Below are 57671 nucleotides of genomic sequence, written 5' to 3'. Positions count from 1 at the left end.
GACGACCGCGCCGGCCACGACCACGCCGATGAGAATGCGGTGCATCCGAGTCAGCTTGACGGGCGCGGCCACGCCGACCCCTTTCCTGCTTCGTTATGGTGTGGTGCTGCGGTTCGGCTGCAGTCGTGCATTCTGGGGTGCACTCGAGAGTGCCGGGCTGTTGGGATCTCTGTGCTCATGCCGGCTACCGGACCTTGTGCGTTGGCGTGCCCGAGCCGTCCAGCACATCCTGGATGAGCTGTTCGGTTTCCGTCTCCAGTGAGCAGTCCAGCGCCCGGTTGACCTGCTGGACGCGGGTGATGGCGGTATGCAGTCCCTGCCGGTTCCCGGCGGCATACTCGATCCTGAGCCAGTCCCGATACAACAGCTCTGCCGTGTCGTCGACGTCGAGGCCGGTCGCGACGGCCTGACGGGCCGCGCTGAGATCGTGGTGCGGGCCCGCAGGGGTGCGGTATGTGGCTACGGTGTGCGTTACGTCGATGATCCGCGTGATCATCTCCTGCTGATACGGCTCGGCCCAGGGCAGCGGCGTGCCCCCGAACGGCCTGCCGCGGACCAGGGTGAGCGCCTTCTCCAGATCGGTCAGGCCGGACGGTCCCAGCGGCAGAGCGCGTTCGACGAGTTGAAGGAAGCGGCTCCAGTCGGACCTCACGCCGGGGGAGAGCCGGTAGGGGTCCTCGCCGGACTTGCGGCGCGGCACGTAGGGGTTGCCGGCGGGATCGCTGCCCAGGGAACGGCGCAGGCCCTGCATCCGGGCGTTGAGGGTGCTCAGTCCCCATGGGCTGACGGGATCCATGTCGGAGCACACGGCGTCCGCGCTCCGCCCGGGCCGGAAGAACAAGAGCGTAGCGAGCTGTGCCATCCGTGGGCCGTGGCCGGTGCTGTCCACCCCCGTCACCTCGACCGGGCCCAGAACTCGGATCTCCGGCGCTTGCAGGTCATGAGCCTCCCGATCATTGGCCCCCGCTTCCGCCTCCGACGCTGAGGCCTCCTCCGCGGCGTGCTCGGCGTCAGTCTCCTTGGGCTCTGGACCCCCTGCGGCAGGGGCCACCGGAGTCTCGGTCACCGGCGCGGGGTTCTCCTCCGCCTGAGGTACCGGTGCGGCGGTGGACAGGAGACGAAGTCCGGTGGGGTCGGTGGTGGCGGCAAGCAGGGCGGGGAAGACGTCGTTGCTCACGTCTGCTGCCGGCGTCACCGAGGGGCTCGGGCCCGCCCTGGTCGCGAGTGCGGCCGGCTCGTGGGGCTGCGTGTGCTCGGGCTGGTGCACCATGGCGGGCTCGTCCGGGACGTCCTGCCACGGTCCCTCGGCCGGGTGCGCCGGCTGCGCGGACACCTTCAACGCGGTGGTGATCTGGAGGTAGGCGGCGTGCTCCAAGCGCTGAATGGTGATCTCGGCGGCCACGGAGGCGAGTTGCTGCGGTGTGCTGAGCGAGACGTTGAGGATCTCCGCCTCGGGGAAGTGCGCGGCAGCTGTACTGGCCGGGGCGATGAGGGTGATGGGAATGGTCCCGGCCTTGTCGATGACGTCGGCAAATTCCCAAGCCGTGTCCGGGTCCAGAGAGGATGCACAGAGCAGCACATAGGGCTGGTGACTGGTCTCGGGCATCTGGTGGGCCTCAAGCAGCCGTTCGCTCAGGTCGCGCAGCGCGTGCGTGGCCTGCCGCATGTGGGCGATCCGCGTGGTGGGCAGGAGTTGCGGCAGGTCCTCGCCGAAGCCCACCGTCACGATCTCGACTTCGCTCGCCCACGGACTCATCCCGAGTTCCAGGGCGAGCGAGGTGCACGCCTCGGTGATGTGCACCGGATTGCCGTCCAGCAGAACGGCTGGCACGCGGGCGAGGTTGAGTAGCAGAAGGTCCCCTGCTTCGGTGCTGCCGATCGTGACGAGTCCCGGATACGGCGCCGGCACTTCGCGGGCGGCCTCCTCGTCCAGGACGGCGGCGTCGGAGTCCAGGACCCACCAACCGCCCTTCCCGGAGACGAAGGGCGCCTGCGGCTTCTGGACCATCTCCTCGGGCAGCACCTCTACCGTGCGGGTACCGATCCGAGCAGCCCGCAGCGGTGGCAGGACCGTGGCACCCTCCTGCTGGGCCGCGCGGTGGGACAGGGTCCTCAAAACCCTGTCCAGGCGGGCGGCGCCGCCCGGTTCGGCGGCCGCCGCCAACTTTGCCTCCGCCGGAGAAGTCTCCGACGCCATGGCGATCTTCTCGCCCGGCTTGCGGCGGCGACGCTGCAGCGCCCTTCGCAAGGCGAGAGCGCCGGTGACAGCAGCGGCCAGCAGCGCCCCGGCGCCCAGCACAGTGCGCAGCACCAGCGGGCCGTCGGCGGGAGCCGACGCCGGCGTCTGGGACGCCGTGGCGGCTGGGGAGGAGCCATCGATGCCGGACTGCTCATCCGACGCCGACGGTGAGACAGCAGAGGAGGCGGTGCTTGTGGGCTGTGGAGGCGCTGAAGCCGTCGCGGAAGGAGCATGCTCCTGGCCGGGATGCCCGGCGGGACGGCTGCTCGGTGTACGGGCAGGAGACGACGTCGGCGGGGGCGGCTGCACGTCGCTCGTGTCATCGCCCGGCTGCTGCCCGCCGTCCGGCGCCTGGGTGGCCGGGGGAGGAGTGCTCTGTTGACTGCCCGCGTCATCGCTGTCGCCGGTGTCTCGTGGCGGAGCCTGCCGGTCAGGCTGAGCGCCGGGAACAGTGATCTGCTGCCCTGCGTAGATGACATCCGGATCCGTGATCTCGGGCAGGCCGTGCGGCTGCGGCATTCCCTCGCTGGCCTTGAACAGCTCGGGCCACTTGTCGCCGTCGCCGAGCTTCTCCTCCGCGATCTTCGACAGGTAGTCGCCCGAGTGGGCCGTGACGGCGTGCTCGCTTTTGCCGGCAGAGGCCGGAGGGCCGTCCCCCAACTGCGTACGGACCCCTCCTGCAAAAGCAGCGGTATCTGGCATCTCTATCCGCCAGCCAGGCTGCAGGAAGCTGTTCGCGCGGAAGACCTGGCCATCGGGCATGACGCGGCCCTCGTTCAGGTTCGCGATCTCCCGCCACCGCTCGCCGTCGCCCAACTCCCGTTCGGCGATGCCCCACAGGCTGTCAGCAGGCCGTGTCTCGCGCACCGTGTACGACGTGCGGTACGCCGACGTGCTCACCGTGGAGGCTGGCGAGGCCTGACCGGCATTGGCGCTCTGTGAGGCTTGGGCTTTGCCGGGCGTGCTGGGCGCCGTTGTTGCTGGTGCGGCCTGGGCGTCGGAGGCCAGGGCCGAACTCGTCGGCAGCAGTACCAGGATGCTGCCGATGAGCAGGGCCGCGGCGCGCTGCGAGGCGCCCATCCCTCGCGGAGCGTGCCAGCTGCGGCCCCGCAGTTGTGCGACAAGCTCCCGTGCCGCGCAGAAACTGAACTGCAGCCACCCGATCCAGCCCACCGCGACGAGCAACAACAGGAAGGCCGCCCCGGTGTCCTGCCGGTCCAACAGGTGCGTGAGGTCGTCGTGGGTGGCAGCCCACATGACCGGAGTCACCCAGACCAGCAACAGCGGCAGCCCCGCGACCGCGGCGGCCAGAACGATCAGGCTCAGCACGGCCTTGACGACACGGACCAGGGTGCGGCCCACAGTCGCGGCAGAGGAATGGCGGGTGCGCATCAGTTTCCTTCGGGAACGGTGACGCCATGCAGGAGCGTGGCCCTGCCCTGGCCGGATACCGACAGCGAGCCGATCCCGACCACCGACAAGAACTTCGTGTCGTACGTGCCGGTGACATGGACGCTGAGGGTCTTGCCGTCGCCGGACACGCTGACGGTGCCGGTGGTGCCGGCCGAGCGCAGGTACGCCTGGGCCGCGGCCTGCGCGTCCTGCGGATCCACGACGATCGCGTCGCCGCTGATGGCCTCGGCGGGGTCGATGGCCTGCCCACCGGCTCGGGCGGCCTCACCGGCGACGTAGTCGGCGCGCTCGATGGCGCGCATGGTGCTGCCGCCATCGACGGCAACGCCGATGATGCCGATCAGCGCCATCACGCACACGGCGACGAACACCGTGACCCCGCCCCGGTCATCCCACAGGGCAGTGCTCTGCCCGTTGCGCCAGAAGACCATCAGTCGCTCTGCTCCCGGTACTGGTCCACTACTGACGTAGCCGTTGAGACGAGCCTTCGGGTCCCGGGCACGCCGGGCAGCAGGAGATCCGACAGATGCACGCTGCACATCACAGTCACGCTCACTGTGCCGACCTGGCCTACCGGCACGCTCAATCCACCGGTATCGATCCGGACGGACGTCGACGCGCAGGCGATGCCCTGATCGCTCAGGGATTCGGCGGCCGCCGCCTGGGCGGCGCTCTGCGCGGAGCCGGCCGTGCGGTGGATGGAGGCTTCCCGGGCCGCGTCCTGGGCCGCAGAGTCGATCTTCGCGCCGGAGGTGACGATACGGCCGCCGGCGATCGCCAGACACAGGAACATGATCAGCAACGGCAGGATGATGGCCGTTTCGATCGCTGCGCTGCCGGCATCGCTGCGAAGCCTGCGATCCCAATGGGTTGTAGTGTGCACTTGGTTCACCCTCCCGGTGCCGCTACTGCCGTGAGTTCTTGCTGCCCAGGAGTTCCCCGGTGGAGCTGCTTCCCAGGCCAGAGGCGGTTCACCCCGTTGCCGCAAGATCTCGACCTTTCGTCATGATTCTTGAAGGAAAGTGGAAAAGCCTGGCGTACAGACGTTCCGAGTGAACTGAGGAACCCATGGCGCTGGCGGTTGTCCGTTCGATCGGCTCCGGACGCGAGCTGCGCTCGGAACAGGAGCGAGAGGACTTCGAGCAGGAACTGGTGGATCAGTACGCGCTGGCGATGGTCGGAGCGGGATGGGCCGACAGCACCATCGCAGGCGAGCGCGGGATGATCTTCGAGTTTCTGCGGTTCCTGGGACGCTCGGTATGGACGGCCCAGCCTGCTGACGCAGACCGCTTCCTGGCCTACCAGCGAAGAGATCGGGCCCTGGCCAAGTCGACGGTGCAGAAGAAGGCGCTGGCCATCGCCGGACTCTACGACTTCCTCCTGCTGCGCTATCAAGGCGACATCCACGCCCTGACTGGGCACGCGCTGGTCCAGCCGATCGACGAGTTCAACCGGCCGGCGCGGATCGGCGGCGATTCGGTACGAGTGCCGCCGACCGATCCGGAAGTGGAGCATCTCTTCACGAACTGGGGCGCCACACTCCCCGGTGTCCGCAAGTTCCTCCCGGCCGCGCGGAACTACTTCGCTGCGTCCCTGTGGCGCCGCGGAGGGCTGCGGATCAATGAAACCGTCATGCTCGACATCCGGGACTGGCGTCCCGACCTGGGATCCCACGGCAAACTGCACGTCCGGTACGGCAAAGGCAGCCGCGGACGCGGACCGAAGACCCGGTTCGTGTCCGCGATCAACTCCATCGACTCGCTCATGAACTGGTGGCTGACCGACATCCGTCACCAGTTCGGCGACGACTGGCAGCGCTCGGACGCACCGCTGCTGCCCAGTGAGCGCCGCGACCCCCTCACCGGATACTGCACCCGAGTGGGTGACGACGCACTCCGCTCTGGCCTGGCCCAGGCCGTGGCGACCTGGCTGCCGGAGTGGAACGACCGACTCACCCCACACGGGCTGCGGCACTACTGCGCGTCCTCGCTCTACCTGCGCGGCCTCGATCTCAAGGCCATCCAGGAACTCCTTGGCCATGAATGGCTCGCCACCACGACTCGTTACATTCACGTCCATAACGACCACATCGAGCGGGCCTGGGAGGACGCCAACGAGCGCGTCACCGCCCGGTTCTGCGGAGAGGCGAGGTGACCCGATGCGCTGGCAACTTCGCATGAGAGCAGCCGAACAGGGCATCTGGAAGTCCACCGAACTGCGCCGCCGGCTCTCCGAAGCCGGCCTGGAGATCAGCGCCGGCAAGATGTCGGCGCTGTGGACCGGTACTCCGACGACCATCCGGCTCGATGACCTCGACGTGCTCTGCGCCGTCCTGGAATGCAGCCCCACCGACCTGCTTATCTGCGAACCGGACAAAGTCGCGGCCCGCAAACCGGCACAGCCCGCCGAGGCAGTGGGCGGGCCGGTGATCACGCCGCGGTTCGGGCGCAACCGCTCGGCGCCCCCGGCATGACGCGCAACCACCCGCGCATCTGTCCGGGATGCCGCACCAAGCCGGTCGCCACCAGCCGGTCCGACCTCTGCTACGACTGCATGCCTGATGGTCCGCACGTCCCGCCGCGCTGCCGGGACTGTGGATCGGACCGCGACTACTACTCCAGCGGCCTGTGCCGGCTCTGCCACCACTTCGCTCCCCAGCCGCCGGGCTCCTGCCGGGACTGCCATGCCTGGGGCGTGACCCGGCGCGGCAACTGGCTGTGCAAGGGCTGCACTTCGTGGCGCGCACGGCCCGAGCACTACCCGGTCGCCACCTGCCCGTTCTGTGAACACCGCCGCCCCACCAAACCGGGCGGAACATGCCGGCTGTGCTGGCGGCAGACCGTCGCTGAACGCGTCCGACGCCACGCGAAGTACTTCCCGGCCGCCGAAGCCAACCGGCACGGCCAGCAGCTGTACTTCGCCCTGCCCACCCGCAACCTCCGCGCGGCGGGCCCACGCTCTACAGCCGCTGTCACCCTCGCCCACCCGGTACCGGTGGAGCACCGGCAGACGGTTCTGTTCGATCTCCCGCGCGACCTCGCCACAGGCCTTCGCCGTTCCTTTCCCGAGCCACCTGACCTCGGCGCGGCAGCCTTCCTCGACCACTTCACCCTTCAGCGGGCGGCACAGCACGGCTGGACGAAGAGCCCCACCAACCGCGTCCGTCACGGCATCCGGATCCTGCTGGGCACCCAGGACACGCCCGGCGCACCGATCCGGGCCCAGGACGTCCAGGCCCTCTCCTCGATCAGACTGCCCGCTGCTCAGATCGGCAGGGTCCTGGCGGCCGTCGGCCTCCTGGAGGACGACCTCGTCTCCGCCGTGGTGCCGTGGTTCGACCGGAAGACCGCCGGTCTGCCCGCCCCCATGGCTGAGGAACTGCGGACCTGGTTCGACATCCTGCTGAACGGCAGCAGCACCCCTCCGCGCAGCCAGCCTCGCGACCACAAGACCATCCGTCTTCTGCTTCTGTGGTCCTTGCCCGCGCTCGAGCAGTGGGCCGCGACGGGCCACACGACCCTGAGGGAGATCACCCGAGAGCACGTGCTGGACGTGCTTCCCCACAGCGGCACCGACCGCTCGCATCAGAGCCAGGGACTTCGCTCGCTCTTCCGCATCCTCAAAGCAAGCAAGGTCGTGTTCACCAACCCCACCGCCCGCCTCCGCACCCTCAGGGCCGAGGGCCGCGACCCGCTGCCCCTGGCACCCGTGGTCGTACGCGAACGTCTGGACAGCTCGCACCCCACAGCCGCCCTCGTCTCCGCACTGCTGGTCTTCCACGCGCTGATGCCGGGACAGATCCGCCGCCTGCACCTGGCCGACATCCACGACGGCCGACTGCACCTCGACGAGCGAGACATTCCGCTGGCCCGCCCGGTTCAACAGCGGCTGACCGCATACCTCGACCACCGGCAGCGGCGTTGGCCCCGCACTCTCAACCCGCACCTGATCATCAACCTGCAGACCGCCCCACGCACCGACCCAGTAGGACCGATGTGGTTCCACCGCCTCTTGGGTATGACCCCGAGGCATCTGCGCGAAGACCGGATCCTCGACGAAGTGCTCGCCACTGACGGAGATCTCCGACGCGTCTGCGACCTCTTCGACATGAGCATTCCCGGCGCGGTCCGCTACACCAGCTCCCTCGAGAACCCCGAAGTGCGCCGACTCTTCGAACGCGACACGGCCCAACACCGGTCGAGTTCGCGAACTCAATGATCCAATAGCCATCAGTGGCACCCCTTTCCGTGGGTTCGCCGCAATCCACCCTTCAGAAATCACGAACTAACGGCCGATGACCGTCCAGCGCTCCACGGCCCCGGACGCCGACTGGGTGACATGCAGGCAGGAAACCCCCGGGATCATGGACATCGCCGTTCCCGACACCCGTACCTGGACACGCTGACCGTCGCTGCTGGCGGACACGCTGTAGTTGCCCAGGCTGTCTCCCGCGCTGCGCTCCAGCACGCTCCGCGCCTGCGCGGCACCGTCGGCCGCACTCGCCTGGTAGGCGCGCGCCGCGGTGGCTCCCTCACGGGCAGCGGTCAGCGCGATCTGCCGGGCGTAGTACCACATGGAGGCTTGGATGACGGCGACCGTGGCGAGCAGCACGAACGGAAAGATGATCGCCATCTGGATGCTGGTGTCACCGTGATCGTCGCGCCATCGTCGCCCCTGCCACCAATCGGTCAGCCGCTCGGGACGAATCGTCATCGGTCACAGTCCATTGAGCTTGCCGTTGTACTTGGCGATCACGATGGCGATGGTCCCGGCGATCAGTACCGCGCCGGTGACAGCGGCGACCCAGATGATGACGGTCGTGGTGCTGATGTCCCCGCGGTCCGGTCGCCGCTTGGCCTCCTCCAGGCTCTCCTGCAGACGAGTGGTCGCCCAGTGCACCGCACGGTAGGTACGGGCTGCGGTGTGCTTCATGATCGGTACTCCTTGCTCCTTCAGCGGTTCAGTAAGTCGAGATGGTCTAGACGGTGAGCATGCGGATGACTGCAGGAAAAGCCATCAGAAGCATGACCAGGACGGCGAGCAGCGCTCCCGGAGCGGTCATCTTCTCGCTGGCGGCGTTGGCCTCCGCGGCTTGGTCGGCGAGCAACTCGGCGTTGAGGGCGGCCGTACGTGCCCGCAGCGCCTTGTAGACGGCGGCTCCGTCGGTCGCGCTGCCGCGCATGATGTCGGCGACGTCGTCCAGAACGGGCAGGTCGTACTCGGCGGAGAGCTCCGTGAGCGCCTGGTACGGCGGGATCTTCTCCAGCCGGGCCCGGCGCAGCGCCGCCTGCAGATAGAGGAAGGGCCATCCGCGGCCGACCTCGGCCGCCTTCTCCAGTGCCTCCGCAGGGCCGGCGTCGGCGGCCCGCTTGAGCGCGACCAGGTCCAGGTAGGCGGACAGAGCGTGCGCGAACTCCTCCCGCGCCCGCTTGGCCTGGTCACGCACCGCGAGATCGGGCGTGATGAACAGCAGTCCCGCGATGAGGAGTCCGACCCCGGCGGGAACGTAGAACGGCAGGGAGACGCCCGCGATGATCCATGGAATCGTCGCGATCACCGGGCAGAGCAGGCCGAGAGCGGCAAGAGCCGTCTTCTTGAGCATGAACTGGCCCGGCCCCTGCCCGAGCAGGGCCAGGTTGGTGCTGGGGATCCGGACACCGGGCAGGCGCTCGAGGCGGGCCAGCAGCCACCGCCCCCACACTTCCTCGCGGTCCAACTCCGGTTCGGGCATGGTCAGAGTGGCCGGGGCGCTGCGCGCGAGGGCCGGCCCCAATGCGGGCTGGGGACGTAGGAGTTCCCGCACCAGCACAGCCAGGCCGGCGCCGACCGTACCGCCGCTCAGGACGACAGGAAGCAGATTCACGAGCTGATTCCTTCCGGCTCGCGGCCAGCGACCGGGACATCAGGCTCCGTCGCGGGCGCAGGCAGGCGGACTGTGCTGGACGGGTCGGCGATCAAGAAACGCGGGAGGCGGCGGAAGGAGCCCAGCTGCCGCATCAGAGCGAGGACTGCGATGAACCCGGCTGTCAGAAAGGCCAGCACCAACTGTCCCAGCAGCGTGGAGTACGGCTTGGTATAGGACGGCACGAAGAACCCGGCCACCACGACACCCACGGTGATGATGGTCATCCAGCGCACCGTGGTCCGCGGCTTGGCCCGGTCGGCCTCGATGGCGCGCTTCTTCGCGACTTCGTCGCGGACCGTCCCCGCCAAGTCCTCCAGCGCCTGGGCCAGGCCCGGGCCACGGTCGTTGACCGACAGGACGAGCGCGGCGACCACCTTGTCCGAAGTGACATCGTCCAGTTCATCGGCGAACGAGCGCAGCGCCAACTCCGGCCGCCACCCCAAGCGCAGCCGGTCGGACAGGTTGACGATCTGCGGGGACAGTTCCTCCGGAGCGCCCTGACGGCTGGTGATCATCGCCTGTTCCAGACCCATGCCCAGGCGCAGGAGGCCGGCCAGCCGCTGGGTCCACTCACTCAAGCCCTCCAGCTGGCCGATGCGTTCCTGCGCCATTTGCGCCGGGGTGATCAGCCAGGGCACGCCGATGACGGCCGCGCCCAGCAGCGCACCGCCTACGAAGTTCCCGGAGACCAGCCACACGCCCACGAAGACCACGACCCCTGCGGCGGCGAGAGTCCGCCGACGCAGCCGAACATCCTCGCTCTGGTCCTTTCTGGTGCCCCAAGACCGCCACCGCTGCCGCAGCGGGGCCCGTCGCGGTGCCGTCGTGCCCACGAACCCGGCCACGACACCGACCAGCCCGCCGATGACGGCCATGCCAGACAGCAGCCCGAACAGCAGGATCATCGCCCGGCCCCCACCTTCAGCGGCAGAGGCGCCTGCCAGGATCCATAGGGCTGCTGCAGCAACGACGAGTCGAAACCGACACGCCGCAGGTCGTCCACACAACCCGGATCCATCCGCGGCACTGCCCGCAGCTCCCCGAACTCGCCGCCTGGGGCGAAGACTTCGTTGGTGGCGGGACGGCCCGACTCGCCGATTCCGGTCAGCTCCAGGACGTGGGAAACGTAGCGGTGGCGGCGGCCGCCGATCTGCGTCTCGTCCGTCATGTCGACGTACACGATGAAGTCCAGACCGTTCGCCGTCTGCCGGTAGGCCAGCTGCTCGGATAGATTGTCCTGGGCCAGCGCATACAGCTCGGCGATCCGGTCGAAGATGATGTCCGGGCGCCGGGCGTGGATGGTGCACAGATTGCCGCCCGAGCCGTTCGTCAGCGCCTGCATCATCGCGACGACCTCCGGGCCGCGGACCTCACCGACCACGATCCGCTCCAGCGACATCCGCAGCGCCGGATGCATCAGGTCCAGGAGCGTGACCTCGCCGGCGCCACGCCCGGTGACGTCCTTCTCCCCGTTGGACTCCCGCCCGACCAGAGACACCACCTGCCGGTGGTAGCCGTTTTGGTGGGCGAACAGCTCGTCCTCGGTCTGGATGGTGGCAAACCGCGTCTCGGGGTCGAATTCCTTGAGCATCGCCCGCAGCAGCGTCGTCTTCCCGGCCTTCTGCTTCCCCGCGATCATGATGTTCTTCTCCGCGCGCACGCACGCGCCCAAAAACTCCCGCAGGATCGGGTCGATCGTGCCCAGCCGGACCAGGTCGTCCAGGTCGGCGTGGGAGATGCGGTGCCGGCGGATGACCGCGTAGGTCATCGGTCCGAGTCCGGTGATGGCCTGCAGGCGGGAGCCGTCCTGCAGGGACAGAGCGAGGGTGGGGTTTGCCGTGGAGATGGTGCGTTCGTTGTGCCCGGAATCGCGGGCCAGCTCCCGCAGCAGTTCCAGGAGTTCCTCTTCGGAGTCGGCGATCGGCCCGACCATGCGGCGTTCACCGTCGCCGTAGTCGAGCCACACCTCCTTCGGGCCCTGGATGATGATGTCCTCGACCCGGTCATCGTCCAGATACGGCTGCAACCTGCCGGCACGGAAGAGAAGGTCGTAGACGGCACGGCGCAGGGCTTCGTCCTCCTGCGGCGCCATCGCCTGCGCGTCCGACCAGAGCGCGACCGCCTCGTTGATCCAGTCCAGGCAGCGCTGCTCTTCGCTTGCCCGATCCATGTCGGGCGTGGTCTTCAGCAGCTCCTCGCGCTGCTTGGCGACCTGCGCCGCGATGTGCCTGGCGACCTTGTAGTCGACGGTGACCTGAGGCGCTGTGGTGCCGAGCGCGTGGGTACTCGACGCGGCGCCGGCAGGGGCGGGGGTGCCGTTTGCCTGGTGCGGCCACGCCTGCTGGGGGCGGCCGGGCGGCGGCGCCACTGTCGGATCGGTGTGCAGAGGTCTACCGCGCACGGGTCACCTCACCCTCCGCGGCGTGCACGCCGCCCGGATCGAGGCGGGCCCGACGCGTTACCGCCCGCTGGACCAGCAAGGTGCTGCCCGTCCGGGCGGCCTTCATCAGCGGTGACTTGGTGAAGTGGCGCGGCCGTTCCGCGCCGTCGGACAGCACCTTGGCGTCCTTCGGCGCGTACGGCAGCGTCGCGACCACCGGCACCTGCAGCACGCGCTGCACCTCACCCGCAGGATACGGGCCCTCATTGATCATCAGCACGCTGACGTCACCGACCCGCTCTTCCAGCGCGCGAACCCGCCCCTCGGCTGCCTGCAGACAGCGCAGGGTGTTGCGCACCACCACGAACACGGCGTCGGCCTGCTCGGCCAGGACACCGGACGGGCCGAACGCCCCCCGGCGACCGAGGTCGATCAGAACGTCGTGCCCGTGCTCGGCCTCGATGCCGCGGAAGATGACGCCCAGGGCCTTCCACACGGAGCCCAGGCTCGCTGCCTGCGCGGGATCGGTGATACCCGGCAGCAGCAGCCGGTCGCGCGGCGACTCCTTCTTCCCTTCGTCGCTGCTCAGGTCGATCAGCTGACGGAAGAACGCGTCGCCGAGTTCGCCCTGCCGCGCAGCGACGGAAAGGTTGCGCAGCCCATACCGGTCGCCGAGCGTGCCCTGCAACAGACCGTGCAGTACAGCGCTGCCGTCGGGGTCGCACTCGGCCAGGATCATCCGCCGGCCCGGCTCCAGCGGCCAGGACAACAACAAGGCGAGAGCACTCGTGGTCACACCTGGCGCACCACTGCAGCCTGCCAGTGCGATGACAGCCATCAGCCACCGTCCGGGGCGGCGAGGACCATGCGCAAGGTGCCAGCCGACACCCAAGCGGCCGCCGTGGGACCGTCCGTGGCGGAGGTGGCCACGTCGACGACCACGATTCCTGTGCCAGGAGCAGCACTGGAGGCCTTCACAACCCGGCCGTCGATCGTCTGCGGTGCGGCATCGGACTTCTCACCAGTGTCCGTCGAACCCTGAGCCGGAACATGCACCAGCTCAACCTTCTGGCCCGGCACCAGCGCGGTGGCAGGAATCTGCTTGGGCTCCAGGCCGATCGGCACCAACTGCTCACCGGCCTTCACCAGGTTGTCCTTGGTCACCTGCGAGGGAGCGAGTAGGGAGCCGGGCTTGAGCTCCACGGCGGCCCGCTTGCCCACCACTGACCTGAGGTCGTCGACGCGTACCGCCTTGACGGCCGGGTCCAGGGCGACGGATGCCTTGCCCAGGTCGTCCTCGGTGAGGACTTGGCCCACCTGGACGTCGCGGACCACGGTCACCACATCCGTGCGGTTGCCAACCTGCAGCAAAAGGACGGCAACTCCAGCGCCACCGGCGGCGATCAGCGCCAGCGACAAGGCGATGACGCCTGGTCGTCGCCTACGAGCCGACACCCGGGGCGGGGCCACGGGCCCAGCCACTCGTCCCTGCTGAGGGACACCGTTCGGGGCTGTGTCTACTTGCGTCTTGCTCACCGTTCTGTCCTTCCGGCGGCGTTACCTGACGACCTGGACTTCGCCGACCGCCACCTGCATCTGGGACTGCTGGGTCTGGGTGAGCTGGCCGGTCTGCCCGCCTCCGCCAGCGGTGACTGTCCAGTTGATCGTCCACGTCGATGTCGCGGTGAGCCGGTACTCGCCGCCCGATGCAGTAGCCGATGTCTTGGAGTACACGTGCCCGCAGGTCGGGGACTCTGCCATACCAGCGGAAGCCCGGTAGACCGTGCCGGGGCCGTGACACGTCACGGTGGCGCCGTCGCCCATCTCCCAGACAATCTGAGAGACCTCGGCCGTGGCCGTCACAGTGACTGCGCCGGCAGATGCCGACGCGGACTGAGGCCCGTACGTCGTCGCGCTCCGGCTGACCCACATCCACATCGGCACACCCACCGTGTACTTTCCGGCCGCCCGCGGGCTGGCAATGTCCGGGCCCAGCAGCCGCATCTTCTTCACGGCCTCGCGAGCCAGCACCTCCGGGTCGACGGCCGCGCCGCCGCCTGGCGGCTGGGCGAACCATTGGGCGGTCCGGTTGGGGTTGTCCGGGCAGTAGGCGTCGTAGACGGCGCCGTCCTTCGAATCGTGTCCTTCCCATCGGGGATCGCCCGCAGGGGGCTGCGGCTTGGCCACCTGGAAGTAGCAGTTCATGCCGTTCACCCAGTCGCCGAGCCCGTCTAAATGACAAGGGACTTGGGTGTCACTGATCATGTTGCTGTCGTAGCACTTGGGCTTCTTCGTCGAGCCGCCGCCGTCTGAGGCCTGCTTGCCATCGCCGCCTTTGCCGGGCGTGGCCTGCGTGTCGTCCGCAACGACGCGGCAGCGGCCGGTCTGGTCGCACACCACCTTGCCCCCGCCTGCGTAAGCAACCGTTTGCCCCGAAGCCAAGAGGGCGAAAGTCGCCACGACGGCGCCCGCAGCAGCACGTCGAATCAGCATGGCCTCTCCTTGTTGGCCTTCTCATCAGTGACTCGCCACTGGTTAGCCTGCTTCTGGAGGTGCGCGGTGATGATGTAGCGCTTGACTTGATCGGGAGGCGAAACGCTCTTGCCGGTCCTCTTGTTGATCGGCTCCCAAGTGTTCATGTCAAAACAGACATGCAGCGTCGCGCGCTGAGCCTCGCCGCCGCCCGGGCCGAGGCTGACGTCGTCCTCGCCCGCGATGACCTTGGGCTCGCCTTTGCTGACGATGCCGTTTCGCATGTCGATGAACACGGCATCCTTCACGTCCCGCAGCGCCTTGCCCGTGGCGTACTTAGTGATGTTGCTCCCGGCGAGGGATGACTTCGCGTAAGCCTTGACCGTCTCATCGGTCATGCCCTGGTAGGCGGCAATGACGGCCTTGCGGGCTTGCGCCTCGTCGGCGGACACGGTCTCGGTGGGCTGGGCGCTGCTGGGGGTTGGCGACGAGTCGGCCTTGGTTCCACCGCTCGAGGAACAGCCGGCTGCGAGGGTGATCGCAGCAAGTGCAAGCAGAGCCGAGGCTGCCGCGCGCCGATTCCGAAAGCGAACAGCGGCCAGCCTGGGGCCATGGTGTTCGTGTGTCACGTTGACTCCCCGTACGAACGCGCTGTGTGAGGACCACAGTCCTGGACTCTGCGGTGCTGTGGTCGGGTGCACGGCATGGTCGAGCTGCGGTAATGCGTCTCCGTAGCCGCAAGATTACGCATATGCCAGTCAACTTCCCAGCGTGAAAAGTGAGTCCACTCGCACAACTCGCGACGTATCCGGTCATTTCCGTAGCTGAGTGTCGACATGTAGTCGCTAGTGTTTGCTTGTTGTGGCAGTGAATGAGGGTGAGCGCCCGGTTTTCACTGGCACCCCTACTTGCCAGCGCGGGGGAAGGAGATATCGACCCACCGGTTCCCGCGCTGCGGCTCGATCTCCTGGGCGGCGGAGGCACTATGGGATCGTGCCGAACTGCCCAGCCGCGCACTGTCCTTGGTGAAGAGCACTTCATCCTGCCGACTGGTCGGAGGGCTGCTCCTTTCAGTGAGGGATCTGGGGGTGGTCATCGCGGTGCAAGGGCCGCATCGGGGCGACACGAGGGCAGGGGAGAGGCGACGCGCTTCACTGCTGCCGGTCCGGCGGCCACACGGTGATCACGTCGCCGTCCAGGGTGACGTGCCGGCCGGGGACCGCGCACCGCGCTCGGGTCGGCGAGGTCGAAGTCGCCGCTCCCGTGGACCACGCACGCGTCCCCGACGTACGAGACGTCCTGCGTCCGGTCGGGCCACTCGCCGTCCAAGGCCGGTTCTGTAGTGCGAATCTGACTAGGAGCGTGCGACATGCGGCGTCCCCTAACATCGGTGCACAGCATGGCAGGTTCAAGGTGAAACCTCGTTGTGCAGAAGTAAACTACGTATTCGCGTAAGCAAATCTCAAGTGGTTTAGGGTGTAGTTGCAAGGCTGCGACATTCGGCCCTTGGCGGCTGATGAGGAGTCACAGCTCGGTCCAGGGGTTGGGCTTGCCGCCACCCAGCGGCACCCACACGTCACTGGTGGCCCCGTGCTCTTCGACGTCTTCGAGGACAGCCGCTCCCAGCGGTACCTCGCGGGCCATCTCGGCCACGAGCGGATGGTGGGCGACCATGGCCTTGAGGTCGCTGATCCGGTTGTCCATCGCCTCACGCCCTGCACCGGTCAGCACGAACAGAATGCGAGGGAACACCGGGTACCAGCGCAGCCATCCGGGGCCGCCCGCCTGCCGGCGTCGGCCGACGGGCTGCGGCTCGTACGTCCGCAGACGGGCGTACTCGATCAGTTTCGCGGCCAGCCGCTCGGCACCCATGGTGGCGCGGTCGACCTCGACGAACGCCCGCAGTTTCCGCCTCTGCTGGCCGTCGATGAGGGTGTAGTGCATGACCGCGTCGGCGACGACCTTCTCTCCGTCGCCGATCGCGTGGAACACCTCGGGGGTCCAGTCCAGGTGTCCGTGCTCGTCGCCGCGGCGGCGGGCATCGGCGACGAACGCCAGGTGCGTGCGCAGGACGGTCAGAGTGTGGGGGGTCTTCAGCGAGGCGGCCGTCGCCGTGGTGATCGGGTACGGCGGGCGGCCCCGCAGTGAGGGCCAGTCCCGGGTGAGGCGGGCGCCCTTCGGCGTGAGGTACCAGACCCGGGTGCGATGGGATTGGGGCAGCACGGCGAAGTCGACCAGGCGCAGGTCGAGCAGATCGTTCAGCCGCTCCGAGACCGACTGGCGGGAGCGGTCCGGGCGCAGCAGGACGTGCAGCTGGCCGGTGGAGGCCATGCGGTGCTGGGCGAGGGTGGCCAGGAGCTGATGCGCGAGGGGTTCCACGGGGCTGGGAGTGAAGCCCGCCTCCGTACGGTCCTTCGGCTGGGCAGTGGTCAGGTCCATTCGTTTTCTTCCTTCGAGAGGTGGACGGCGGCGGCGCCGGCGGGGGAGTGCGCGGCGAGGAAGGCGGCGACGCGGCCGAGCTGCTGCGCGGCGCGGTCGGTGAGCGTCTCCAGCGGGAGTGCTCCGGCGTTCGCCTGGGCGGCCCGCTCCAGGGCGGGAACGTCCTTCGGGCGGGCCTGGGCGGCGAAGACGTCGTCGAGATGGGGCCCGCGCAGCTGGATGGGTCCGATGCGCCGGCCGTGCACGTTCATGGAGATGTAGTGCTCGAAGCGGTCCATGGTGGCGACCCGGTCGGGGCTGGGGTTGTCGCCCCATTCCGCGGTGATCGGTGCCACCGCGGACTTCGACCCGGCGGTGGTGGCCAGCGTGGATGCGTTCTGCACCAGGGACAGCCGCACCGCGGCCGGGAGGCGGGCCAGCAGCTGGGTCATGCCGTGGATGTGGCACCGGTACTTGCGCAGATCCTCGAACATCGCGGCGATGGTCTCCGGAGCCGCCCCGGTCAGGGTGATCAGCTCGTCGAAGTACGGGCGGAACGGCACCCGCTTCTCCTCGGGCGTATCCCTGCGGGAGCGGGCGGCCCGCAGCAGATCGCGGGCGAGCAGCGCGGTCAGGAGGCGGTCGGTGGGCCCGTTACCGCCCGGGCACACCCACACGATCATCTTGGAGTCCATCGCCGCGCGGATGTTGTAGACGCCGGCCGGCTGGCCGAGGAACGCGCGGGTGACGGGGTTGGCGGCGAGGCGGGCGATCGGGTTGAGGACCACGGCGAACGCGTCGGGCGGCAGGGTCGGGAACACCGACTTCCACCAGGAGCGGGTCTCCTCATCCAGCCGGTCTGCCACCGTCGTGAGGGCTGCCTTGCGGAAGCCGGCGTCGGTGAGCAGGGCCCGCACATGGAAGATCGTGGCCTGGTCCTCGGGCTGGCCGGCCTGGCATGCCGCCTCGTTAAGGCCGACCAGGACCGTGAGCGCGGCGGTGAGGATGGTCAGCGCGCGCGGCGCGGTCGCGTCGTCCCAGGCCAGTGCGGAGGCGTAGGCGTCGGCGATCGCCTCGACGACCTCGTGCGCCGTCTGGCCCTGGTGCATGGCGAGCGGATTCCACGAACTGATCCGCGGGTTGGGACCGAGACCGTTGAGGTCGATCAGTGCGATCCGAGGCATCAGGGTGTCGTGCGCCAGGAACGGCAGGGCGCGCGGCCAGGAGTCGCGGTGCGGGTCGACGAACATCAGCCCGCCGCCCGCGTGCGCCCAGCCGATCGCCTGTGCCAGGGCGCGTTCGGTCTTGCCGCCGCCGGCCTTGCCCACCCCGACCTCGAACAGGGTCTCCTCGGCGTAGGTGGCGACCAGCCGCTCCCGGCCGTCCGGGCCCCGGTAGATGCCCTGCAGCAGCAACTCGCTCTCGCCGAAGGCAAAGGTCGGCAGGTCCCCGGCGAGTACCGGCAGGCGGCAATTCGTGGTGGGGGGCTTGAGCAGGCCGCACAGTTCATCCAGCCGGACCCAGTTCGCGCGGGGCGGCTGGCAGTGCCCCAGATTCCAACGGCGCTCGAAGCCGTGCCGGGTGGGCCAGTGGTCGGCGCCGAACCGCCACGGGCCCAGCCTCACCCCGCGCATGGCCCACCGGGAGCGGCCGCCGAACACGTCGAACGCGGCCTGGAGCTGGGCGAGTCGCGCCTCGGCGCGGCCCTCGGTGTTCGAGGCGCACATCACCAGCAGCTGCACCCGGACGAGGTGGTCGTCCTCGGCGAGCTTGCCCAGCGCCTCGGCCGGCTCCACCCGGCGCGGGACCGGCGGCATCACCAGCCTCCGGCTGTTGCCCGAGCCGGGGTTGTCGCTGAGGAGCTGCTGCAGCTGAAAGCCGAGGGAGTCCTCGGTGCCGCTGGCGTCCTGCCGCAGCCAGCGCGCCGCCCGCTGGGACTCCCGGCGTTCGGACCGGCGCGCGGCGCTCATCAGCTGAAGGCGGCGCGCCCGCAGGGCCCACTTCGGGGCGCGCTGGATGTCGAGCCGGATCTCCGCGAGGTCGCCGAGCTCGGCGCGCAGATCGGCCACGGCGTCGACCAGCGGCTGGAGCGGGTCGGGGTTGAGTGGCACCACTCGCAGCGGGGAAATGAGCTTGCCGCGCAGGATGAACTCGGCGCGCACGGTGTGCGTCCGCGGCTCGTCGACGATCGGCCGGGCCCGGTTGACGGTGATGTCCGGTCCGAACGGGGTGATGGACAGCAGCCGTTCACCGCCCGCCGGGCCCTCGACGCGGTAACGCAACGGCGCACTGCCATCCGCGCGCAGCCGGATCTGCACGGCCTTCGCGCGGCGGGGCGCCCACCAGGGCATGGCGGTGGAGGCGCGGGCGAGCTGGACACCGCGCCGGAAGATCTCCTCCAGACTCGGGTCGAAGTGCCGGTTGGAAACGAGCTCCAGGGCCATCCGCTCGGCCGAAGCCTTGGCCGCGAGACGGCGTACGACCCACTCGCCCACGCCCCAGAACACGGCGATGGCCAGGGCGAGCAGGTACCAGTGGGTGTAGAGCCAGTCGGCGGCGTCGACCAGGCTGGTGACCAGGCCGAGTACCTGACCGGCAGCCGTGACATCGGCCCGGTCGGTCAGGGACGGGGCTGCGGAGTCCACGTCGTTGCTCCCTTCTTCGAAGTGATGCGGGTGAAGTGCCAGTCGGTGATGCGCAGGTCGGTGAAGGTTCCGCCGCGGTCCATGCCGGCCCACACCAGGTGGACCACTGCCTTGTTGGGGCTGCCGTCGCGGCGGGCGATCGCGGCCTGGATGCGGAAGCGGGCGGTGGCGAACGCCGGGGCCACCTCCTGGCCCGCGTCGGGAAAGACCGCGGGCCACTTCGCGCGGCCGATGCCGGTGGCGTCCGCGCGCAGCAGCGCGCGCCCGGCGGTGAGCAGCTCCCGCTCGTCGGAGGCGGGAAGGTCGGCGGGCCAGGCTGCCTGAAGCGAGCGCTGGATGGCCTTGTCGCCGGCCACGCCCTCGCCGTGCGGCGGCAGAGCCGACTCGAGGACCGACGGCGTCGATACGGCGGACGTCCTGGAGGAAGCCGTGCTGACAGTCGTCTTTCCTGCGGGATGCCTACTGGCCGCAGGGGACGGATCAGTGGTCGCGCTCGCGCTCGCGGTCGGCGACGGTGCCGGGTCGGGTGGCTCCTGATGACTGTGCGGCAGGCCCAGCAGGGCGACGCCGGCGACGGCGAGCAGGGCGGTGCTCAGCAACAGCAGACGCGGTGAGCGTGGGGTGGTGGTCACAGCAGCCGCGCTCCCCCCGCGAAGCCGGACATGGCGTTGACCGAGTCCAGCCGGACGACAGTGCCCGGGCGGGCGGCGTTGATCATCTGCCCGCTGCCGACGTAGATCCCGACGTGGTAGATCGTGGAATCGCGGCCGGGGGCGTAGGCATAGAAGACGAGGTCGCCCGGCTTGAGGGCACCGGTGCCGAGGCTGGCGGGGATGCGCTGGCCGACACCGGCCTGCGCGGCCGCGGTACGCGGCAGGCTGACACCGGCCTTGGCATACGCGTAGGTGGTCAGCCCCGAGCAGTCGAAGCCCTTGATGTTCGCGCCGCTCTTGCCGCTGGGGGAGCAGCAGATGCCATACGACTTGCCGCTCGCGTTGCCGCCGCCCCAGGAGTACGGCACCCCTCGCTGGGAGAGCGCCGCCTCGTTGACGGTGCGGACCTTGCCCGAGACGTTCTTCAGGTCCGGGTCCTTGGCGGCCGCCGTGTACTGGTCGATCCAGCCCAGCACGTTGGCGACGTACTCGCCTGAGTGGTTGTGCTGCCAGATCGCGGCCTTGAGCTGGGCACGCTTGGTCAGGTCACGGCCGTTGCCGCAGAGGTAGATCGCGGCGCCGAGCGCGGCGTCGTCGGCGTTGTGCGGATCGGCGATCTTGTCGCCGTTGCCGTCCTTGCCGATCGACTCCCAGGTGGAGGGCATGAACTGGAAGGGGCCGACGGCGCGCTCACCGGTGGCGGTGCCGTCCCACTTGCCGTTGTCAGTGTCGGGGAAGACGGTGGTGTTGCCGCCGGCGCCGGAGCCGTTGAGGAGCACCCCGTAGATCTTCGGGCGGATGTCGCCGTTGTCTGCGATGTTGCGGCCCACCGCGTGGTTGGACTCGACCTTGGCGATGCCGGCGAGGATCGGCCAGCGCATGCCCTGGCACTTGGGCACGTACTTCCCGACCTGCTGGACGGCCTTCTTGTAGGCGGTCAGCATCCGCGGCGGGATGTCCGCGGCACTGCCGCCCTCGGCGATCCCGCCGTCGTCCTGCTGACCCGTCTTCAGCGCGACGTAGGCGCTGATCGCGTTCCCAACCGGCGCGGCGCAGCACACTGCGGCAAACATCAGAAGCGTCACCACACACCCCCACCGCGCCAGACGGCGCCCAGGCGGCCTCACTCGTCCTCACCGTCTTCCGGCTGCCGGGCCCGCTCCTGGCGCCGGCGCTCGGCGTCGGACGCGGTGCGCCGCATCAGCTCCTGGAACCGGCGATGCGCCTCGTCACGGGTGCTGTTGCGAGCGCCGCCTCCGCCGGGGAAGACCGGCCCGGACCGATCCGGGCCCTGGCGCGCCGGACTCCCGGGCCTGCCGAGATCGGACCGAGGCACCGGCGCAGGGCCGTTCCGGCGGGGGAGCGGTGCCGGAGGCGGAGTTGCTGCGGGCCCGCTCACAGGCGTGGTCGGCGGTGGTGGGGCAGGGGTCGGACGGCTCGAAGGACGACTGGTGGGTGCGGGCCGCGGACGGGGTGCCGGGCGGGGGGTGGCTGCCGGAGTGGCTGCGGTCGGCAGGCGGCGGCTGGTGAACGGACCGGTTCCGCCGCTGTCGTCGGTGTGGTCGCGGATGACCCGGGCGACGTGGCGCCCGGTGTCGCCCCAGGCCCGGCCGTCCTCGCGGACGGTGTTGCCCCACACACGCACCTGCTGGCGGGCGTCCTGGGAGTAGCGCGAGCCGCCCGACCGCGCGCGGCGCACATTGGCCGGAAGGCCAACGGTCGCCCCGTACGCGGCCCGGCCGCCGCGGTGCAGGATCCGGTACCCGCGGAAACGGACCAGCCGATTATGTGCCCGGGTCGACAGCAGCGTGCGGTCGCTGTTCTGGTCGTGCAGCACCTGACCGGTGTTGCGGTCGACGACCTGCCCCTGATCGTTGCGGTACCGGTCGGGCGGGCCCGAGGGCCGACGCGGCCCCGTGCCGTCTGAACCGCCGTCCCCGCCGTCCGACGGCCCGCCCGTGTTCGGATCGCCGTCGGCCGTGGGCTTGCGCCACTTGGCCAACTGCTCCTTGTCCGGCCGCCGTCCGATCAGCAGCCAGCCAGCCCCCTTGGCGCCGAGACGTGCGCCCAGCCCGCCCACGGCCGCGGCCGCGGTCAGCGGGGCCAGACCGCGCCCGGCTTCGGCCGTGGCATCGGCGAGGATCCCGCCGGTGTCCACCGGCATGCCCGCGCCGTCGAACAGGGAAGTGAGCGCGCCCATCAGCCGCTGCCGGGTGCCGAGCATCCCGAACCTGCCGCCACCCCCGCCGGTGAACGCGCGCAGCCCGGCGCTGTATCCGCCCATCCCGGCCGGGGAGTTCATGGCGAGCGCGGCGCCGAGTTCGGAGGTGTCGCCGGGCATGTGGGTGCCGCCGACCTTGGCGTAGCGCATCCGCATCGCCATGCGCCGGCCGAAGGAGGTGATGCCGGTCAGGAGTCTGCGGTGTCCGGCCGCGCCGGCGATGGCCAGGACGTCAATGAGCAGGATCCGCTCGACCATCAGGTCCGGGCCGTTGGTGATCGTGGCGTCGACGGCGATCCCGAAGAACGGAATGAACGCGCAGATCCCGACCACGGCCAAAACCGCGATCCCCCACACGGACAGCCACTTCCACACCGACTGCCGTGCGGGCCCGGGCAGCATGCCCGCCACGAAGGTGACCCCGCCGACGGCCGCCGCGGCCGCACACACACCCTGGGTGCCCAGCAGCACGATCGCGCTGGACAGCAGCATCCCGCAGATGAACAGCGCGGCGATCAGCAGCAGGAACGCGCCGCCGACCCGCCACCAGGTGGGCTTCTCGGCATAGGCCGCGCACGACTTGCCGACCGGGCCGGCCTTCTTCATGTCCGAGAGGAACGCCGCGAACGCCTGGTCCTCGTCGGTGACGATCGCGTTGGAGGCGTCGAGGAGCTCGCCCCCGGGCGTGATGGAAGGGAGATCGTCGGTGCTCGGCGGCTTGTTGTCGACGCCGCGTTCGCAGTACTTCTTGCCCGGCCCGTGGATCAGTCTGCAGGCATCCTTCGCCTTGTCCGACGGGGTCGAGCTGGGCATGTACCCGCCGGTGACCCACTTCAGATGGACGGCGTAGGCCTTGCGGTCGGAATCCTTGGCCGGGTCCAGGATGCGCCCGTACTGAAGGAGCATGTACGGCTTCACAATCAAGGCGTTCGTGATCGAATCCTGGATGGGCCGGGCCACGTCGGTCGAAGAGACTGGTCCTTCGCCCTGCTGCTCCTCGCACTTGCTCTCGGCGTTGCCGGCCATGCCTGCGCACGGGTCGTAGCTGGCGATCTTGCCGCCCCAGTCGTAGGAGTTGACGCTCTGCTGGGCGACCTCGGCAGCCACCTGCTGGGACTGCCCCAGCGGCCCGTCCGGGCCGAGCAGGGTGTCGGGGCGGATGAGCGCCGAGGCGGCGATTGCACCGATGAGCAGGGTGAGAAAGATTTCGCCCAGACCGCGGCCGACCCGGCCACGTACGATCATGAATCCCGCGAACACGAACGCCCAGGCCAGCAAGAGCCCCTTCAACCCGAGCGTGTCGACGACCACCGTGTCGTAGGTGTCGGCGACCTTCTGCGCGGGCTTGGTCAGGAGCTTGAGCAGCGGAAACCGGAAGGCCACCTCGATCGCCCACCCCGCCAGCCCGACCAGCAGCCGGATCAGGGTGAACAGCCCGGACAGGGCGAAGGCCAGGGCCTGCGTCTTGAAGGCGACGATGGAGCCGCCTTCGGCGTTCAGGTCGTACCCGTCGATCGGCACACCCTCGGACGAGTAGATGTTCAGCGGGGCGAGCAGGTCTCCGGTCTCGCTGTTGCTGCCAGCCGCGTACACGACCTGGGTGTTCACCAGGAGGAACACGCCGGTGAGCAGCACGACGAAGCCGGCGGAACGCAGGGTCGCGCGGTCTGGACGGAACACGTCAGCGCCGCCTTTGCCCAGCGGAGCCGCGCAGCCGCCACACCACGAGAGCACCCACACCTGCAGCAGCGGTCCCCAGCCTCCACGCCGCGCCGGCCACGTCCCGATGAACGCCGGCGGCGGAGCTCGCGGCGCCGCGCTCGCAGTACGCCTTGGCCGGGCCCACGATCAGGGCGCATGGATCTTGGTGTGGGGCGTCGGCGGCGAAGGCCCGCCCGGTGTGCGGCCACCACCCTTGCGGCACGCCCACCCCGAGGACGAGCACGACCGCGGCGACGACGACGGCGATCACGGTGAGGACACTCACGGCGGCGGCGACGCGCCTCGAGCGGTCCCAGGACAAAGTGGTCATCAGACGGTTTCCTTCGGACGGGTCTGTGCGGCCTCACCGGCGAGCGGCTCCGGGACCGTGGGGGAGGCAGTGCTCGTGCGGCGTCCTGGCGTGGTGGTGATGGAGGTGGTGATGCGCTCGATGCGGGGGATGGAGACCTTGATGCGGCCGGTGTTCTGCCGCGGGCAGGTCAGCAGGAACTCGCCCTCCCGGCCCTTCTGGCCGACGGGGGACAGGCCAGTGGTCACCAGCCGCAGCAGCTCGCCGTCATTCGGGTCGAGGCCGACGAACTCCAGGCCGCGACGGGCGCGTTCACGGTCGGCGGTGCGGGCGAGGGCCCGGTAGGCCATCAGGCCGCGGTCGGGGCCGAGTTCCTCGGCGTCGTGCGAGCCGGCCAACAGGCCGGCGCCGTGCTTGCGGCCGTCGTGGAGGATCTCGTGGACCAGGGCCGTGCCTTCCGCGGACGAGGTCAGCCAGTACAGCTCGTCCAGGACCACCGCGGTGAACCGCTCGGGGTCCTCGAACGCGGTCTGCCGGGCGATCGCGGCGATCAGGTAGAGGACCGCCCGGCCGATCAGCGCCTCCAGCGGCTGCTGGTGCAGGATCTCGGGGTTGGCGAACGCGGCCTTCGGGGGCAGCTTCAGACCCGTGGTGGTGATCACGATCATGTCGGAGGCGCTGGAGGCGTCCAGCCGCACCGGCGGCAGCTTCGGGTCGAAGACCATCGCCGCTAGGGAGTTGGTGGCGACGACCCGGATGAGGCCGGCGAGGGTCGCGGCCGCGTCCTGCCGCTTGCCCGCCTCGCGCGTCGCCATCTCCTCGAGGACCTCAAGGACGCGGTGCATGGACGGCTCGGGACCGGCGGCGGCCTGTTCGACGGCGTGGTGGAGGACCTCGCCGCTGGTGCTCATCGGGCCGATGCCGAGCTGCAGGGTGAGGTAGGACAGGGCGTAGTGACGGCCCTCGGGCCCGTCGAACATGCGCAGCGGGTCGATGGACACCTCGGCCTGCGCGGCGTCGATGATCTGGACGCGGCCCTTGGCCGCGGTGCGGGCGAAGGTCGCCCACTCGCGGACCGGGGTGCGGTCGATGCAGATCGCGCAGCCGCCGCGCGCCCACACCGCTTCCGCGATCAGCTTCTGCAGGACGCTCTTGCCCGCGCCGAGGTCACCGACGATGCCCATGGAGGCGGACGCGTCGACCTTGGGCGCATCCGCCACGTTGATCATGACGGGGCGAGTGGTGCCGCAGTCCAGGTCGATGCCGAGGAACATGCCGTTGGGGTCGCCGACCTCGGCAGCGGTGAAGGCCCCGGAAAGCGCCCAGTCCTCGGAGACCTGGTGCTGGGTGAACTCCCTAACGACACCCGGCCGTACCGTGCCGGGCAGCCCCAGGGTGAACAGGGCCTCCTGCAGGCCGGCCGGCCGGACGGCCCGGTAGTCGGCGCCACCGAGCAGCGCGGCCAGGGCGCGGGCCCGGGCGTCGCAGACGGCGGCGGTCGGCCCCCACACCGTCAGCACGGTGACGGACTGCACCTCGACCTCCACGCTGGTGCGGGAGAGACGGGCATCCAGCTCACCCAGGTCGCGGGCGGCCTCGGTCAAGGACGCGGGCATCCCGGTCGGGCGGGCGTCGTACTGGTCGGCCTGGTCGATGAGTTCGTTCTTCTTGCGCCGCACCTGGTCGCGGGCCTTCTCCGCAGGCACGAGCGTGAGGTCGACGGTGTAGTCGACGGGAAAGTCGAGCATCTCCAGTTGGGCGAACAGGTCGGCGGAATCCTGGCTGACCGCGGGCGGGCACTCGGCCAGCGCCAACTGCGCCTGGTAGCCCACCCCGGAGTCGGACTCGATCTGCAGCCAGCGCCGTCCCAGCGGCGAGCCGGTGTTCACCCGCCACCAGGCCTTCCGCCCGGATCGTGTGATCTGCCTAGCGCTCTTGAGCTCGTCGACGTCGTCGAGTTCGAGGTCGATGCCGCCTTCCTGCAGGCGCACCTGGCCGAGGTCGGCGTAGCTGGGGGAGCGCAGCACCCCGTCTCGGAGCTGCCCGCCGTACAACTCGCTGGTCTCGGCCTCCGCCAGCAGCGGCTCGGCAAGGCCGCGGTGCAGGGCGTGCTGGATCATCCACACGATCTCCGCCGGGCGGGCCGGGCGGAAAGCGATGCCGCCGGCGAGCGCAGCCTCCACCCGCGAGGCCTGCTCGCGATACGCACTCACCTCGCGCCGCGCCACCGGCGCCGGCCGCATGCCCAGCATCGGAGCGACCTCGGCCCACGCCGCACCGAGCGACGCCGACACCTGCAGGCCGCCTGTTTCGGTCTGCAGGGGCACGGCCAGCCACAAGGTGCGGCGGTGCATCTCCTGGTCGTCGAGTAGGTCGAGGGCGGCCTCGACATTCTCCACCCACGGGTGCCGGCCCGCACCGGGTGCCTGCTCGGCCGGCTCGATGCCCTCGATCATCCTGAGGGCTATCTCGCCCGGGTCGACCTGGGCGCACATGCCGTACAGGCGCGGGGCCCCGGACAGCGAGCGCACCAAGTGGGTGATCTTGGCGAGTTGTTCGTCGCGGACGGGGGCGGGCACGTAGGTGCCCTGGACGGTCTCCTCGCGGCGTCCCTGCGCGTCCGGGCCCGGGTGCAGGCGGTAGATCGCCCACACGCTGCCCTGCGTCGACCACACCAGGTGCCCGGCGATGTGACGGATGGGAACCCTCACCGCGCACCCCCTTGCTGGGCGAGCGCGAGCAGCTGCTGCACGCCCGACACCGGCCCTGCCGCTGCTGCGGGAGCAACCGCCGGTGTGCGGCGGGGTGCGGTCGAGCGGGCTGTGGCCGGGCTCGGGTGCGGCGCCCGGGCTGGACGCCGCTGCACCGTACGGGAGGGTGCGGCCTGCGCAGCGGGGACGGGCGGGGGCGTGTCCTCGATGGTGAAGCCGCCGACAAGCGGGTGGGCAGCGCGGTCGCGGGCGGCGCGCCCGCCGATCCGCCCACCGCGGGGCTGCCAGCCGAGCAGCACCCAGCCGAGCGCGGCCTGCATTGGGGCACGGCCCCGGACCTTCGGCCGGCGCACCATCCAGATGACCAGGCCCCACCCGACGATGGGGACCGGCCCCATCCACGACCACCAGCTGATCGTCTTGACCAGAAGGAAGCCGCCGCCGACGGCGACCGCGATCTGCGCGGGCGTGTACGGGCCGAGCGGGATCTTCCAGTCGGCAACCTTGCCCAGCACCCACGGGTGGCGGCGGGCGGAGGTGTAGAAGCGGCCCACCCGTGCCGCGGCGGCCGCGCTCACAGCCAGCCCCCGACACCCGGCGAGTGGTCACGCGAGGCCGGGAGCTCGGACCGGACGACCCCAGGAACAGCGGGCGCGCCCTTGGACGGGTTCTTCACCTCGTCGGTGAACATGTTCGCAAGCTCGTTGCGCGAGTTGTACAGACCGAGCGCGATCACCATCAGGAGCAGGGCGCCGATCCCCGCCTTCAGTGAGAACTTCTGGATCATGATGACGACGACCAGGCAGATCAGACCGGCCTGAAGACCCTTCGTCGCCCACTCCTTGAACATGTTGATCCAGCTATTGCCGAGATCGTCCAGCTGGCCGGCGAGCATCAGGCTGTGCACGGTGTTCATCGGGCACCCCCGTCCTGAGCCGTGCCGGACTGAAGCGCGGCGACTTCCCACCGGCCCGATCGGGCCTTGAGCGTGAGCTCGTAGCCCAGCGGCCACCGGCCGGTCGCGTCCCGGGCTTCCACCGAGGCGAGGACCCGCACCTTCGTGCCGTCCGCCGGTACCTGCTCGGCGGCCGCGGCCTCCTCGATGGCGGACACCTGCTGAACGGCGACAGCGGTGTAGGGGGCGGGGGAGACGGCGGTGAGCTTCACGCCGGGCGCGAGGTAGCGGTCGACTTCGCCGGCACCCGTCAGGTAGGCGGTGAGGAACTCTCCGACCGCGGACGAAAGATCACCGTCCGAGACGGTCACGGCGTACGACGACTTCGGAACCTCGGCCCGGGCCGGGCCGGCCACCACGCCGGGCGCACCGGTCACCGTGAACGAGGAGCCCGTGCTGTCGGAGGCCACCGGCACGACGTAGTACCGCACCGATCCGTTGGCGTATTGCGCAGCCACCGTCACCGTCCACGCGCCGGTGCCGCGCTGCGCACTGCGCACCGCCGTCACGGACTGAGGCGCCGATTGCGCATCGGCGGCCGGGTCGGGCAGTTCGACGTCTGGCGCCATCGACTGCGCAAGTCGCGCCTGCGCACTCGTCTCGTCGTTCGCGTCGCTGCGCAGCCACGCGCTGATGAACACCTGCGCATAGCCGCCCGGATTGGTGGCGGCCGTCGCGGTGCGCACGGCGGTGGGCTTGGTCGCGGGGGCCGCCGCGACCGTGGTCGGGGTGGAGGCGACGGCGACGCACAGGGCGATGGGGCCGGCCGCGATGACGGTCCAGACCGCCACGCGTGAGAGGCGTACGCGGCGGCGCATCGCCTCCAGCCGGGCGCCGGCCGCCATCGGAGCAGCGGCCTCGCTCTGTGAGGCCTGCTTGCCAGGGGACATGGTCAAACTCCCAGGTCAGAACGGATGTTGCTGACCTCGAGAAAACCCGGCGACCCCGACCCGACCACCGACCATGAACCCCCGACCATGGTCACGATGGGGACACGAAGTCCATGGTCGGGGTCATGGTCGGCCCGACCATGACCCCGACCATGGGTAAGCCGGGAGCCGGTGACGGCCCATCGTGTCCGGCGCACGTTCCCCTGACCGGCGACCGCTGTGCGATCACCTGCCGCCCGACCACGGGGCCCCCAACGCGATGCGCAGACGGAAGCCGACCGGGCCGCGACAGACACCTGCGCAGTGCGCCAGAGGGGCCTGCGCAAGAGAAGATCAGGGAACTCGGGGCGACTGCGCAGCGGCTCCAGCACAACTCGACTGCGCAGGATCCTCGACCGGTTGCGCAGGCCGATTGCGCAAAGCCCGTCCGCGGCTGCGCAGTCGGCTGCGCAATCACTGAGCGCCCGGGCTGAAGGTGCCGTGGTCGGCCCGACCATGAGCCCGACCACGGCAGCTAGCCGGCTCCGTTGCCGGATCGTGACCGATGGTCGGGGCTCGTGGCCGTCAGCCTGGTCGGGGTCGGCGGGTGAGCTGACGCCATGGAACACACGCACGCCTCCACGCCCAGGACGACCGACCGCCCCACCCTGGCGGGCTCGGTGTGCCGCCGTGGCCACTGCGCTCGGCAGGCGTCGGGGGCAGGGCGGTGAGCCGCTTCGGGCCGGGGATCCGCCGGGGTGCCATGGCGGCCGATCAGTTCACCCAGATCGCCAACGCGCTGTTCCGTGACTCCGGGCTGTCCTTCAAAGCCAAGGGGATCTTCGGGTACGTCTCTACGCACAGGAACGGCTGGCAGGTGACGGTCACCGATCTCGTCCGCCTGGGCCCGGATGGACGGGAAGCGGTTCGCACCGGCCTGCAGGAGCTCGAGGCGCACGGCTACCTGATCCGTGAGCGTCTGCGCCGCCCGGATGGCACCCTCGGCGAGATCGTCTACTGCATCACGGACCGCCCGGCCACCTTGGACATCGCGCTGATCGAAGCCGGCTTGATGGTCACGGCCTCCGACGCCGAGCACGCCGCCGGCCTTCCGCCGGGCATCCGGCGGGGCGTCATGGCGGCCGATCAGTTCACCCAGATCGCCAACGGGCTCTTCCGCGACACCCAGTTGTCCTTCAAGGCCAAGGGTCTGTTCGGACTGCTTTCCACGCATCGGGACGGCTGGCGGATGACCGTCTCTGACATCGCACGTCGTGGCCGCGACGGTGACTCAGCCGTCAAGAGCGGGCTGAGGGAGCTGGAGAAGCAGGGCTTCCTGGTGCGGGAACGCGAGCGCGGCCCAGACGGCACCCTCGGTGCGGCCGCGTACTTCCTCACCGACCTGCCCGCTCTGCAAAGCAGCAGGTCACAACCAGAGTCGGGTTTTCCACCAGTGGATAAACCTACGTTGGCTGATCGGTCCACTAAGAACACCAACAGAAAGAAGACCACTCAGCAGAACACCAGACCCCTCCGTCCGTGCCGCGGCGACGCGTCGCGAACACAGGGACGGACCAACCAGCCGGCCACACCGACGTCCCCGCCGACCGCGCCATCGGCGGACGAGATGCACCCGGGGATCCGGCTGCTGCTCGAACTCGGGGCGGCTCGCCCCGAGCTGCTGCTGACCGGGCAGGCGCTGACCGACCAAGGCCGCGTCGTGACCGTGATGCTGGAATCCGGCTGGAGCCGCGAGCAGCTGCGGCACGTCATCGCCGCCCGGCCCCTGCCTCATCCGGTACGGACTACGGTCGGCGCGATCATCGCGGCCCGCCTGCGCGCCGCCCAGGCCTACCCGCCGCCCACCCTCGCGGCTGACCACCAAGACGCACCGGTGTGGGACGACCCGCCGCCGCAGCCGATGAGCGGCTCCGCCGCCGCGCGCACGGTGAGCGAGGCCCTGACCTACCGGGCTCTGACCGAATGCGCCGGCTGCGGCGTTCCCGGAACCGCCCCCGGCGAGGACCTCTGCCCGGCCTGCCTCGGCTGGCCACTCTGCCGCACCTGCCCCGGCCCCACACCCCGCCGCGCCCACCCCGAAGGCGACGGCCGCTGCACCACGTGCGCCTCCGCCCTGACAGACCACCACCTGGAAGGAAGCACCTCGTGACGGACACACTCCACACACCGACGCCACCGACCGCAGCTGCGCATCACGAGCACCCCTTCACCGGTGATCCGGGGCGGTGGGAGAAGGAACGCTCCCGCGCCCTGCGAACCGGACACGTCCCAGGCCACACCTGCTCGGCAGCCTGCGAGCCCGTATCGTCCACGAGCGCACCCCATGGGGATGGCTCGCCTGGACCGTGCCCGGCGACGGCAGCCCGCCCGAGATCCCCCACCGGATCGCGGTGCTCACTCCAGCCGCCACGCGTACGCAGCGCATTGCCCTGCGCTGGCTGGCCAGGCGCCCCGCCCAGCGCATAGCCCCGGTCAGGATCCCCGGGTCCCTGCGGTTCTCCACCGCGGCCGTCGCACTCGTCAGTCTGGTTGCCGGCCTGTTCGCTGTGAGCCACGCAGTCCCCGTCGACGTCGCCCTGCCGGCGATGCTCCTCGCCCCGCTGCTCGCCGAACACCTGCCCGACCGGCTGGACAGCCGGGCCCGCAAACACGTCCACGTCGTCGAAGGCGACGATGCCTGCCGCTACCTGCAGCGCCTCGCCGCCCTGCACACCTCGCTCGTCCAGGCCGCCGCCGGCAGCGACCGCTACGAACTGCGCCGCTCGGCCGAGATCGGCCACAACCTGCTGTGGGACGCCGCCAGTCTGCTCCAGGCCCGGGACACCCGCGCGGTTTCAGACGGTCTCGTCGCCCGCGAGCGGCTGATGCTGCAACTCGCCCACCAGGTCGCCCAGCTCATCCAGCGCACCGCCCACGAGGACCAGACCCGCGACCTTGGGCGGCCCCCAGGCCTGCACTCACTGAGCGTCCCGCCGTCGACACCTCGCCCCATGACCGCTCCACCTCTGAAGGGAACCGTGCTCATGCCCCAGCCCGAATCCGGCCCGGCCGACCGCACCCCGGATGTCTATCTCCTCTTCGCGCACGAGCCGTACTACCCCGGCCCCGGAACCCAGGAGATCAACACCACTGTGGTGGCCGCCGACTCGCTGCTCCACCCGCAGGTGCGTCAGCCCGACGGTGCCCGCATCCACGACCTCCTCACCCAGGGAAGGCAGCCAGGCGAGATCGTCCCGCTGGCCACCCTTACCCACGAACTGAACGGCGGCGCTGACTGGCCGACTGTCGGCGACTGGGAGAGCGTCACCACCGACCTGCTGCAGCTCGTCCGCTCCGGGGACTGCGATGCCCTCAGCCTCGGCCTGCCCGAGATCGCGCGCGCCCTCGTCTGCACGGGCCCCCACAGCCACGTCCGCGCCTATGACGCCGCGGCCGACGACTTCGTTGTCTACGGGTCTTCGGAGCGCGCCGCGGTCCTGGACGAAGCCGGCATGTTCCTCACCGGCATTGCGACCGAGCAGCCATTCTGGCCGGGGGACAGCCTCCTGCCCCCGCTGGTGAGCCGGCGCGCCTGAGGGAGATGAGCCTGGCCGCAGTGAGGGGAGCGGACATGTTCGGATACGAATCGCGTGCCGTCTGGGCAGAACTGCGGCGCATGCTGCATCGGCTCGTCCACCGCCGTGAGGGCGGCCCGCCTGCCCTGTGAACGCCGACGCCCCAGGCCATCTGCCTGGGGCGTCGTGCTGAGCACCGGCTATTCCTCGCGCAGCAGACTCAGCGGGAGGGGTGGCCCTCGCCGCCGCGGCGGCGACGGAGGATGCTGACGTCGCCGAGCAGTTGTCGCAGTTCCTCCTCCCGTTCCTGGGCGTACGCGTACCGCTCGGGCAGGACCTCCAGCAAGTGCTTCCACTGGCGCTGGCCCGCGCGAACGCACGTGCCTCCACAGTTGTTGTGGCTGAACCCGAGCTCGTACAGGCGGGGCGGTGCGACGCCCAGGGCCCGGGCCCCGTCCAAGAGTTGCTCCTTGGTCCGGGCCGGCTCCCACTTCCCGCACAGCGGGAAACGCGTGACCCAGGGCTTCCAGTTCCGGGCGATCGCCGGGATCCGGGCCCGATCGCGCCGATTGTTCTCGATCCCCACGTACACCAGCGTGTCGGCAGGGTCGGCGTGCTGCTCCATCCACTCCCGGCAGGGCACCTGCTTGAGCAGGCGCGTGCAGGGAGCCAGCCGGTCGTTGCCGAGGAACCGGACGTCGCGGAAAACCTCCCACGGGGTGCGACCATCGGCGACCTTCGTCAGCGGCACACCGAGAAGCCTGCTGGTGTCGTCGGCGAACCTCCACAGATCGTCGTCCTCGATGCCCGTGTCGGCGATCAGGAGGATGAGGTTGCGGGTGCCGTACTTCCGGGCGACCCATACCGCGACGGCGAAGGACCCGATGCCGCCACTGAACTGGACGACGTGACGCCGAACAGTGAGGGCTCGGCGGCCGCGGCCCGTCTGCTTAGGGCTCAGTGTGATTTAACGTCTGCGGGTTCGGGAGTGTCGGCGGGTGGGCTGATGGTGTAGTTCCACTGGCCGTGGGTTTCGTGACGGGTCAGCGGGAGGGCCTTCATGGCCTTGTCGCTGATCTTGATGCCTGTGGGGTAGACACCGGTGTCCAGGGCCGCGGACACGGTCAGGCCGGTCTCGGTCGTCGTCGCACCGATCAGGGAAACGGCGGCCTCGTGGCTGGTCAGTGGTGTCCCGCGCCAGTTCATGGTGATTGCGGAGAACAGCCGGTGCTCTATGCGATTCCACTTCGAAGTACCCGGCGGCAGGTGCAGCACGGTGATCGACAGGCCGGTCTCGGCGGCGAGGGCAGCCAGCCCGGTCTTCCAGGCCCGTAGTCGGCTGCCGTTGGATCCGCCGCTGTCCGCGGTGATCGTCAGTGTCGTGGCCTGCGGATATGCGGCCCGGCCGACGTTGTTCCACCAGGTCCGCAGGGTGTTCACGGCGAACGCGGCGGTGTCGTGATCCATGCCGACGCTGACCCAGCCGGCGTTGGCGCCGATGTCGTAGACGCCGTAGGGGATGGCTTTGCCGGCCGGTCCGGGAAGTCGTGGACGTTGACCTTCACCGGGTCCCCAGGCGGTCGCCATTCCTTGCCGACGTTCTTGAAGTTCCCGATCAGTTCCTTTTTCTTGCAGTCCACGGACACGACGGGCTGTCCGGCAGCGAGGGCCGCCCTGACCTGATCGTTGAGGTAGCGGAACTGGGCGTCGCGGTCGGGGTGCTGCTTGCCCTCGACGGTTTTGGCGTTGCCCTGCAAGGAGTAGCCGGCCTCGTGCAGCAGTCGGGCCACGACGTTCTCGGTGCACCGGTGTCCCCGATTGACCAGCTCGGCAACCAGGTGCGACAGCGATTTCGTGGTCCAGCGCAGCGGGTTCATCGGATCACCACGAGTCTCCGGCTCGACCAGGGCATCCAGGTCCACGGCCAGTTGCGGGTCCAGGACCTCGGCCCGTCTGCGGCCGCCTCCCGGCCCCCGGGACCGCCCGACCGCCAGCGGCTGCGGATCGTCCAGTTCCCCGCGGCCCCGTCGGATCGTGTCCTGGGACACCCCGGTCGCCTCACAGACGATCCGTGCACCGCCGCCACCCAGCTCACGAGCCTCGTTGCCGAGCCACAACCGTCGCTGCCGCTCGGTCAGGTGATCCCGGATCGCCTCGTAGCGCCGGGCCAGGGACTCCATATCGATCGGCATAGCAGGAAACGTACGCGCCGCGCGACTGATTCATAACTTGTTTCGCTACGAGCCCTTAGACATGAACGAAAGCTCCCTGGTGAGGCGAGTCGGTGGAATCCGTCAGCCAGGCGTTGCCGCACCGGGCCGACAGGGGGTGCGGCGGTCAGGGACCGGGAGGGTCCCGGACCGCCGCGGGTGAGGGGCGGTCAGGCGGCCAGGGCCAGGCTGGGGAGCAGCCGCTCGCCCAGCCAGCGCGCGGCGTTGACGCTGACCGCGTTGCCGATCTGCAGGATCGCCTCGGTCTGGTTGCCCTGGATGATGAACTCTTCGTGGAAGCGCTGGACCAGCTTGAGCTCCTCCACCTCCAGCATCCGCAGCGTGCAGTCGTCCACCGTCGGGGCCGGGATGACCAGCGAGTGGTGCGGCTTGCACGCCACCGTGGTCAGCGGCTCGGCGGTGGTGCGCGGGGCGCCCTTGCGACCGATCGGGACGATCAGCGCGTGGTGGCGGCCCTGCGCGGCCAGCGCGGGCACCGGGCCGCTGATCGGCAGGGCGGTGCCGTGGTTTCGGAGCATCACGATGTACGGGTCAGTGCCGAACCGCTCCAGGCCCACCGCGATCCGGGCCCGGGTCGCGGCCGCGTAGGGCTTGAACTTCTTGAAGTTGGGCCGGCCGTCGCCCACGCGCTGGCCGGGCAGACCCCAGTTGATGATGTCGCCGACCGGGCGGGTCAGCGGCGTCAGCTCCAGGTGGCCGCACGCCCGGTTGGGGCAGCGGAAGGTGTACTCGACGCCCCACTTGCCGATGCGGCGTGCCTTCGGGTTCTTCCACACCTGGTTGGCCAGCACCGGCCCGCACTCCGGGCAGATGGCCTCCGGCCGTACCCGCACGTCCGGCAGGGGCAGGCCCTTGCGGGTGAAGACGATGTAGATGCGGTCGCGCAGCTGGGGCGGCAGCAGGTTGTCCCCACCACCCAGGTGGGCCGACGACGCGTTGACGATCTGCACGTTGTAGCCGAGCAGTTCCATGCCGCGCAGCCACCAGTCGAACAGTTCCCAGTCGGTGGCGAACTCAGTGACGTTTTCGATCAGGACAGCATCGGGTCGGTGGAGGTCGGTGACGGCGAGGACGTCCAGCGCAGAGGCCCGGGTCTGCACGAAGGTGGCTTCCTTGGCGCCTTCATCCTTGCCGGTGAGGCTGAGGCGGGTCTGGCCACGGGTGCGCTTCTTCCCGCCGGCGGGACTGGCCTCGGTGCAAAGGATGGAGGCCCAGACCACGCGGGTGCGCGGCAGGTTGCGCTTGTCGTACCTGTGGATGTCCTCGCACTTGTGCTCGGCGTGCGGGTGGTTGGTGCGGTGCGTCCATACGGACACGGGGTCGTGGTTGATCGCCAGTTCAAGCACGTAGCCGGCCTCCTCCAAGCCGCAACTGCTGCCTCCGCAGCCGCAGAAGAGGTCGATGAACGGGATGGGCCCCAGAGAGGCTTTGAGGCGGGCCAGTTCGAGGGACGAAAGCACCGGAGCGAACCGCAGCACGAGTGACTCCTTCGCGAGTGGAGTTGGTGAGGCCGCCAGCCGGGCGTTGCCGCACCCGACTGCCGCTTGAAACTTAAAATCAATTATACACTCTTCCTTGGGTCTTGGCAACCCTACTCACAGCTGTGGCCCCCGGTAGGCCGGGGGCCACAGCCGCACTTCAAGCGCGGTAGTCGGTGGTATGTGTTTCGCGCGCGGCGATCACACGGCGGGCAGCAGATCTGGCACGTCGTCCACACCGAGGAGCAGGACGTGGTGCCCGACAGTCTCGGTGACGCCGTCGGTGACCCGCTCCACGTCCAGGCGCAGCCGGATGCGGCCGGCGCCTTCGCCATTGGCCGCAAGAGCATTTTCCAGTTCGTCGTCGAGGCGGTCCGCCGCGGCCTCGGCCGCGGCGTAGTCCGCCAGGTCGCGGGCGACGAGCTGGCGGGTGGTGGTGTCACGGAGCTGGTAGCTGGTCATCGGGACTCGTCCTTCGGTGTGGGGTGATCAGCGGTCGAGTCGGCGATCCCGCGTGCCGCGTTCACGGCGCGCGACCAGACGTCGGGGCTGCCTCCGTGCTCGCGGGCGAGGGAGGCGGCAAGCCCCCGGACGTCGCCGCGCTCGCGCAGGGCGGCCAGGGCGACGGCCGCCCGCCGGTCGGCTTCCGAGCGGGCCGGCGTGACCGCGGGGCGGTGCTCGAGGGCGTTGCGCACGACGTACTCCCAGGACCTCTGCGGCCCCCCGTACTGCACGCTGAGCTCCGCGGCCAGCCCCGGGTGGTAGCCGTCGCGATCGATCGCCTCGGCGGCGTACTGCTCGGCCAGCTGCGTGGCGGTGAGCGGCTTACCGCCGGCGCGGGCGCTCAGCTCGGCAGCCAGAGCCTCCTCGAGGGCGGAGGGCCGGCCGACGGCCGCGTCGGCCTGGGGCCCGGGACGGCGGCCGGCCTTGCCGAGCTTGTCCCCGGTGCGCTTCTTGTCGAAGTCCTGCAGGTCGCCGACACGGAAGGCGGGGATCAGGCGACCGGTCGGGCCCTCGACCGGCTCGGCGAGGGGCTTCGGGAAGTAGTCGGGGTTGTCCTTGAGGTACTTGCGGATGGCCGAGGCTCCGTTGAAGCCCAGCCACTTGGCAGCCGTGTTGATGGAGACGACATCCTCCGGGTCGGCCTGGTACAGCTCAGGGTCGGCCTTCAGGACCTTGTTCGCCTTCTCCTGCTGGAACCAGGTGTAGAAGTCGCGGAACTGCTGCTCGTCGTAGAAGTCGCTCCCGTCGATGCGCTCCTTCTCCGGGTGGCGGTGCTCCTCCGGCTGCTCGAGCCGGATCTTGTACCAGCGGGCCGCGGTACCGACGCTGGCGCCGGTGAACTCGCGGATCCAGTCGCGGTTGACCACGGCGCGGTCGCCGAGGACGCGACGCTGCGGGTTCAGGGCCTTGGACATTGCACTCTCCGGTTCGGATTGCGGCCCTATACTGAGGGCCTGCTCCTCTTGGTCCTTCGGCGCTCACGCGCCGGCGGGCGAGTCGAGTTGGTGAAGGTGGTCGGCGGGACGTTCGGTCGGGGTTGCCGCCCTGGGCCGACATCCTCGTGAGAGGGTGCCTCCCGCCGCCCACCGCTTTTGCCGCTTGTTTCGCGTAATCAATATGACGCTCTTGGTGGGTGGTTGTCAATCTCGCCGGCACCCAGAGCACGTCACGACCGGCTGCGGCGATGTGCGGCCCACTTCCGTTCGAAGTGCGGCACCTTCTTGTCCCGGACGTGGAACGGGGCGGTGACCATCAGTTCCTCCACGGTCGGAAGCTCCGGCCCGCGCTGTTGGACCCACGCCCGCACCCTCCCGTAGCGCTCGTCGACCTCGACGGGGACGCCGTGCCGCTCCGAGACGCTCTGCAGCCTCCGGCCGAGAGCGGATGCCCGGCCCACGTCGACTCGCTCCACCGAGCGCATCGCTCGCCCGCGCCGGGTCGGGTCCGCCTTCGCGACGGGCAGGATCCGGCGCACGTGGTACAGCGCCCACGGGCAGGCGAGCTCCTCCTTGAAAGCGGCGAGCACGGGCCGGTCGGCGGCCCGGTCAGGGTCGAACTGCTCCAGCAGACTGCGCCGACCGAACAGCCTCGCCTGCGGGTTGAGGCTGACCGAGGTGTACTCCAGGCGCAGCACTCGTCCGGCGATGTCCGGATGGGCGCGCATCCGGTCCAGGTGCGCATCCATGGCCCCCATCGACACCGGGAAACAGCAGAAGCTGCAGTAACTCTTCTCCCACCGCACCCCGAACCGCTCGTACAGGAACGCTTCGCACCGCTCGCGCCCTCACCCCCAGACGATCAAGGGGTACACGCCCTGGCGCAGCGGGTTCTTGTTTGCGGCCTCGTCCCGGCGGCTGCGGCTGACCTCGTCGGCGTTGAACCCCATCACTTGCCTGAACGGCCGTCGCCGATCTCCTGGGCGATCAGCGCGTCGCCGACCTCCCCTTGGCATGCAGGCTGCAGAGCCGGATGCCGCCCTGCTGGGGAACGGTGCCGCCTGTCTCGTACTCGTCCCACAGCGCCCAGGGCCCGCGCTCGATGATCCGCTCGGGCTGGCGGGAGTCGTCCATGACCGCGATCTCCAACGAGCGGCTGGCCCGGGAGACTTGAACGAGCCGGACCCGGTGCTCGCGCAGGAGCGGCAGCACGTACTGAGCGGCGTGGGCGCGGGTGGCCGGCCACTCGTCCCCGGTGAGTTCGTGGAGCACCATGGTGCGGGCCAGATCGACTCCGTGGGCGGACGGGTCCTCCAGCATCTTCACCAGGTACGCGGTGCTGTCGACGCCCAGGCCCCAGTTGATGACCAGCTCGACATCGGCGCTGCCGGTGCGGGGTGCGGCGGTCATGCGGCCGCACCCACTTGATCGGCCTTCGGGTACGGGTAGGAGGTGGCGGTGAGCCGGCGGCCGGTGCGCGGCCCGATGTAGGCCGCGTACTTGTGGTTGCCCCCGTGGGCTACGACCCGCGCGCCGACAGCCTGCCGGGCCTCCTCCAGCCACCCCCGGCCGGGCTCGCCCTCGTCACGGGGGCGAGCGCCGAGGGCGACCAGGCGCCGCTCGACACCGCCGCGGCCGCGCTCGCCGTTGCGGACCTTGGACATCGCGCGGTCGTGGAGGACCGAGCCGTCGGGCAGCATGGTCAGGCGCCGCGGACGTGTCTTGCCCAGGTAGTCCATCCCCTTGGCCTGGTAGATCGTTCCGTAGTGGCCGGGAAAGATCGTCTCGGGGCCGTGGGCGGTGAGGCGCGTCCTGGGCTCGGAGTCGCTGTGCGCGACGACGCCACGCACTCCGCGGGCGGCCGCCAGGCGGAAGGCGCACGCCTGCGCCCACGTCTCCGCGTTCGCCGGGATCTCGTCGAGCAGCACCAGCCGGTTCAGCTCCAGGCTCTCCTCGTACGGGGTGAGCCGGCCGAACACCGAAGTGAGCACGGCGACCTGGGTCGGGATGCCCAGGGTGAGTACCCCCACCAGGCTGGTTTCCGGGGGCGCGGCGGTGTCGATGAGGCCGTAGGCGAAGCGGACGGCGGGCCACGAGCCGCTGTAGTGGTGGGCGCGTACGAAGGCCTTCGCCGTGTGGACCAGCTCGTTCGGCATCTCGCGGACGCGGTAGCGAGCGGGATCGAACCCGCCCTCGCTGGTCGGCCTCCAGCTGTGCCGGCGATGCTTCCACCGCTGGCAGACGGCGCCGAGATCGAGCGGGGGTTGCTCGTAAGCAGACATCAGGGTGTTCCCCTCAGGTCGGTGAGTTGGTGAAGGAGGCCGGTCCCGGGGTTGCCGCCCCGGGACCGGCACGGCCGGCGGTGGGTCAGGTCGTGGTGGGGAGCATCAGCTGACGGGGGGCGTGCAGCACGTCCAGGACGCGTTCGCGCCAGCGCATCGCCCAGTGCACGCAGTTGGAGCAGCTCCTGTGCTTGCCCTCGCACTGGGGCAGAGGGTCGTTCCAGCGGGCGTCACGCGACCACGCCAGAGAGTCGGCGGAGGCCAGGTACTCGGCGCACGTCTCCAGCGCCTGGGTCTTCAGCCCGAAGCCGTGCAGGCGCAGCCCGGAGGTGGCCACCGTGGCGAGGACGGCCTGAACGTCCTTGACCGACTTGCGGCGGCACACGGAGCCGACCCCGACCAGCGGATAGTCCGCCAGCCGTACACCGCGCTTGTCGTACAGGTCCAGGCAGGCTTCGTAGTCGGCCGGCCGCCAGCCCTGGACGGTCGGGATGATGTCGACGCCGGGGTCCTCGGCCATCAGGTCGACGAAGTTGCCCACGGTGCGGTCGATGTGCTCGTGCACGGACAGACCGGTTTTGGCGATCATGTCGGGCTCGCACATCCAGTCCTGCGGACCGGCCCAGACCAGGCGGCCGATCCCGTCGCGGACCTGGCGCAGCTCGCGGACGTAGGCGTGCGGGCCGATCGTCCAGCCGCCGTGGTTGTCGAGTTCGGAGAAGGCGCCCGAGTCGTACACCCAGGCCTCGGCGGCGCGCGGCAGCGTGGCACGGCGGGTCAGGGCGGAGCGCGAGACGCACATGGGAACGGCCCAGGTGGACAGCGACTTGGCGTGGTGTCCGCCGAGCCAGAACATCGGCCCCTCGGGCGGCGAGTCCCCTGGGTGGAAGCCGAGGCCGTACTCGCAGTGGCAGACGCAGCTGCCCATCGTGCAGAACCCGCAGTCCAGGCACTGTTCGTGGTAGCAGTGCGTAGCGGACGGCGGGCGTGCAGGTGCACGTCTCGGGATACGGGGTGTACACCGGCGGGGCCGGCATCGGGCGGGCTGGGGCGGTGAGGACGGCGTTCACGGGGGTGTCCTTCGAGTTGGTGAGTGGGGGGCCGGTCCGGGGTTGCCGCGCCGGACCGGCGGTGGGGCAAAACGGCGAGCGGGCGTGGCTGACGCGGTCGGTGACCGCGTCAGGTGTCCGCGCTGGGCGGGTCGCGGTCCCAGGGACCGAGGACAGCCCGCGGCTCCTTCGCCCCCTGTGCGCGTTCGCGTCGCGCGGCCTGCAGCAGATCGAGGATCCGCCGGCCCTTGACCTCCGCCTGGTGGCGCAGATCTGCGGGCATCTGGACGGGGAGCACCACCCGCCGCGACCGCAGATCGACCTCCAGCGTGACGGTGCGCACCAGGGTGCGGGCCTGCTCCTGGCCGGCGTAGAGGTGCAGCCGCGCCTCGACCCGGTGGTCGACGGGGGTGAGCTGTACGTACTCGTTGCCCCAGGAGAAGTCCGCGACGTCGGGGGAGAGCCGCACCCGGGCGGGAACGGTCCGTCCGGTGGGCACGTTGCGGTCGTTGAGCGGGGCGGTGGGGTCCTTCTCCCGGCACGTCACGTGCTCGTGGAAGGGGTACCAGCCGGGCCCGTAGAAGACGGCTCGGGGGTCCAAGGCGTAGGCCCAGTTGCCGAGTTCCAGCTTCACGCCGTACGCGTAGGCCTCGTCCTTCGGGGCGACCTTGAGGTCCAGGGACGGGACCTCGTGGGGAGGCCGGGCCGGGGCGAAGTCGGGTGGTGGGGGCAGGTCGGCGGGGAGGAACGTCGTGCGGGTGTTGCCCAACTCGTCCGGGTCGAAGGCGCCGTCGCCCACCACCTTGCGGACCAGACGGGGGACGGCGCGCTCGCGCGGGGTGACGCGCAGGGCCACGGCCGAGCCGTCGGCGGAGATCAGTGCCTGGAAGCCCCAGTCCGGCTGTGCCGCGCTCAGGTTGTGCTTGACCTCGCGCAGCGCCCGGGAGATGCGGCGGCCGAGCGGGTCTTCCGGGTCCATGCGGCGGGTTGCGGGCAGGATGAGGGCGGCGTCGGGGTGCCACTGGTCGGACAGGACCTGCCACGGTCCGGGCTGCAGCAGCGAGGCGACCTGGCCGGCGAGCTGCTCGGCGTCGGTCAGCTCGCGCAGGACGGCGGCGGTGAGGCGGGCGGTGGACGGCGCGTCCCACGGGCCGCCCAGGACCAGGCTGAGTCCGCTGCCGGGGCTGCCCAGGGTGACGCTGAGCCGCCTGCCTTCCAGCCAGGCTTCCGCATGCCCGAACCGGACGAACAGTCCCGGCTCACCGGGCCGTTGGAAGGGGGAGCCGGTGGTGAGCAGGCGGGCAACGGCCTCCAGGGGCGGGCGGGCATCGCGGGCGTCGGGCAGGGCCGGGGCGTAGCGGGTGACCGTGTCGAGAATGCGGGAGGTGACGGGCGTCGGGGTGTGGGCGCTGATCCGGGCGGGGCCGGTGGGCGACGGCGCGGCCAGTGCGGCCTCAAGCTGGCCGTGCCGCTCGCGGGTGCGCAGGGTCAGCCGGTAGCCGCCGGGCAGGTCGGCGCGGGTGCGGTCACGGCCGCGCAGGCGGTGTTCGACGATGGTGTCGGAGATCGCGTAGGTCGGAGAGGCGGGCTCGAACTCGTACATGGCGCAGGCCTCCAACGGCGGCAGTCGGCGGGGGTGTGCGGGTGCGGTCAGCGGGTGATGCGGGACCGGGCGCGGTCGGCCTGGACGTGGACGGCATCGGCGTGCGCGGCGGCGCGGACCTTGTCGGCCCACTCGGCGGCGCGCTGGGCCAGTTCGGCAAGGCGAACGAAGGCGGCGTCCTGGTGCTGGCGGGCGCGGTCCATCAGCGCCGCGTGTTCGGCGGTCAGCTCCTGGGCGGTGTACGCGGCGATCGCTTCCACGCCGTGGCGGCGGGTGACGCGTCCGAAGGGGCAGGCGCCTTCCTCCTGCTCGATGACGGCGAGGTCGGCGGCGGGCCAGCCGGTGTCCTCGTCGCGCGGGCCGAGCTGGATGTCGAGCACGCACACCGCGTCCGCATCGTGCAGGCCGTCAGCCTGGTAGCGGATGTGCGGCCGGGGCACGGGACCGGTCTGGCGTTCGGTGTGCGCGCGCCACAGTTCGGGGGAGGGGTCCTCCTCGTCCTGGTGGAGGCGGTGAAGGTAGGAGACCAGGGCGGGCAGCTGCCAGGCGGGGGATCCGAACGGCGCGGCCGGCATGGCGAGACCGGCCCGCGCGATCAGACCGGTGTGGTTGCTGACGGCGGCCTGGGCGACGAACAGAGAGGTGTTGATGCGGAGTTCGGAACGGAGCATGGCGAGGCCTTCCGGGCGGGCAGCGCACAGAGAGCGAAGGGGGAGGGGGCCCGGGCCGGACCTATCAGGTCCGGCCCGGGCAGCAGGTCAGGACGCGTCCTCGGAGTCCTCGGCGCTCACGCCGTCCGGGTCGTCCGGGGTGTCCTCGTCGGCCTGGCCGTCGGTGTCGGCCGCGTCCGGCTCGCCCTCCTGGTAGGGCTCGTCCTCGACGATGGCCTGTTCGACGCTGGAGAGCGGGTAGCCGATCTCGGCGAGGAAGGACAGCCACGTGCGGGCGTCCTCGCGGATGTCCCGCAGCTCGTAGACGGCGGAACGGGCGGTGCTGTCGGTGCGCCAGGTACGGACCTCGCCCATGCGCTTCTCGAACGTCGCGGCCAGCACCGCGAAGTTCAGCAGGGTGAGCTTGGCGGGGGTCGCCGACTTGGCGCGCTCGGCGGGCTGGTCGTAGCCGGTCAGATCCTTGACCAGGTCCCGGCGGCCCGCGTCGCCCACCCACTGAGCCACCGGCTTGGGGCAGGAAAGGAGCTGCTCGGTGATGAAAGCGGCGAGTGGCTTCGGCGCGGTCTTCCTGCCGACCAGGTCCTTCAGCCACGCCTGGCGGGCCTTCTCGGCGGCGCGGTAGGCCTTGTTGCCCTCCTTGACGTACTCGCGCGACGGCTCCGACGGCTTGGCCGCACCCGCCGCCTGCGGCTGCTCCTCGGCCTGGTCGCCGTCCGCCTCGGGGGCGTCCTCCTGGGGCGGGTAGTGGCCGAAGCGGTCCGGGTCGGTGCAGAAGTAGTCCACCTCGCCGGGCTCGCGGGGGTTCTCGGCCCAGGTCGCCACGTGGCCGGGGCAGTCGGCGTGCGCCTCGGCGCTCATGGGCTCGCCGTCCGGGCCGTCCAGCTCGCTGAGCGGCTCGGCGGTGGTCGGAAGCGTGTCGCTGTCCTCGGCCAGCCGTACCCCGGCGGCCTGCAGCTGCGGGCGGACCTGCTCACGGGCGCGCTGCTCGGCGCGGTCGTCGCGCTCCCACTGCACCTGGAACTCGAAGCGGCCCTTGGCGTAGGCGTCCAGCAGCCGGTTGATGGCGTCGGCGTCGTCGTCGAACTCGCCCAGCACACCCAGCACTTCGAGGTCGAGGTCGTACGTACCGGCTTCGGCGAGTGCCGAACGGGTCCGCTCGCCGACCGACTTGGCGGTCTTCACCGCCTGGGACACGTCCCTGCGGGAGCGGCCGGTGAGCTCGGCGACCCTGGCCTGCTTCATGCCCGCGCCGACCGCGCCGAACAGGGCGTCGGCCTGCTCCAGCTCGGTCAGGCCTCGGCGGTAGTCGTCGTCGTTCTCGATGAGCTGGTCGATGAAGTCCTCGCCCGCCTCGCGCAGGGAGGGGTCGAGCACGTACGCGGGGACCTCGATCGCGTCCTGCTCCGCCTCGGTCTCCTTGGTGGCCCGGGCGGCGAAGTAGCGCCGGTGGCCCATCTTCAGCTCGTAGGTGTCCTCCCCGAGCGGGAGGACCACGACGGGGACCTTCACGCCGTTGGCCGCGACGGACTTGAGGAACTTCTCGTCCAGGTTGAGGTCCTGGCGGACGTTGTTCTCGTTGACGCGGATCTGGCCGAGCCGCAGGGTGGCCCGCTGCATCGGTGTGGTGGTTGCGGTGTCGCTCACGGATTGCTCCTCGTGCGATCGGTTGGTGTTGAGCAAGTTGCCGCTTGCTCGTGAAATCAATTATACGCCATTTAGGGAATGGGGCAAGGCCTTTTATCCCTGGTCGGCTGGGGTGTGATGCTGGCGGATCTCCTTGGCGATGCCCTTGGCAACCGCCTCGCTGTCCTCGGGGGTGTGGACTTCGCGGAACACGGCGATGGGGCCAAGGGGGTTGAGGCTTGCCCACAGGCAAAGCTCGCCGCGTTCGTCGACGTGGAGCGCGTACGGTTCCGCTCCCGGGGCGTCCAGGTGGCCGGAGGCTTTTCCAAGGGCCGGCGGTGGCCGTCCAGTTGCCGCCGAGGATCTCGGCAACGCGGTCGGCGACTGCTGCGGGGGTCGTCATCGGGGCTGGTCCTTCAGGGCCGGGCCCGGGGGCGGTGCGCCCCCGGCCTGGCTAGGTGATCAGTCCTCGTGGGGTTCCATGATGGTGATCACGGGCTCGCCGTGGTCGCCGGGCCCGATCGCGCAGACGAGTTGGACCGGGCGGGCCTGCCGGGTGCGGCCGTCGCGTGGCACCCGCCGTAGGTCGACGGTGACCTGCCCGCCGCCCCGCCGCCCCGCCGCCCCGCCGCTGCGCCGGATCGCGTGGCGGGTCATGGTCAGCACGTCCCACAGGCGGCCGCGCTCGTCCTGCGGCACCTGCCGCTCGCTGTCGCCGTCGTTCCAGGCCACGCAGCCTTCCCATACGGCGCTGGTGAGGGCGACTGGAACCCGGAAGCCGGCCTCCCGGGCCAACTCGGCGTCGGCGGCGACCAGGACGCCGTCTGCCAGGGCCCGGGCGCGGGTGTAGATGTGGATGTGGATGAACTCGTCCGCGTCGGCCAGGGGGACCGACCGCATGGCGTCGTCGCTGACGTCGGGGTCGTCGGTGACGGCTGCGTCGTGCAGAACCGCATCGATGCGGGACAGCGCGCTGTCGCTGCTCACCCGCTCTTCTCGCGGTGAGCCGGGGCGGTGCCGGGCGGGCTGCTGCTCGTGCGGGGAACTGTGGCTGTGGTCGGCCGATGCGGGGCCGGTGGGCGGCTGGGCGGCGTCCTCCTCGGCCACCATCGCCGCGTGTACCTTGAGCACCGTCCCCAGGGCCGCAACCCTCCCGGTGTCTCCGGCGGTCACGGCCTCGGCCCGCTCCTGCTCGAACGCGTCCCGGATCTGCTCGTGGCTGTAGCCCTGGGCGAGCTTCACGCGGACGGTCTTTCCCACGAGATCGACCGCCAGGGCGGGCAGATGACGGGGCAGGCGGTCATGGCCCGGCACACCGGATGCCCGCGTGCGCCGGGCGAGCCTGCGAGCCGCACTGCGGTCCTGCGCGCTGGCCGGTCCGGCGGCCTGGTGCGCGTGCCCAGAGCCGGGCGCGGCGGTGGGAGCCGCGGGAACCTCGGCGGCCGGCGCATCGTCCGCCGGGGCGGCGGGGGCCTCGGCGGTCAGTTCGTAGAACCGGTTGGAGTGAACGTGGACCGTCCACTTCTGACCCGGGGTGTCCTCGGTGAGCCGGGCGCGCGGCGTGGTCTCCCACGCCTCGAATGCGCGCGCCGGGTCGACCGGCAGCATGTTGCCGCTGTCGGAGTCGTAGGCGCGGCAGGTGCGGGCCGCCGTGCGGATTTCCGCAACGCGCTTGGTCCAGTTCCGGCGGATCGTGGTCATCGCGGTGTCCTCATGATTTCGAGTGGTGCCAGATGAGTTGCCGCTCATCCGGTAGGGGGCCGGGCGCCGTGGTCGGCGCCCGGCGGGACGGTTCAGGCCCGGACGGCCGAGTCGGCGGTGCGCAGGGCCTCGCGGGTGGCCTCCAGCAGCGGCGCGGAGATGCCGCCCGCCTCCAGGTCGGCGGCCGTGATGCGGCCTGCCTCCAGGCCGCAGAACAGGTTCCCCAGGCAGACCGACAGGGCGCCCAGCTCGTAGCGCAGGCCGTGCGGGGTGACCGTGCGCGCGCCCACCAGGAACCCGTGCCGGTCGTAGGGGGCGGCGTTCACCAGGTCGCGCACGGTTGGGTAGTCGTCGGAGGTGGACCCCCGGAAGCGGGTGGCCCGCAGGAAGGCCACCATGGCGCGGTCCATGCGGAAGGTGCCCGGCTTGGTGTGGTCGTCCTCGTCGGCGGCCTCGACCAGCCGCCCCACGGGCTTGGTGCCGGTCCAGCCGGAATTCGACGGGGTGGTGTCCCTGCCATGAACCTCGGCGTTCCGCACGTGCGCGTACGTGCTGTAGACGGTGGTGCCGCCAGGGCTGCGCTCCTCGTGTCCGGCCACCTTCTCGACCAGCCAGACCGGCTCCGAGCCGGGCCGGTAGGCGGTGAAGTCCTCCCGGTCGAAGACCAGCATTCCGGCGGTGATGTCGTGTCCGTAGGTGCCCATGTGCGGCTCCCTGTCTGCTCGGTGTGGGTCGGTCGGTGGCCGGTGAGCTGCCGCTCACCCGCAAAATCAATAATACACCTTCAGGGGAAGGTGTCCCCGCCGCCGCCGCCGTCGCCGAACCCGGCCGGCTGCGCGGCCCTGGGTGCCACACGGGCGTGCTCGGCCTTCGGCTGGTGCGGGCGGCTGGCCACGGCTTCCTGCGTCGCGCGGGCGGTGGCCTGCTCCGCCTGGGCCTCCAACTCGTCCTCGTCGCGGTTGTGCACCACGATTTCAACGGCCGGTGAGGCGTCGCGCCACTGGTCGCGGTACTCGTCCGTGGGGATGCCGGGGTTGGGGCGGAGCTTGATCCCGGTCTCGCGGTGGAAGCGCTCGTACGCGGGTGAGTCCTGCGAGACGAATCCGGTCTCGGTGCGGAACGGGGCTGACTCCCTCGGGATGATGAACGCCCCTCGCCGGGCGAGCGTCTCGGCGATCGCGATCACGTGGAACTCGAACAGCGGCCCTCGGTACCTGGGGGCGTTGCCGCTGCGCTTGATCCGCCCGAACGGCGGGTTGCTGATCGCGCAGTCAATCGGACCGAGGTTCAGGCGCGGAACGTCGAGCACGTCAGCACAGATCCACGTCGCCTCCGGCAGGACGCGCCGCCCGACACGCACATACTCCGGGTCCTTCTCCACACACACGATCTCGCGCGGCGGCAGACGCTCCCAGCGCCGGTTCCAGTAGTCGCGGGCGTGCCAGGCCAGGCGTCCGATGCCCGCGCACAGGTCGATGATGCGGTCACCCGGGATGACGTGGTGGAGTTCGCCGGCGAGCTCGGCCGGTGTGAAGAACGCGCCGTCCAGGGTGCGGCCCATGTTCGCGGACTCGTGGAAGTGGTCGAGAACGATTTCCCGCTCCTCCACGGTCAAGTCCCGTTCCATGTCAACCAGTTCGCACGCCCGGTGGTGCTGCTTGGTCTGTTCCTTGCTGAGCTTTCCGGCCATGACATGCCGCCTTTCGCGGTGGTGAGGGGGAGAGGTTCTGACGCGGGTTGTCCGGACCGCTGCAGGGCGGTCCTGTGTCCGAGGGGGAGCCATGACGACGGCGTCCGCGCTGCGCGCCATCAGGAGGCGTTCGTCAGGTGTCAGTCGGCGGCTGGAGGTTGCTGCACCGGAGACCCCACCCGCGCGCGGGGTCGTGCTCCGCCACGTACCAACCGCACGTCCCGCACCGTGGCCCCCATGCCTGGGGTACGGCGGTGGGTTCGGCGACGTACACGTCTGCGGACTTCCAGGGGAAGCCTCGCGGGGCGAACCGCGCCGACCCGTCCGGCATGAGCAGTGCCCAGCCGTCCGGCCAGTCGATCGGGCCAGGGCGCGTGGCTTCGGAAACAGCCTCACGGACGGCTGCTTGCGTCCAGACTTGCGGAAGGCGACCGTGTCCGGTGACCCGGTACGCGTCAGCCGTGATGTACCGCTCCGGGTGGGTGATGATGACGCCGGAGTCGCGATCCGGCGTGAACGTGATCGCTGAATGCCCGTTGGTCTGGCGGTAGATGATCGTTTCGTCGTCTGTGATGGTGGCCTGGCTGGACAGCCAGAATTTGAGTGATCCGCCGAGGAATGCGCGTACCGCGTCGCCGCTGAGGTGAGGCCGACCGTATCCGGGGGCCTCCTGCACGGGGATGCCGGTGTCGTCGTGGTGGATGGTCTGCGTGTACCGCGCGTACATCCGCGCATCGCGGACCAAGATGCGCGGACGGGGCGCGCCGTCGTACCACTGCGGCAGCGGCACAGTCTCCAGCTCTGTACCCGGCAGCGGACTGCCGGGCTGGATCCATCCCGCTTCCTTGCCCGCTCGGCACATGGCGGGCGCGTCACGCACCCACGCGAGGAACTCGCCGAAACCGTCGGCATAGCGGCCGTTGCGCTCGGACACCTCTCCCCAGTAGGTGCCGCCGTACCAGACGCACCGGGCGGTGAGTTCAGCGACTGTGGTCGGCGTCGGGAACGCACCGGTCAGGGTGATCGTGCGTACGTGGGCATCTTCCACGATGCCCTGGGAGGTGACGGTGACGTCCCACCCGTTCGCTGTCGCTGCCTCGACAGGTGTGCGCGCCCGCGTGGGCAGCTCGGCGACTTCGGCGGCGGACGGTGCGGCGGGGCGGGCCGCGGGAGTGTCTCCGGTCGGCTCGACCCTGGGGCCGGCTCCGCCGTCCGTCTCCCACGCCTCGACGGTGCCTGGGTCGGTGACGGCGGCGCCCGGGTCCGGGTGATCGCCGGTGAGCTGAGAGGGGAGGTGTGTGGACATGGGGGGCTCCGCTCGGTGGGCCGGGCGCCTGGGGCGCCCGGCCGGTCGGGTGTCGGTTCAGGCGGTGGGGGTCGGCTCGGGCTGCGCCGTGGTGACGGTCAGGTTCTCGGCGCACAGGTCGGCGGCGACCACGTCCATGAACTCGGTGTCGGCCTGCTGGTCGCGGCTGCCGGGGGCGTACCAGTACTGGTTCTTGCGGTGCCACTTGAAGCCGTGGCGCTTGAGGACCTCGGCGGCGCCGTCGCCCAGACGGGTACCGGTGACTGTCGTCCCGTCCTCGCTCGTGTGCTCGAGGGTGAGTCCCTCCGTGCCGTCCTCGCCCTCCTCCTCGCCCTCCTCCTGGGCGTGCGCCGGACGGGGGGCCTGGGCGGCGGCCTGCTCCTTGGCGGCGGCCCAGCGCTGGGGCAGGACGACGTCACTGGCGATCTGCCACATCTGCTGCGGGGCCCAGTTCTCCTTGATGACGTGGCCGTCGATGACGCAGGCGTCGAGCATGCCGCTCGTGGGCGGCTCGGTGCCGTCGTGGGCCTCGGACCACAGGGCGGCGGCGGCCTTCAGTGCGTCATCGGAGACGTCCCGGTGGGTGTTGATGCCGTCGACCAGCGGCTTGCCGGTGACCTTCCGACCCTTGACGGTGACGGTGACCGTGTTGTCGGTGGACTCGTAGCGGTCCTCCATGCCGTTGAACTGCGCGCCCTGCATGGGGCGGTGTGCTCTTCGACATCGGCCGTGCAGGGGCCGTCGGTCCAGTAGACGGAGATCCACGCGGCGGCGGTACCGGTGCCCTTGCGCACACTGAACTTCACGCTGGGGAACGCGCTCTTCAGGCGGTTCCGGAGTTCGGCGGCCACGTCCTTGGTGTCGATGTAGTCCATGCCCTGTCCCTCTGCTGCGAGTTGGGTTGGTGGTGGGTGAGTTGCCGCTCATACCTGAAATCAATAATACGCGCTTACGGGGGGAGGTTCAACGCTTCCGCCGTATCAGTCGGCACTGAACACACATTCGCCGTTGACCGTGATCCGGATCGGGATCGTTCCATCCGGGCTGATCAGGTCGCCGGGTACCTCGCCGGTGTCCAGATGGACGGACACCACCAGGCCTTCACCGCAGCTCCAGTAGGCGTAGACCTGGGTCCCGCCGGTCTCCAGGCACGGCAACGTGCCCCGCTGCCTCCGGTGCTGGTGCAGAAACCGCGCGCTTCGGTTCAGGGTGGTCGCTCGGCGCTTGCTCAGTCGCATAGCTGTGCTTCCTCTGAGGAATCCTGGGAGGCGGCCGGCGCCGTGGGCGCCCGGCCATGGGTGGTCATGCGGTGGGGGTCGGTGTGGAGACGGTCAGGCCGGCGGCGATGGCGGCAATGAACCCGGTGTCGGGGAGGGCTCCGGGGTGATGTCGCGCGGGTCTGCTGGGATCGGCTCACCTGCCAGGGCGGCCCGCATCTGCTCGGCCGACATGCGCCCGCTCACCTCGTTGTAGGGGAGCGTGTACGTGCTGCCCTTGTGCCGGGTCTCAGCCGTTGCCGCGCGGGTGACCACGCGGCATCCATCGACGGCACCGACGGCGCCGCCGTCAAACGCGGCGTGGATGTGCGGCACGGTCACCGTCTTGGCGTTGACCCGGGTCACCTCGTACCAGGACCCCCGCCACTGCACGAAATCGCTCGCCACGAAGTCGGCCCGTCCCCACACCTTGAAGCCGCGCCGCTCCGCCTCCTTGATCGTCTCCGCCCAGTACGTCAGTTCTTCGTCGTACTCGGCCAGACGGCGCGTCAGCTCCTCCCGGCGCGCCTCGGACGGCTCGCGTCGCCACACATCAGCCGTGCGGCCCTTGTCGTCAACGCCGTCGCGCTCCCGCAGCACGCCGCGCCGCTCCGCCTCCAGCTTCTCGATACGGCGCAGCGTGCGCCCCGGGTTCTTCCGGTACCGCTCGTAAGCCTCCGCCGCCTGGGCGCGGTTGGCCCAGTAACCGGCCCGCTCGCCCTCGGCGATGCTCTTGCGCATCGCGTTGTGCATGCGCTCCTGGTCCCTGCGGGCGCGCCCCTCCGAATGGTGGCCCACCAAGATCGGCTGACCCATCCAGAACCGTTCGCCGATCCGGTCCGAGGCATCCCGCGCAGCCTGCGACGATGCCGCCGCACGTCCGGACCGGTCCGCGAACCGCTCCGTCCGCTCCTCGGCCGCATCCACGCGGGCGGCCTCCCGCTCCGCAAACGACATGCCCTCTTCGATCACCACAGCGCACGACAGGCCGAGTGCGCGCACCGCCTCCGCAGCCCGGTTGATCTTCCACCGGTCGGCGCCCTTGTAGCGGCTGCCGCGGATGAAGATCCCGGGGTTGCGGCGGTAGGTCCAGCCCAGCGGGCGCAACGCTTCCCACACCCCGTCGCCCTTGGCGGAGCCCTCAACGGTGGTGCCGTCTTCGTGGGTGTGCCGGATGACGATGTCCGCCGCTTCGGCCTCCTCCTCCGCCTCCGCGACGTCCCCGGGCAGGGTGAGCGCGCGCAGTGCCGCCGGAGTGTGCCCCATGACCCGTGCGGCGCACTCGGCGCAGCGCGGAGCACAGCCGGGCACGTCCCACAGCAGCACCCCGAACCCGCCACACGTGTTTGCCGCCGCGCAGTCACCGCGCCCGGCAGGCTTCACCCAGTCGATCGGCATAACCGCCGCAGCCGCGGCGACGGGGGCCGGGGTGTCGACGCCCGGCACCGTGCCGCCCTCTGCATCCCACACGTCCGCCCCGGACGGGTCGGACACCACGTCAGCCGCCCGCGCGGACACCTCGTCACGGGTTGCCGGCGGGGGGAGCTCTCCGCCGTCCCGCGCGAGCGCTCCGCCCTCGCCATCCCACCCGTCCAGGTCGACCGCATCGGCGTGCGCGTCCGGCCGCGCGTCCTCGGCCAGAACACCCGGCGCCTTGCACTGCTGGGCAACCGTGGCGTTCACCGCGTGGAGCGTCGCCACGGTGTCCAGCCGGACCCCGTCCACCCATGCACCCGACGCGGTCACGTCGTACAGACCGGCCGACCACACCGCGCGCACTTCCCCCGGAACCTTGCCCGTGGCCCGCCCCCCGGCGCGCACGGTCACCGTGGTGCCCTGGCGCTGCATTGCGACGGTCCACCCGTTCGCCGTCGCCGTCTCGGCGAACGCCACGGCAGCCATGGGCAGCCACACACCCGGCGCCGCCTCCGTCTCCGCCACGACCGGCGCACCCGCGTACCCGTTCTGCCAGTCCTCCAACTGAGCCGCCGTCGGCGCCTTACCCTCCGCCGGGATCTTCGGCGCGTTCCACGGCTGAACCAGGGCCTTGACCGATGCGGACGCCTGCCCCTTCTCAATCCCGCTCGTACGCCCGTGTGTCTTCTTCGACGGGAGGTCACGCCCGATCAGCGCTCGCCCCTCGTCACGGGCCGACACGGCGTCCGCGAGGAGATCCACGAACGCGCGACGCTCCGCCATGCCCGGTGCGTGTTCCATGTCCGGCGACACCTCAGCGCACGCCGGAAGCTCGAACATCACCGCCGCTCCGCCATCGGCCGACGCCCACGCCCCACGACCCGCCGGAATGTCACCGGCTGCCGCACGGGCCAGGAACTTGCGACCGGACGCCGCACGCTCCCCGGCCTCCCTGGCTTCCGACTCCAGTGCGGACAGTTCACGCTCACGCCACCGCACCACATCCCGCGCACCCTGGCGCCGCTTGTCTGCGGCCCACGACACCTCACGCGCACGCGCGGACCACGCCCCCGCCGTCTCCTCCGCAACCCACACATCCGGCCCCAGCACACCTGCCGACCGGCGTACTTCCTGGTGAAGGTCGTACGCATCCCGCCGCCACGCCGCGCACGTCTCCGCGTGCTCCTCCGCCACCGTCAGCCGCTCAAGCGCCACGGTCAGCGCACGGCGCGCAAGCTCCGTAAGCCACGCCCGCGACACCCGCACCGTGCCCTCATACGGGCCACGGAACGCTACCGGGAAAACCCCACCCCCGTTGCCGTGGCAGATCACCGGCAGCACCTCAACCGCGCCCCCGTCGGTCTCCCACCCGTCCACCCCGCCGGGGTCCGACACGACGTCGGGCAACACCGCCGGAACGTCCGGTGTCACGCCGCTACCGGCCGGAGCGTCGCCGGTCGGAACCTCGGTCTTCTCGGCCGGCCCCTCCCACCCCGGGCGGGTGATGCGCAGCAGGAACGCTGACGCCTGGGGCCGCAACCGCCCAGCAACCGCGCGCGGTTCCGGCGCACGCTCCGCGCACTCCTGAGCCGACGGCATGTCAAGCCCGAACCAGCGCACGACGGCGAGAGCGTCACGCGCTTCCCAACGGGCCGTCTCGACGTCGCCCCGCCCGTACGCGGACTCTGCCCCCTCTGCGCACTCTTCGGCCTCACGGACCGCACCCCGGGCGCTGTCGTACTGCTCGTCCGTCAGCCCGTCCCAATCGATGCGCTGAGCGAACGCACGGACCGTGTCGAGGGCAGCGCGCGCCATGCCGACCGACACGGCCGTCTGCGCGTTCTCCTCCGCCTTCTGCGCCGCCCTCTTCGCATGGATGCCGTACACGCGCGCCGTCTCGGCCGTCGCGCGCAGCACCGCCGCCGGACGCTCCGCGATCACGTACGCGATAGCGGCCCCCGTGACCTCACCCCACGTACCGCGCACGTCCCCCGTCGGAAGGGTCACGGTGTGTCCGCCGCCCGACTTGAAATGGAAGCGGAACGGGAACCGCTCACCGCACACGGACAGTTCCGACAGCAGGTCGGAGCGCCGGAACTCCCCCTCGTAACGGTCGCCCAGCGACCGCGCCTCCATCGCTTCCGGCCACTCCTCCGCCGCCCTACGCGCGCGCTCGACTTCCGCCACGGACGGCGCCTTATGGGCACGCTTTCGGGGGGCCGAGGTCTCCGCCGCGGTCTCGGCCGGACCGGGCGCCGGAGCGTCCGCCCGGTCCGGCGCGGTCGGCTGTGTGCGGGCGGTGGGCGCCTCGGCGGTCACCAGGTCCGCGACGGCGCGCCATGCGATGCCCTGGGCGGCCGTCTGGCCGTAGCGGGTGAGGGTGGCGCCGTCCCAGCGGTGTCCCCGGGCGGTGAGGCGCCACACGCAGCGCAGGACGGTTTCCCCGGCCTCCTGGCGGGCGGTGAGCAGCAGTGCGCAGTGTCCGGGCTGCGTCTGGACGGTGGCCGTCCATCCGGCCTCCTCGGCCTGGGCGGTGAGGCGGGCCAGGTTGCGGGGGAGGGCCACCCCTCGGGCGTCCGCCGTGTGGGGCTGGTCGGCGGGCGGGGCGGTGGGCGCCGGCACTTCGGCAGGGGTCGGGGCCGGCGCCTGGGCGGGGGCGCTCGTGCTGCTGGCGGGGCGCGTGGTCGCGGTCATGTCGGGTCACTCCAGGTCGGGTTGGTGCCGGGTGAGTTGCCGCTCACACCGGGAGGCAGGGCAGGGGGAGGCAGGGGCGTTCCCGCCGGGGCCGGTCGGGCGACCGGCCCCGGCGGGTGGTGCTCAGTTGCGGCGGTTCGGGGGCCGGTTGTCCCGGGGCGCGGTGTGGCTGGCGCTCGCGCCGTGCGTCGGGGCCTGGTCCGGACGGGGCACCCGCTCGGCCTGCCGGTACTCCACGCCCGGTTCCGGGGCCACCGGCTCGCCGGTCTCCGGGATGACGGTGTACGCCTCCCGGATCTCGTGCGCGGTGAGCGGCCGAAGCCAGAAGTTCCGGACCTTCCAGCCGCGTACGAACTCCGACCCGTCGGGGCCGAAGGTGCGCACGACCAGTCCGCCGGTTCCGCACCCGACCATGCCTGCCGCGATCACGGCGCAGACGCGCATGGATGCGGCCTCGTTGATGATCAGGGCGTCACCGATGACGGTGAGTTCCTGGCCTTCGGTGAGGTCACCGTGCGGCGTGCTGGCGCTGGCCACCATGTGGTGTGTCCCGTCGCCGAGAACGGCGTTCAGAAGGGACAGGTACGCGTCGGCGGCGCGGTCGAGCAACGCGTGTGCCGTGTCGGCGGCGGTCTGCGTCGCCTCGTCCGTCACGTCCTCGCTGACGGGGTCGGGCGTCCACCGCATCGCGTCAACGCCGAGATCCTCGCCCGGGTCGACGTTCTGCCCTTCGAGGCTCTGCCGTACGTGGTCCTGGTACTCGCTCATCGTTCCCCTGCCTTGGGTGGTTGAGTTGGCGGCGGATGAGTTGCCGCTCACCCACAGAATCAATAATACACCCTCGCGGGGGGTGATCGTCAACCCTCAATCACCCCCCGACCTGGTGAGTTACGGCGACTCCACCGGCGTCACGCTCGTACGAAAGAACGGGTTGCGGCTGAGGCTGAACGTCACGCGCTTGGTCTCGCCAGTGCTCTCGCGCTTGCCGTAGACCTCGACGCCGGTCAACTCGCCTTCGTCGTAAGTCACTTGCAACACGGTGCCTTCCCATACCTCGGGCCACGGGGCGGGCCGGTTCGCGGTCCTCGGGCGGGCGTAGGCGGCCAGACTCCGGGTCGGGTTGCGTTCGATGCGTACCCGCTGCCCCCGGCTGATCGGTCCTGTGGCGGTCATGCTGTCCCCTCTCTGGTGGCTGTGGCTCCGGGAGGGTGGGGCGACCGGTGGCCGCCCCACCCTGGGCGCGTCACTGCGTCCGGGCTGCCCGCTGCTCCTCGGCGGCCGTCAACAGCTCGTTGGCCCCGTGGCGGGCGTGGTCGGCCCGTACGCGCGCGGCCACGTCGTCGGCGGACGGCAGTCCGAACCCTCCGTCGCTGGCGAAGATGTCGTACGCCTCGCGCCACCCGCGCACCTGGCACTCGACAGCCGCGCGGGACGCGCACGCGATCGTCAGACCTCCGACGGTGACGGAAAGTGCGCCGATTCCGTCGGGGCTTACAGCCGCGCTGCGAGCCCGGATTTTGGCGCGACGGGGCGCGTCGTCCAGGATCACGAACGAATTGATGGTCAATTCGGGTTCGCGCAATTCTCCCGCGTCGACCTGCTCGGGAAAGATCCTGTCGAGCATTGCGGCGGCCTCACACCAGCCTTCCCACCAAACGCGCGCGCCGGTAGGGTGCCGGAATTCGATGATTGCCGTGGGGACCTTCAGAAGGGGAATGAGCGTCAGACCGATAGACGCGTCGGTCTCGTGCTCTCCAGCAAGGTGGATCGTGAGTCGGCTTACCGCGTCAACGGTTTCCGCTTCCGTGTTCAAGGGGGCTCCTCGTGTTGGTGATTGAGACTGAGTCAGGTTGCCGCCTGACTTCAAAATCAATAATACACTCTCCAGGCTTGGAAGGCACCCGAAACGCCGAACCTTGCGACATCTCTTGCGACATCTCTTGCGGCTACTCCTGCGCCTTCTCTTGCGACATCTCTTGCGCGAGCCCCTCGGGGAGGGGCGACGTATCCGCAGGTCAACCAAGGGTTTCGCGCGTGGTCGGGGGTCTGACATCCCCTCTGCTGCCACTTTTCCCGCGCCGGTTGAAGGATGAGTGAGGAATGGGTGCGGCGGTTGGGTGGGGTGGTGGGCTTCGGGGATTGGGGGCGGCCTGGTGTTGGTTGCGCGTCGGCCGGGGGCCGCCGCGCCGTGCCGTGCTGGCGGGCCCGGTGGACGGGCGAGGGGGTGGGGGAGGGGGAGCAGGGGCCCGGAGGGCTCCTGCTCCCGCCCTCTCCGTCCTCCAGCTCCCTGCCCTGCCCTCTCCGTCCGTCTCTCTCCGCCACCCCCCCCCCCGGGGGACGTCCGGCCGTTCTGCCGGAGGCAGCCCAACCCCCCACCCCCCAACCCCTTGAACCGGCGATGGGGCCCCGGAGGGGCCCCTATTGCCCTTCCCTCGTATTCCGTGATTTACTTTTCCCACGGAATACAATTCAAGTCCCCTCGGTTTTAAGGGAATCGGAGATTCCCCCAGAACCTCACCCCGGGAAAGGGCGCATGACGGACCCTCAACCCAATCCTCAACTCAAACCCGAACTCTCCACCCCCACAATCAAAATCAGCACCCGAATTTGTGCCGGAGGCACAAACCCTCTCCGCCCGTCTTTTCGTGCCGGAGGCTGCGGGGTTATGGAAATGGCCGGAGGCCAATTCCATAACCCACCGCCGGAGGCGGGTAATTCGCGCGGGGACGCGCGAAACGAGCGAAGCGAGTATTCGGCTGCCGGGG

At 70.4% G+C, this 57671-nt stretch carries 48 protein-coding genes and 3 pseudogenes (1 of these 51 running past the window's edge); 5 read left to right on the top strand and 46 right to left on the bottom strand.

Annotation, left to right across the window (positions count from 1 at the left end; all coding sequences use genetic code 11):
- The 4 genes and pseudogenes from OG985_RS00255 to OG985_RS00240 all read right to left on the bottom strand — a co-directional run.
- A pseudogene (locus OG985_RS00255) lies at positions 1–72 on the bottom strand (DUF2637 domain-containing protein); its annotated part reaches 498 nt to the left of the window's first position; the annotation flags it as partial.
- Between the two features lie 112 nt (positions 73–184).
- On the bottom strand, positions 185–3631 hold the full coding sequence (locus OG985_RS00250) for a hypothetical protein (protein ID WP_371666391.1): 3447 nt from the start codon (positions 3629–3631) through the stop codon (positions 185–187).
- Complete coding sequence (locus tag OG985_RS00245) at positions 3631–4083, bottom strand: TadE/TadG family type IV pilus assembly protein (RefSeq protein WP_371666390.1); 453 nt, start codon at positions 4081–4083, stop codon at positions 3631–3633. The genes OG985_RS00250 and OG985_RS00245 overlap by 1 nt, the downstream gene beginning before the upstream one ends.
- The gene (locus OG985_RS00240) at positions 4083–4535 is read right to left on the bottom strand and encodes a TadE/TadG family type IV pilus assembly protein (protein WP_371666389.1); all 453 of its coding nucleotides are present in this window, start codon (positions 4533–4535) and stop codon (positions 4083–4085) included. Before OG985_RS00240 ends, OG985_RS00245 begins: the two co-directional genes overlap by 1 nt.
- A 185-nt stretch (positions 4536–4720) precedes the next feature.
- Between OG985_RS00240 and OG985_RS00235 the strand changes: the two genes are divergently transcribed.
- From OG985_RS00235 to OG985_RS00225, 3 genes are read left to right on the top strand one after another with little or no spacing between them, the layout of a single operon-like run.
- On the top strand, positions 4721–5806 hold the full coding sequence (locus OG985_RS00235) for a tyrosine-type recombinase/integrase (RefSeq protein WP_144316336.1): 1086 nt from the start codon (positions 4721–4723) through the stop codon (positions 5804–5806).
- Between the two features lie 4 nt (positions 5807–5810).
- Positions 5811–6125, top strand: a complete 315-nt coding sequence (locus OG985_RS00230; protein WP_143612431.1) for a helix-turn-helix transcriptional regulator — start codon at positions 5811–5813, stop codon at positions 6123–6125.
- Complete coding sequence (locus OG985_RS00225) at positions 6122–7870, top strand: hypothetical protein (protein ID WP_371666388.1); 1749 nt, start codon at positions 6122–6124, stop codon at positions 7868–7870. Before OG985_RS00230 ends, OG985_RS00225 begins: the two co-directional genes overlap by 4 nt.
- 66 nt (positions 7871–7936) lie before the next feature.
- On the opposite strand, the gene OG985_RS00220 is transcribed toward OG985_RS00225, so the two are convergent.
- From OG985_RS00220 to OG985_RS00130, 19 genes are all read right to left on the bottom strand, one after another.
- Positions 7937–8365, bottom strand: a complete 429-nt coding sequence (locus OG985_RS00220; RefSeq protein WP_371666387.1) for a TadE family protein — start codon at positions 8363–8365, stop codon at positions 7937–7939.
- 3 nt (positions 8366–8368) lie between these two features.
- Positions 8369–8584 (bottom strand): hypothetical protein, encoded by a 216-nt coding sequence (locus OG985_RS00215; protein ID WP_371666386.1) that lies wholly within the window; start codon positions 8582–8584, stop codon positions 8369–8371.
- Positions 8585–8630: 46 nt separating this feature from the next.
- Complete coding sequence (locus tag OG985_RS00210; protein WP_371666385.1) at positions 8631–9515, bottom strand: type II secretion system F family protein; 885 nt, start codon at positions 9513–9515, stop codon at positions 8631–8633.
- Complete coding sequence (locus OG985_RS00205) at positions 9512–10462, bottom strand: type II secretion system F family protein (RefSeq protein WP_371666384.1); 951 nt, start codon at positions 10460–10462, stop codon at positions 9512–9514. Before OG985_RS00205 ends, OG985_RS00210 begins: the two co-directional genes overlap by 4 nt.
- Complete coding sequence (locus OG985_RS00200) at positions 10459–11958, bottom strand: CpaF family protein (RefSeq protein ID WP_371666383.1); 1500 nt, start codon at positions 11956–11958, stop codon at positions 10459–10461. Before OG985_RS00200 ends, OG985_RS00205 begins: the two co-directional genes overlap by 4 nt.
- On the bottom strand, positions 11948–12775 hold the full coding sequence (locus OG985_RS00195; RefSeq protein WP_371674199.1) for a hypothetical protein: 828 nt from the start codon (positions 12773–12775) through the stop codon (positions 11948–11950). The genes OG985_RS00200 and OG985_RS00195 overlap by 11 nt, the downstream gene beginning before the upstream one ends.
- Complete coding sequence (locus OG985_RS00190; RefSeq protein ID WP_371666382.1) at positions 12775–13419, bottom strand: SAF domain-containing protein; 645 nt, start codon at positions 13417–13419, stop codon at positions 12775–12777. Before OG985_RS00190 ends, OG985_RS00195 begins: the two co-directional genes overlap by 1 nt.
- A 75-nt stretch (positions 13420–13494) precedes the next feature.
- Positions 13495–14430, bottom strand: a complete 936-nt coding sequence (locus OG985_RS00185; RefSeq protein WP_371666381.1) for an ATP/GTP-binding protein — start codon at positions 14428–14430, stop codon at positions 13495–13497.
- Positions 14424–15038 carry a hypothetical protein gene (locus OG985_RS00180; protein WP_371666380.1) on the bottom strand — a complete coding sequence of 205 codons (615 nt, stop codon included), beginning with the start codon at positions 15036–15038 and terminating at the stop codon, positions 14424–14426. The genes OG985_RS00185 and OG985_RS00180 overlap by 7 nt, the downstream gene beginning before the upstream one ends.
- Positions 15039–15933: 895 nt before the next feature.
- Positions 15934–16848, bottom strand: coding sequence for a replication-relaxation family protein (locus OG985_RS00175; RefSeq protein ID WP_371666379.1), 915 nt, complete (start codon positions 16846–16848; stop codon positions 15934–15936).
- Positions 16839–19472: an ATP/GTP-binding protein gene (locus OG985_RS00170; RefSeq protein ID WP_371666378.1), complete on the bottom strand. Its 2634-nt coding sequence runs from the start codon at positions 19470–19472 to the stop codon at positions 16839–16841. The genes OG985_RS00175 and OG985_RS00170 overlap by 10 nt, the downstream gene beginning before the upstream one ends.
- Positions 19448–20104 carry a hypothetical protein gene (locus tag OG985_RS00165; RefSeq protein ID WP_371666377.1) on the bottom strand — a complete coding sequence of 219 codons (657 nt, stop codon included), beginning with the start codon at positions 20102–20104 and terminating at the stop codon, positions 19448–19450. The genes OG985_RS00170 and OG985_RS00165 overlap by 25 nt, the downstream gene beginning before the upstream one ends.
- A complete protein-coding gene (locus OG985_RS00160; RefSeq protein ID WP_371666376.1) occupies positions 20101–21198 on the bottom strand; it encodes a C40 family peptidase in 1098 nt (365 codons plus the stop codon). The genes OG985_RS00165 and OG985_RS00160 overlap by 4 nt, the downstream gene beginning before the upstream one ends.
- Before the next feature lie 50 nt (positions 21199–21248).
- Positions 21249–24026, bottom strand: coding sequence for a hypothetical protein (locus OG985_RS00155; RefSeq protein WP_371666375.1), 2778 nt, complete (start codon positions 24024–24026; stop codon positions 21249–21251).
- A gap of 1 nt (position 24027) precedes the next feature.
- Entirely contained in the window at positions 24028–24378 is a 351-nt protein-coding gene (locus tag OG985_RS00150; protein WP_371666374.1) for a hypothetical protein, read from the bottom strand.
- Positions 24378–27068 carry an ATP-binding protein gene (locus tag OG985_RS00145; RefSeq protein ID WP_371666373.1) on the bottom strand — a complete coding sequence of 897 codons (2691 nt, stop codon included), beginning with the start codon at positions 27066–27068 and terminating at the stop codon, positions 24378–24380. The genes OG985_RS00150 and OG985_RS00145 overlap by 1 nt, the downstream gene beginning before the upstream one ends.
- Complete coding sequence (locus OG985_RS00140; RefSeq protein ID WP_371666372.1) at positions 27065–27646, bottom strand: hypothetical protein; 582 nt, start codon at positions 27644–27646, stop codon at positions 27065–27067. Before OG985_RS00140 ends, OG985_RS00145 begins: the two co-directional genes overlap by 4 nt.
- A complete protein-coding gene (locus tag OG985_RS00135) occupies positions 27643–27984 on the bottom strand; it encodes a hypothetical protein (RefSeq protein WP_058928815.1) in 342 nt (113 codons plus the stop codon). The genes OG985_RS00140 and OG985_RS00135 overlap by 4 nt, the downstream gene beginning before the upstream one ends.
- A complete protein-coding gene (locus OG985_RS00130) occupies positions 27981–28913 on the bottom strand; it encodes a conjugal transfer protein (protein ID WP_371666371.1) in 933 nt (310 codons plus the stop codon). Before OG985_RS00130 ends, OG985_RS00135 begins: the two co-directional genes overlap by 4 nt.
- Positions 28914–29619: 706 nt before the next feature.
- On the opposite strand from OG985_RS00130, the gene OG985_RS00125 reads away from it, so the two are divergent.
- Together OG985_RS00125 and OG985_RS00120 are read left to right on the top strand one after the other, a co-directional pair.
- Positions 29620–31062 (top strand): hypothetical protein, encoded by a 1443-nt coding sequence (locus OG985_RS00125; RefSeq protein ID WP_371666370.1) that lies wholly within the window; start codon positions 29620–29622, stop codon positions 31060–31062.
- A 76-nt stretch (positions 31063–31138) separates the two neighbouring features.
- Positions 31139–32488 (top strand): hypothetical protein, encoded by a 1350-nt coding sequence (locus OG985_RS00120; protein WP_371666369.1) that lies wholly within the window; start codon positions 31139–31141, stop codon positions 32486–32488.
- A 199-nt stretch (positions 32489–32687) separates the two neighbouring features.
- Here OG985_RS00120 and OG985_RS00115 read toward each other — a convergent pair whose 3' ends face one another.
- The 23 genes and pseudogenes from OG985_RS00115 to OG985_RS00005 all read right to left on the bottom strand — a co-directional run bounded on the left by OG985_RS00115 (position 32688) and on the right by OG985_RS00005 (position 56719).
- Positions 32688–33218, bottom strand: a complete 531-nt coding sequence (locus OG985_RS00115; RefSeq protein WP_371666368.1) for a hypothetical protein — start codon at positions 33216–33218, stop codon at positions 32688–32690.
- Positions 33219–33424: 206 nt separating this feature from the next.
- Positions 33425–34659, bottom strand: a pseudogene (locus OG985_RS00110) (ISAzo13 family transposase).
- Positions 34660–34847: 188 nt separating this feature from the next.
- Complete coding sequence (locus OG985_RS00105; RefSeq protein WP_358581637.1) at positions 34848–36176, bottom strand: DNA cytosine methyltransferase; 1329 nt, start codon at positions 36174–36176, stop codon at positions 34848–34850.
- 201 nt (positions 36177–36377) lie between these two features.
- A complete protein-coding gene (locus tag OG985_RS00100) occupies positions 36378–36638 on the bottom strand; it encodes a hypothetical protein (protein WP_371666367.1) in 261 nt (86 codons plus the stop codon).
- Positions 36635–37594 carry a hypothetical protein gene (locus OG985_RS00095; protein ID WP_371666366.1) on the bottom strand — a complete coding sequence of 320 codons (960 nt, stop codon included), beginning with the start codon at positions 37592–37594 and terminating at the stop codon, positions 36635–36637. The genes OG985_RS00100 and OG985_RS00095 overlap by 4 nt, the downstream gene beginning before the upstream one ends.
- A 251-nt stretch (positions 37595–37845) precedes the next feature.
- Entirely contained in the window at positions 37846–38364 is a 519-nt protein-coding gene (locus tag OG985_RS00090; RefSeq protein ID WP_371666365.1) for a hypothetical protein, read from the bottom strand.
- Positions 38365–38602: 238 nt separating this feature from the next.
- The gene (locus OG985_RS00085; protein WP_371666364.1) at positions 38603–39025 is read right to left on the bottom strand and encodes a hypothetical protein; all 423 of its coding nucleotides are present in this window, start codon (positions 39023–39025) and stop codon (positions 38603–38605) included.
- The gene (locus OG985_RS00080) at positions 39022–39897 is read right to left on the bottom strand and encodes a hypothetical protein (protein ID WP_371666363.1); all 876 of its coding nucleotides are present in this window, start codon (positions 39895–39897) and stop codon (positions 39022–39024) included. Before OG985_RS00080 ends, OG985_RS00085 begins: the two co-directional genes overlap by 4 nt.
- 85 nt (positions 39898–39982) lie before the next feature.
- Positions 39983–40825: a hypothetical protein gene (locus OG985_RS00075; protein WP_371666362.1), complete on the bottom strand. Its 843-nt coding sequence runs from the start codon at positions 40823–40825 to the stop codon at positions 39983–39985.
- A 251-nt stretch (positions 40826–41076) separates the two neighbouring features.
- A complete protein-coding gene (locus OG985_RS00070) occupies positions 41077–42549 on the bottom strand; it encodes a hypothetical protein (protein WP_371666361.1) in 1473 nt (490 codons plus the stop codon).
- 47 nt (positions 42550–42596) lie between these two features.
- A complete protein-coding gene (locus OG985_RS00065) occupies positions 42597–43220 on the bottom strand; it encodes a hypothetical protein (RefSeq protein ID WP_371666360.1) in 624 nt (207 codons plus the stop codon).
- A gap of 87 nt (positions 43221–43307) precedes the next feature.
- Positions 43308–44864, bottom strand: coding sequence for a ParB/RepB/Spo0J family partition protein (locus tag OG985_RS00060; protein WP_371666359.1), 1557 nt, complete (start codon positions 44862–44864; stop codon positions 43308–43310).
- 441 nt (positions 44865–45305) lie between these two features.
- On the bottom strand, positions 45306–46544 hold the full coding sequence (locus OG985_RS00055; RefSeq protein WP_371666358.1) for a DUF6573 family protein: 1239 nt from the start codon (positions 46542–46544) through the stop codon (positions 45306–45308).
- 92 nt (positions 46545–46636) lie between these two features.
- Positions 46637–47248, bottom strand: coding sequence for a hypothetical protein (locus OG985_RS00050; RefSeq protein WP_371666357.1), 612 nt, complete (start codon positions 47246–47248; stop codon positions 46637–46639).
- An 80-nt stretch (positions 47249–47328) separates the two neighbouring features.
- Entirely contained in the window at positions 47329–48234 is a 906-nt protein-coding gene (locus OG985_RS00045) for a methyltransferase (RefSeq protein WP_371666356.1), read from the bottom strand.
- 133 nt (positions 48235–48367) lie between these two features.
- Complete coding sequence (locus OG985_RS00040) at positions 48368–49540, bottom strand: hypothetical protein (protein WP_371666355.1); 1173 nt, start codon at positions 49538–49540, stop codon at positions 48368–48370.
- 57 nt (positions 49541–49597) lie between these two features.
- The gene (locus OG985_RS00035; protein ID WP_371666354.1) at positions 49598–50242 is read right to left on the bottom strand and encodes a hypothetical protein; all 645 of its coding nucleotides are present in this window, start codon (positions 50240–50242) and stop codon (positions 49598–49600) included.
- A gap of 50 nt (positions 50243–50292) precedes the next feature.
- A pseudogene (locus OG985_RS00030) lies at positions 50293–50415 on the bottom strand (LPD29 domain-containing protein); the annotation flags it as partial.
- A 105-nt stretch (positions 50416–50520) separates the two neighbouring features.
- Positions 50521–50778: a hypothetical protein gene (locus OG985_RS00025; RefSeq protein WP_371666353.1), complete on the bottom strand. Its 258-nt coding sequence runs from the start codon at positions 50776–50778 to the stop codon at positions 50521–50523.
- A 93-nt stretch (positions 50779–50871) separates the two neighbouring features.
- A complete protein-coding gene (locus OG985_RS00020; RefSeq protein WP_371666352.1) occupies positions 50872–54906 on the bottom strand; it encodes a DUF3560 domain-containing protein in 4035 nt (1344 codons plus the stop codon).
- Between the two features lie 123 nt (positions 54907–55029).
- Positions 55030–55674, bottom strand: a complete 645-nt coding sequence (locus tag OG985_RS00015) for a hypothetical protein (protein ID WP_371666351.1) — start codon at positions 55672–55674, stop codon at positions 55030–55032.
- Positions 55675–55794: 120 nt separating this feature from the next.
- Entirely contained in the window at positions 55795–56079 is a 285-nt protein-coding gene (locus tag OG985_RS00010) for a hypothetical protein (protein ID WP_371666350.1), read from the bottom strand.
- A 70-nt stretch (positions 56080–56149) separates the two neighbouring features.
- Positions 56150–56719 carry a hypothetical protein gene (locus OG985_RS00005; protein WP_371666349.1) on the bottom strand — a complete coding sequence of 190 codons (570 nt, stop codon included), beginning with the start codon at positions 56717–56719 and terminating at the stop codon, positions 56150–56152.
- Between the last annotated feature and the right edge of the window lie 952 nt (positions 56720–57671).

The sequence above is a fragment of the Streptomyces sp. NBC_00289 genome, assembly GCF_041435115.1.
Taxonomy (GTDB): domain Bacteria; phylum Actinomycetota; class Actinomycetes; order Streptomycetales; family Streptomycetaceae; genus Streptomyces.
Note: the sequence above shows the minus strand (reverse complement) of the source record. Positions and strands in the feature narration are given on the sequence as shown.

Coding starts and splice junctions, on each gene's coding strand:
- OG985_RS00015 (WP_371666351.1), bottom strand. CDS start 55,674: ATGAGCGAGTACCAGGACCACGTACGGCAGAGCCTCGAAGGGCAGAAC.
- OG985_RS00085 (WP_371666364.1), bottom strand. CDS start 39,025: ATGACCGCCGCACCCCGCACCGGCAGCGCCGATGTCGAGCTGGTCATC.
- OG985_RS00045 (WP_371666356.1), bottom strand. CDS start 48,234: ATGGCCGGAAAGCTCAGCAAGGAACAGACCAAGCAGCACCACCGGGCG.
- OG985_RS00130 (WP_371666371.1), bottom strand. CDS start 28,913: ATGTCCCCTGGCAAGCAGGCCTCACAGAGCGAGGCCGCTGCTCCGATG.
- OG985_RS00230 (WP_143612431.1), top strand. CDS start 5,811: ATGCGCTGGCAACTTCGCATGAGAGCAGCCGAACAGGGCATCTGGAAG.
- OG985_RS00095 (WP_371666366.1), bottom strand. CDS start 37,594: ATGTCCAAGGCCCTGAACCCGCAGCGTCGCGTCCTCGGCGACCGCGCC.
- OG985_RS00220 (WP_371666387.1), bottom strand. CDS start 8,365: ATGACGATTCGTCCCGAGCGGCTGACCGATTGGTGGCAGGGGCGACGA.
- OG985_RS00050 (WP_371666357.1), bottom strand. CDS start 47,248: ATGGGCACCTACGGACACGACATCACCGCCGGAATGCTGGTCTTCGAC.
- OG985_RS00250 (WP_371666391.1), bottom strand. CDS start 3,631: ATGCGCACCCGCCATTCCTCTGCCGCGACTGTGGGCCGCACCCTGGTC.
- OG985_RS00195 (WP_371674199.1), bottom strand. CDS start 12,775: ATGGCTGTCATCGCACTGGCAGGCTGCAGTGGTGCGCCAGGTGTGACC.
- OG985_RS00150 (WP_371666374.1), bottom strand. CDS start 24,378: ATGACCACTTTGTCCTGGGACCGCTCGAGGCGCGTCGCCGCCGCCGTG.
- OG985_RS00160 (WP_371666376.1), bottom strand. CDS start 21,198: ATGTTTGCCGCAGTGTGCTGCGCCGCGCCGGTTGGGAACGCGATCAGC.
- OG985_RS00075 (WP_371666362.1), bottom strand. CDS start 40,825: ATGGGCAGCTGCGTCTGCCACTGCGAGTACGGCCTCGGCTTCCACCCA.
- OG985_RS00135 (WP_058928815.1), bottom strand. CDS start 27,984: ATGAACACCGTGCACAGCCTGATGCTCGCCGGCCAGCTGGACGATCTC.
- OG985_RS00035 (WP_371666354.1), bottom strand. CDS start 50,242: ATGCAGGGCGCGCAGTTCAACGGCATGGAGGACCGCTACGAGTCCACC.
- OG985_RS00040 (WP_371666355.1), bottom strand. CDS start 49,540: ATGTCCACACACCTCCCCTCTCAGCTCACCGGCGATCACCCGGACCCG.
- OG985_RS00070 (WP_371666361.1), bottom strand. CDS start 42,549: ATGTACGAGTTCGAGCCCGCCTCTCCGACCTACGCGATCTCCGACACC.
- OG985_RS00010 (WP_371666350.1), bottom strand. CDS start 56,079: ATGACCGCCACAGGACCGATCAGCCGGGGGCAGCGGGTACGCATCGAA.
- OG985_RS00100 (WP_371666367.1), bottom strand. CDS start 36,638: ATGACCAGCTACCAGCTCCGTGACACCACCACCCGCCAGCTCGTCGCC.
- OG985_RS00090 (WP_371666365.1), bottom strand. CDS start 38,364: ATGGATGCGCACCTGGACCGGATGCGCGCCCATCCGGACATCGCCGGA.
- OG985_RS00080 (WP_371666363.1), bottom strand. CDS start 39,897: ATGTCTGCTTACGAGCAACCCCCGCTCGATCTCGGCGCCGTCTGCCAG.
- OG985_RS00225 (WP_371666388.1), top strand. CDS start 6,122: ATGACGCGCAACCACCCGCGCATCTGTCCGGGATGCCGCACCAAGCCG.
- OG985_RS00205 (WP_371666384.1), bottom strand. CDS start 10,462: ATGATCCTGCTGTTCGGGCTGCTGTCTGGCATGGCCGTCATCGGCGGG.
- OG985_RS00055 (WP_371666358.1), bottom strand. CDS start 46,544: ATGACCACGATCCGCCGGAACTGGACCAAGCGCGTTGCGGAAATCCGC.
- OG985_RS00245 (WP_371666390.1), bottom strand. CDS start 4,083: ATGGTCTTCTGGCGCAACGGGCAGAGCACTGCCCTGTGGGATGACCGG.
- OG985_RS00185 (WP_371666381.1), bottom strand. CDS start 14,430: ATGCTGATTCGACGTGCTGCTGCGGGCGCCGTCGTGGCGACTTTCGCC.
- OG985_RS00235 (WP_144316336.1), top strand. CDS start 4,721: ATGGCGCTGGCGGTTGTCCGTTCGATCGGCTCCGGACGCGAGCTGCGC.
- OG985_RS00215 (WP_371666386.1), bottom strand. CDS start 8,584: ATGAAGCACACCGCAGCCCGTACCTACCGTGCGGTGCACTGGGCGACC.
- OG985_RS00065 (WP_371666360.1), bottom strand. CDS start 43,220: ATGCTCCGTTCCGAACTCCGCATCAACACCTCTCTGTTCGTCGCCCAG.
- OG985_RS00175 (WP_371666379.1), bottom strand. CDS start 16,848: ATGGACCTGACCACTGCCCAGCCGAAGGACCGTACGGAGGCGGGCTTC.
- OG985_RS00020 (WP_371666352.1), bottom strand. CDS start 54,906: ATGACCGCGACCACGCGCCCCGCCAGCAGCACGAGCGCCCCCGCCCAG.
- OG985_RS00025 (WP_371666353.1), bottom strand. CDS start 50,778: ATGCGACTGAGCAAGCGCCGAGCGACCACCCTGAACCGAAGCGCGCGG.